Here is a 57671-nt window from a genome sequence, read left to right as displayed (position 1 = left end):
TGTCACCGGGCGGGTGGAGCTGCTGGTCAGCGGCGTTTCGACAGCCGAACTGACCAGCGTGCGGGCCATCTCCGATTTTGTCGGCGAGTTGCGTACCGAGATGAAGGCAGGGCGCCGGGCCTTTGCGGGCTGATCTTCATCAGCTTCGCGGCTGCAGTTCATCAATCATCCGCAGGCAATGATTCAACCCCGGCGACACATCGCCCACCCGTCGGCTGAGAATGATCGGCGAGGTCGCGTTGTCTTCCAGCAGCGGGGTGAAGCCGATGTCGTCGCGGTGCAGCAATTGCACCGAGGCCGGCACCAGCGTGACCCCAATGCCTGCCCCCACCAGTCCGATTGCCGTTTGCAGCTCGTTGGTCCATTGCGCAACGTGAATACTCACGCCATAGGACTCAAACAGGGCAATCACATGGTCGGCGTAACTCGGCCGTGGATTGCCGGGATACAGCACGAAGGGTTCCCTGGCCAGTTCCCGCAGGCTGATGGGGCCTGCGAGCAACGGGTGCCCGGCGGGCAGGGCGGCGACCAGGCGGTCTTCGGTGAGCACGGTCTGGACGATGGCCGGGTCGTCGATACGGATTCGCCCGAAACCGATGTCGATGCGCCCGGTCTTCAATGCCTGCACCTGTTGCAGGGTGGTCATTTCCGACAGGCCCAGCTCCAGCTCCAGCGGCTCGCCACTGCGTAACCGTCGGATCAGTTCCGGCAGCACGCCATACAGTGTCGAGGGCGCAAAGCCGATGCCCAGCCAGGTTTTTTCACCCAGGCCGATACGCCGCGTGTTGTCGCAGACCTTGTTCAGTTGTTCGAGCAGGGCGGTGGAGTGCTCATGGAAAAACCGCCCGGCGTCAGTCAACTTCAACGGTCGGCCGCGCTCCAGCAGCATCACCCCCAATTCATCCTCCAGTTGCTGGATCTGCCGGCTCAACGGCGGCTGGGCAATGTGCAGGCGCTCGGCGGCGCGAGTGAAGTTGAGGGTTTGAGCCAGCACCTGAAAGTAACGCAGGTGACGCAGTTCCATGGAGCCTCCGGAATTTCAATTGAATACCTTTAAGGTATCAAGCCAGACCAATTCTATATTGGCCGCCCGGAAAAAGCCGTATGAGAATCCGACTCAGAACTTCAAGAACCTGACGGGTATCGAAATGCTAGCAACCGCCATTGAGTCGATCGAGACGATCATCGTCGATCTGCCGACCATCCGCCCGCACAAGCTGGCGATGCACACCATGCAGAACCAGACCCTGGTGATCATTCGCGTGCGTTGCGCCGACGGCATCGAAGGCATCGGCGAATCCACCACCATCGGTGGCCTGGCCTACGGCAATGAAAGCCCGGACAGCATCAAGACCAACATCGATACGCACTTCGCACCGTTGTTGATCGGCCAGGACAGCGGCAACGTCAACGCCGCCATGTTGCGCCTGGAGCGCAGCATCCGTGGCAATACGTTTGCCAAATCCGGTATCGAAACCGCGCTGCTCGACGCCCAGGGCAAACGCCTCGGCCTGCCGGTCAGCGAATTGCTCGGCGGCCGTGTTCGCGACTCGCTGCCCGTGGCCTGGACCCTGGCCAGCGGTGACACCGAAAAGGACATCGCCGAAGCGGAAAAAATGCTCGACCTGCGCCGCCATCGCATCTTCAAACTGAAGATCGGTGCCGGTGAGGTCAATCGCGACCTGGCCCACGTAATAGCCATCAAGAAAGCCCTGGGTGATCGCGCCAGCGTGCGGGTCGACGTCAACCAGGCGTGGGACGAAGCCGTCGCGATACGCGCCTGCCGAATCCTCGGCAGCAACGGCATCGACCTGATCGAACAGCCGATCTCGCGCAACAACCGCGCCGGCATGGCCCGCCTGAACGCCATGAGCCCGGCGCCGATCATGGCCGACGAATCCATCGAATGCGTGGAAGATGCGTTCAACCTGGCCCGCGAAGGCGCGGCCTCGGTGTTCGCCCTGAAAATCGCCAAGAACGGTGGCCCGCGCGCCGTGCTGCGCACCGCCGCCATCGCTGAAGCGGCCGGCATCGCCCTGTACGGCGGCACCATGCTCGAAGGCGGCCTGGGCACCATGGCTTCGGCCCATGCCTTTGTCACCCTGAACAAACTGGCGTGGGACACCGAGCTGTTCGGCCCGTTGCTGCTGACCGAAGACATTCTCAGCGAACCGCTGGTGTATCGCGATTTTGAACTGCACGTGCCGAACACGCCGGGCCTGGGCCTGAACCTGGATGAAGAGCGCCTGGCGTTCTTCCGTCGTGACAAGACCACTCATCAAGCCTGAGGAGAGCATTATGCTGTTCCACGTAAAAATGACCGTGAACCTGCCGGTCGACATGAACCCTGAAGCGGCCGCCAGGCTCAAGGCTGACGAAAAGGCCCTGGCCCAGCGCCTGCAAGAGCAGGGCAAGTGGCGCCACCTGTGGCGCATCGCCGGGCACTACGCCAACTACAGCGTGTTCGATGTCGACAGCGTCCAGGAACTGCATGACCTGCTGATGCAATTGCCACTGTTCCCGTACATGGCCATCGAAATCGACGCGATGTGCCGGCATCCTTCTTCCATCCGTGACGACGACCGCTGAGCCAAGCCTGCTCAACTCGCTACGCTAATAATTACAAGATGAGGAACCCTGCAAAATGAACGTCAAGATTTCCCACACTGCCGAAGTCCAGAAGTTTCTCGAAGAGGCCAGCGGCCTGCTCAATGACGCCGGCAACCCACGGACCAAGGCGCTGGTCTACCGCATCCTGCGTGACTCGGTGAACATCATCGAAGACCTGGCCGTGACCCCGGAAGAATTCTGGAAGGCCGTCAACTACCTCAACGTACTGGGTGCGCGCCAGGAAGCCGGGCTGGTGGTGGCCGGTCTGGGCCTGGAGCATTACCTCGACCTGCTGATGGACGCCGAAGACGAACAGGCCGGCAAGTCCGGCGGCACGCCGCGTACCATCGAAGGCCCGTTGTACGTGGCGGGCGCGCCACTGTCGGTGGGCGAAGCACGCCTTGACGATGGTATCGATCCGGGTGTGACCCTGTTCATGCAAGGCCGCGTGTTCAACACCGCTGGCGAACCCCTGGCAGGCGCCGTCGTCGACGTCTGGCACGCCAACACCGGCGGCACCTACTCGTACTTCGATACCGCGCAATCGGAATTCAACCTGCGTCGCCGTATCGTGACCGACGCGGAAGGCCGCTACCGTTTCCGCAGCATCGTGCCATCAGGTTACGGCTGCCCGCCGGACGGTCCGACCCAGCAACTGCTCGATCAACTGGGCCGTCACGGCCAGCGTCCGGCGCATGTGCACTTCTTCATTTCCGCGCCGGATCATCGCCACCTGACGACCCAGATCAACCTCGACGGCGATCAATACCTGCACGACGACTTCGCCTACGCCACCCGTGACGAATTGATCGCCAAGATCACCTTCAGCGATGATCAGCAGCGCGCGGCGGCCCATGGTGTGAGCGGTCGCTTTGCCGAAATCGAATTCGACTTCACCTTGCAGTCGTCCGCCCAGCCCGAGGAGCAACAGCGCCACGAACGCGTCCGCGCACTCGAGGACTGATTGTCCTGATCCCCTGTAGGAGCGAGCTTGCTCGCGATGGACGTTAACGATGACGCTGGAAGCCTGATTCCCCGCGGCGTCCTCAAGTCCATCGCGAGCAAGCTCGCTCCTACAGGGGGGGGCGGTTCTAGACTAGAATGGACCGACGCAACCGATAACAAAAACGAGAGTGACCTGATGATGCAAGCGCAACTGTTGAGTCAGCGCAGCCGGGTGTTCGACCAGGCCGACCCTTATGCGGTGTCGGGCTACGTCAATCAGCACGTCGGCAACCATTGCATCCTCATGCCCCGTACGGGGCGGCCACTGGCCAGTCTCGACCACCGAAAGTTCGCCAGTCTCGACCTGTGCCGTATCAGCTACGGCGCGAGTGTACGGGTGACCTCGGGCGCACTGGAGAACATCTATCACCTGCAAGTGTTGCTGCGCGGCAATTGCCTGTGGCGCGGGCATGGCCAGGAGCATTACTTCGCCCCCGGCGAACTGCTGCTGATCAACCCCGACGATCCGGTGGACCTGACGTACTCCGACGATTGCGAAAAATTCATCCTGAAGATTCCCACCCGGTTGTTCGAGTCGGTTTGCGATGAGCAGCGCTGGCAGTATCCGGGGCAGGGCGTACGGTTCCTGGAGAACCGCTATCAATTGGGCGAGCTGGAAGGTTTCGTCAACCTGCTGGCGATGATTTGCCAGGAAGCGGAGGCCACCGAGCAGATTCCCAGGGTGCAGGAGCATTACGCCCAGATCATCACCAGCAAGATGCTGAGCCTGATGAAAACCAACGTCAGCCGCCTCGAACCCGGTTCCCGGGCCGCCACCTTCGAAGCCATTGCCGACTATATCGCGAGCAATCTCAAGCGGGACATCGACAGCGAGGAACTGGCGCGCCAGGCGCACATGAGCTTGCGCTCGTTGTATGGCCTGTTCGAACGCAACGCCGGCCTGACGCCGAAAAACTACCTGCGCCAGAAGCGTCTGGAACGCATCAACGCCTGCCTCAGCGACCCGACCTGCAACGTGCGCAACATCACCGAAGTGGCCATGGACCATGGCTTCCTGCATCTGGGCCGGTTTTCCGAGAGCTACCGCAAACAATTCGGCGAATTGCCGTCCGATACCCTCAAGCGCCGGCATTGACCGGGGGCCTTCATACGACTTGCGCAGCCGCCTCGAAAACCTGTGGGAGCGGGCTTGCCCGCGAAGAGGGAGTGTCAGTCGGCATTGACCTTGCCTGACACACCGCCTTCGCGGGCAAGCCCGCCCCCACAGGTTCCGAGTATTGATGGATGTGCATGTCGGCAAACCTGGCTTCTACAAAAAATCCCCTTGCACAAAACGGATAAAGGTCTGCACCCCGCGGATATTCCCACCTGATCCCCCGTCCTAGCATGACCCCTGCCTGAACAATAACAATGGAGGCGGCGGCCATGACCCTGCGACCCGAATATTTGCATTCCCTGCTTGAAGACGATCCCGAGCAGGGCCTCTATCGCTGCAAGCGCGAGATGTTCACCGACCCCCGGTTGTTCGATCTGGAGATGCAGCACATCTTCGAAGGCAACTGGCTCTATCTGGCCCACGAAAGCCAGATCCCCAACATCAACGATTTCTACACCACCACCATGGGGCGCCAGTCGGTCTTCATCGCGCGCAACAAGGACGGTGTCCTCAACGCCTTCATCAATGCCTGCAGCCATCGCGGCGCGACCCTGTGCCGGCACAAGTCCGGCAACAAGAGCTCCTACACCTGCCCGTTCCACGGCTGGACGTTCAACAACTCCGGCAAGCTGCTCAAGGTCAAGGATCCGGCGAACGCCGGCTACCCGTCGAGCTTCAACTGCGAAGGCTCCCACGACCTGACCCGCGTGGCGCGTTTCGAGTCCTATCGCGGCTTCCTGTTCGGCAGCCTCAACGCCGATGTACTGCCGTTGGTCGAGCACCTGGGCGAGTCGGCGAAGATCATCGACATGATCGTCGACCAGTCCGCCGATGGCCTGGAAGTGCTGCGCGGCTCTTCCAGCTACATCTACGAAGGCAACTGGAAGCTCACCGCCGAGAACGGCGCCGACGGCTATCACGTCAGCTCCGTGCACTGGAACTACGCGGCCACCCAGAACCAGCGCAAGCAGCGCGAAGCCGGCGACAGCAATCCGACCATGAGCGCCGGCAGCTGGGCCAAGCAAGGCGGTGGTTTCTATTCCTTCGACAAGGGCCACATGCTGCTCTGGACCCGTTGGGCCAACCCCGAGGACCGTCCGCTGTACGAACGTCGCGACGAACTTGCCCGGGATTTCGGCAAGGCCCGCGCCGACTGGATGATCGAGAACTCACGCAACCTGTGCCTGTACCCCAACGTGTACCTGATGGACCAGTTCAGCTCGCAGATCCGCATCGCCCGGCCGATCTCGGTCAACCGCACGGAAATCACCATCTACTGCATCGCGCCCAAGGGTGAAAGCGACCACGCGCGGTCCAGCCGGATTCGCCAGTACGAGGACTTCTTCAACGTCAGCGGCATGGCCACGCCGGACGACCTGGAGGAATTCCGTGCCTGCCAGACCAGCTACCAGGGCAGCGTCACCACCTGGAACGACATGTCCCGTGGCGCCGGGCACTGGATCGAAGGCGCCGATGACGCGGCCAGGGAAATCGACCTGCATCCGCTGCTCAGCGGCGTGCGCACCGAAGACGAAGGCCTGTTCGTGCTGCAACACAAGTATTGGCAGCAAACCATGCTCAAGGCCCTGGCCGCCGAGCAGTCTAAGTTGATCGCCGTGGAGGACGTGCAATGAGCATTTCCTTTGACACCGTGCGCGACTTTCTCTACCGCGAAGCGCGTTACCTCGATGACCGGCAGTGGGACGAGTGGCTGGAGCTTTATGCCCCGGATGCAACGTTCTGGATGCCGTCCTGGGATGACAACGACGAATTGACCGAAGACCCGCAGCGGGAAATCTCGCTGATCTGGTACGGCAACCGCACCGGCCTGGAAGACCGCATCTTCCGCATCAAGACCGAGCGCTCCAGCGCCAGCGTGCCGGACACCCGCACGTCCCACAACATCAGCAACATCGAGCTGCTCGAGCAGGCCGACGGACTGTGCAAGGTGCGCTTCAACTGGCACACCCTGAGTTTTCGCTACAAGACCGTCGACAGCTATTTCGGCAGCAGTTTCTACACCCTCGACGTGCGCGGTGAAAACCCGTTGATCAAGGCCAAGAAAGTGATCCTGAAGAACGACTACGTTCGCCAGGTCATCGATGTTTACCACTTGTGAGGCGGCCGTCATGACCCATTCCATCGCGTTCAATTTCGAAGACGGCGTCACCCGTTTCATCGACGCCAATGCCGGCGAAACCGTGGCCGACGCCGCGTACCGCCAGGGCATCAACATCCCGCTGGACTGCCGCGACGGCGCCTGCGGCACCTGCAAGTGTTTTGCCGAGGCTGGCCAGTACGACCTGGGTGAGGAGTACATCGAAGACGCCCTCAGCCCCGAAGAGGCCGAACAGGGTTTTGTCCTGACCTGCCAGATGCGCGCCCGCAGTGACTGTGTGGTGCGGGTGCCGACGTCCTCGGAAGTCTGCCGTACCCGCCAGGCCAGCTACGACGCGACCATCAGCGCCGTGCGCCAGTTGTCCGACAGCACCATCGCGCTGTCGATCAAGGGCGAGTCCTTGAGCAAGCTGGCGTTCCTGCCGGGGCAATACGTGAACCTGGGGATTCCCGGCAGCGAACAGACCCGTGCCTATTCATTCAGTTCGTTGCAGCGCGATGGCGAGGTCAGCTTCCTGATCCGCAACGTGCCGGGCGGCTTGATGAGCAGTTTCCTCACCGGCATGGCCAAGGCCGGCGACAGCATGCGCCTGGCCGGACCCTTGGGCAGTTTTTACCTGCGTGACATTCGCCGTCCGTTGCTGCTGTTGGCCGGTGGCACCGGGCTGGCGCCGTTCACCGCGATGCTGGAGAAGATCGCCGAGCAGGGCAGCGATCACCCGCTGCATCTGATCTACGGCGTGACCCACGATTTCGATCTGGTGGAGCTCGATCGTCTGCAAGCCTTCGCCGCGCGTATCCCCAACTTCACCTTCAGTGCCTGCGTCGCCAGCCCCGAGAGCCAGCATCCGCTCAAGGGCTACGTGACCCAGCACATCGAGCCCAGGCATTTGAACGATGGCGACGTCGACGTCTACCTGTGCGGCCCGCCGCCGATGGTCGAGGCGGTCAGCAAGTTCATTGGCGAGCAAGGCATCAAGCCGGCGAATTTCTACTACGAAAAATTTGCTGCCAGCGCGGCGTAAATCGCGAAGTGATCGCGAGGGCGTACTGAAATACCGCCCTCGGCAAAAAATCCCCTGTAGGAGCGAGCATGCTCGCGATGGTCGTTAACGATAACGCGCGCTTTCTGAATAGACGCGGCGCTCAGAAGAACTTCGCGAGCAAGCTCGCTCCTACAAGCGTATGGGCATCCGTCGTCACGAGGTACACATGAACAGATTTCACGAAAAAGTCGCACTGATCACCGGCGCAGCCCAAGGCATCGGGCGGCGGGTGGCCGAGCGGATGGCCGCGGAAGGGGCGAAGCTGATCCTGGTGGATCGTTCCGAACTGGTGTTCGAAGTGCAGCAACACCTGGCGCCGGCCAGCCAGGTTCTGGCCCTGACCGCCGACCTTGAGCAATACGAGGAATGCTGCCGGGTGATGCAAACCGCCGTCGAGCGATTCGGTCGTCTCGACGTGCTGATCAACAACGTCGGAGGCACGATCTGGGCCAAGCCGTTCGAGCACTATGAGGCGTCGCAGATCGAGGCCGAGGTTCGCCGTTCGCTGTTCCCGACCTTGTGGTGTTGCCATGCGGCGCTGCCGTTCATGCTGGAGCAGGGCAGCGGGGCGATCGTCAACGTCTCCTCCATCGCCACCCGCAGTCTCAACCGCGTGCCCTACGGTGCGGCAAAGGGCGGGGTGAACGCCTTGACCGCTTGTCTGGCATTCGAAACCGCCGGTCGTGGCGTGCGGGTCAACGCCACTGCGCCTGGCGGCACCGAAGCACCGCCGCGACGCATACCGCGCAACGGTGCCGAGCAGAGTGAGCAGGAAAAACACTGGTACCAGCAGATCGTCGACCAGACCCTCGACAGCAGCTTGATGAAACGCTACGGCACCCTGGATGAGCAGGCGGGGGCTATTCTGTTTCTGGCCAGCGACGAAGCGTCCTATATCACCGGCATGGTCATGCCCGTGGGCGGCGGCGATCAGGGCTGACGCAAGCGACTAACAACCCCATCGGCAATCGGAGACATGATGATGAGTGTCAAACCCACGATCGTGCTGGTCCATGGTTTTTGGGGCGGTGCTGCCCACTGGAACAAGGTCATCGTCAAATTGCTCGGCCGTGGTGACACGCACGTCCGTGCCGTCGAGTTGCCGCTGACCTCCCTGGCCGAAGATGCCGAGCGTACGCGCAAGATGGTCGCCCAGGTGCCGGGGCCGGTGCTGCTGGTGGGGCATTCCTATGGCGGCGCGGTGATCACCGAAGCCGGCGACCAGCCGAATGTGGTGGGCCTGGTGTACATCGCCGCCTTCGCGCCGGACGCCGGTGAAAGCCCCGGTGGCATCACGCAACGGCATTTGCCGGCAGCGGCGGCCAACCTGGCGCCCGACAGTGACGGATACCTGTGGGTCAAGCCCGAGCTCTATCACGAAAGCTTCTGCCAGGACCTGCCGGCGACCGAAGGGTTGGTCATGGGGCTCACCCAGAAAGCGCCGCTGGCCAGCACCTTCGGTGACACCATCAGCAACGTGGCCTGGAAGAACAAACCGTCGTGGTATCAGGTTTCCAGCGCAGACCGGATGATCGCGCCGCAAAACCAGCAATGGATGGCCGAGCGACTGAATGCCCGGGAGATCCTGACCTTGAATGCCAGCCATGCGTCACTGGCGTCGATGCCTGCCGAAGTGGCGGCATTGATCGACAGGGCAGCGACAGCGTTGGCCGAGGGTTAGGGGCCAGGTGCAACCGAAATCGGGAATTTCCAGCGCGACATCTGGTCGGTATTTCACAGAAGGGTGGGTGTAAGGTAAACAAGTCAACCTGAGAACACTGCCCAGGAGGAGGTGACCATGAGCGTTCCGATGTTGAACAAAATGCACATGAACGGTTACGACGTACTCAGCGTGAACAACGGCCCCTGGCGGGTATGCACCCAGGGTGACCGGCTTGGCTCGTTCGACAGTCGAGAAGAGGCGCTGGCGTTTGCGGCAGCCCTGCCGGGCTACAGGGCGCGAGCCACCCGGCCTGCGCGCAGCCACCAGGCCAAATGAAAGCAGGCTTGAAGCCCCGGTCCGCCGGGGCTTTTGCCGTAGGGGGCAGGGTCAGTAGCCGCCACCGCCGCTGCGGACCGGTTCCCGGGCTTTTTGCTGCATGTGGCTCCATTCCGCGCAGGTCATGAAGCTCTTGTGGTCGACCATGCCACGGCCATCGAAGCTGACGTTGTACGGTTGCTGATGGCCGGCCTGAGTCAGCCTGTAGTCAAAGCAGGTACCGGGTTCGATGGTGCGATCGCTGACCGCCAGGGGCTGGCCACCGATTTGCCGGACTTGCTCCTGAGTCATGCCAGTGTTGACTTTCGCGACCAGCGGCTGGTCCTGGTAGATCGAGTTGGTGCTGCAGCCTGCCAACGCGGTCAGTGCAACGACCAGCGTGAATAGAGGCCTGTTCATGGCAGCGCTCCCGCTATTGAGCCTTGTTGCGGCTAATGACCTTGGCTTTCACTTCCTCGGCATAGCCGGACAGTTTTGCTTCATCCCCCTGAAACAATGAACACAGTCTTTTAACGGCTTGTGCGTCGGCTTCGCTCCCGAGCAGGCGCAATTGCTCCTCTATGCGCAGAAGCTCCACGGCCGACCAGCGCAAATCTGACGCAAGCCCTTGCAGATCACGCCGAAGCTGCTGTTCCGATTCGTTAAGCCACATGATGATCTCCTGAATACTGCACTCCGGAATTTTAGACCGGTTTACCGGATGTTGTGTTCGTCTGAATCAGCCGGGCTTCCTTTGGTCGGGGAACTAACCGAGAGAAGCGATATCAATGACAGTCGCCAAATCGTCGGGATGGCTGTACGGACGACGGCAAGCTACATTCACTTATTTCGAATTCAAGGAAGCAGCATGCGGATGTTGATGGGGGGAGTCGTGCTGGCATTGCTGGCCGGGTGTTCGTTGCCGGCATCGCTGGTTCCGGGTGAGCCGAATGTCAGCAAGCACAGCGCGAAGGCGCCAAAAGAATATGCGGCCTGTGTTTTGCCGGCCTGGCAAAAGGTAGTACCGAATACGACCCAGGTGTCGATCTCCAACGGATTCCGGATCACCGCACCCAGCGTGATCACGGCCGACGAAGTGCTGGATATCGTGAAGTACAAGGATGGCAGCCAGGTTTCCCTGTATCAGGGGCCACCCTGGGCCAAATCCGGCGACCTGCGCAAGATCGTTCGCGACTGCCTGTAGGCACGCGAGCGTGAAAAGAACCGGATGCCTGGCGTGCATCCGGTTTTTTTGTGGGTCAGTCTGAAAGGTCGGTCGTCGGGATGAGTTGCTCGCTGCCCTGGGTGGCACTTTTGCGTTCCCGGCGCTCGTTCATCCAGTTTTCCACCTTTGCGCCGAACTCCGCTGGGGCTTTGCGCCCGACTTTCCTGGCGATGTCCAGGATGGTCTGCTGGGCGAGGGCCTCTTCCATGCGTTTTTGCGCCACCATCATCGCGCCATTGACCGCGCACGGGCCGTCCAGTGCCCATTCCGGCGGGGCGCCATCAAACACGGCGCAACGGCCGCGGATCTCCCGACAATCGAAAATCGACTTGCGACCGTCGATGGCGTTGACGATATCCAGCAGGCTGATTTCGTCAGCGGGCCGCGCCAGCTTGAAGCCGCCACGCATGCCTTCGGTGGCGACCACCAGTTTGCCCTTGGCCAGTTTGGTGAAGATTTTCGCCAGATAGTCCAGGGGAACGCCTTGCAGTTCGGCAAGGTCACGCACGCTCGCCTCACGCGAGTCGCCGCCATTGCCGACGAGAAAAAGCAGGCAGTGGATGCCGTACTCGACACCCGCGCTGTAAAGAGACATACAGATCTCCGACTTGATTAGTCGCCAATCCTAGCAGCCTAAAGCAGCCCGGGCAACGAACCGTCGCGTCCGGAATTTTCTTTTCCAGCTTGAAATGTCGGCGTTATGCACGTTCTTGAGCCTTTTCTGGCAAGGCATCAGTGCTTTCGATGCCGGTCATCAAAAAAAACGGCTTGCAGGATTTAACTTGGATCAATACAGTCGTAGTTGTTCGAGCGACACAGGTCGGCGATTCTCGAAAGACGCCGGCCTCATGCCCGCTCCCGATGAGCGTGACCCATCACGATCGACAACACTTGTTTATCCTCTGGAGTTAAAAATGAAGCAGCAAATTCTGGTGATCGGCGCAGGTTTCGGTGGCATGTGGACCGCTTTGAGTGCCACGCGCCTGTTCGACATTCACGGCCACGACGACGTTGAAGTGACTGTGCTGGCTCCTCAGGCCGAGCTGCGTGTACGTCCGCGTTTCTACGAGCCGAACGCCCACCAACTGGCTGCGCCGATTGGCGATCTGTTCGATGCTGTAGGGGTCAGGTTCATCAAGGGCGCGGCGCAGACCATCAACGTCGAGCAAAAGCAGGTCGGCTATGTCGATGCGGCAGGTGCCCAGCAAGTCTGCAGCTACGACAAACTCGTTCTGGCCACCGGCAGTCGCCTGGCGTCACCGAACACTCCGGGCGTGGCCGAACATGCGTTCGACGTCGATCAGATCGAACAGGCCGTGCGCCTGGAAAACCACCTCAAGGCGCTGGCCAACCAGCCCGAAAGCACGGCACGCAACACGGTGGTGGTGGCCGGTGGCGGTTTCACCGGGATCGAAACGGCGACTGAAATGCCGACCCGCCTGCGGGCCATCTTCGGCGACCGTGCCGACATCAATGTGATCATCGTTGACCGCGGCGACAAGGTTGGCGGCTCGATGGGTGAGCAAATCGCCGAGTCGATCGCCGAGGCCAGCGTGGCGACTGGGGTGAAATGGCACTTGAAGGCCTCGGTCGTGTCGGTCGACGCCGACGGCGTGACCCTGTCCGACGGTGCGCGTATCGATGCCAGGACCGTGGTCTGGACCACCGGCGTTCGCGCCAGCTCCCTGACCGAACAGATTCCGGCCGAACGCGATCACCTGGGCCGCCTGCATGTGGACGCACACCTGAAAGTCATTGGTCAGGAAGATATCTTCGCCACCGGCGACGTGGCCTACGCGGCCAGTGACGAGATCGGCAACTACGCCTTGATGACCTGCCAGCATGCGATTGTCTTGGGGCGTCACGCCGGCAATAACGTGGCGGCACAGATCCTCGGTGTGGACCCAACGCCGTACAGCCAGCCGAAATACGTGACCTGCCTCGACCTGGGCGCCTGGGGTGCGGTGTACACCGAGGGTTGGGATCGTCAGGTCAAGTTGGTCAAGGAGGAGGCCAAGTCGCTGAAAACCCAGATCAACACCCAATGGATCTATCCGCCAGTAGCGAACCGTGACACCGCATGGGCCGCAGCGGATCCGTTGATCCCGATTGCCTGATACATTCGCTGACGCGTCTGAATGCCAATCCCGCCCAAGTCCTCTTGGGCGGTTTTTTTTGCGCTCCATTTGCCTGTGTGAAATTAACCGTGTATTTTTTCATGAAATTATAAATAAAAAATTTCATGAGGCCGTATGTTTCAGCAATCCACCCGGCATGTTGCCAGTTACTACGCCCATAGCTGCGCCGATCGTCTGGTCGAACGAACCGCACTGGAAGGTGAGCAAGACACTGAAGTGCTGATCATCGGGGCCGGTTTCAGCGGCTTGCACACCGCATTGCGCCTGGCGCTGGCCGGCAAGCGCGTGACCTTGCTCGAAGCCAGCCGGGTGGCGTGGGCCGCGTCCGGGCGTAATGGCGGGCAGGCGATTCTCGGCTGGTCGTGCGACATGCCACCGCTGGAAGCGGCGCTGGGATACGAACGGGCGCGGCGCTTGTGGGACGGCATGCGCTGGGCTGCGCGCGAACTGCGTGATCTGCCCGGCCGCCATGAATTCGACTGCGACTACCGCGCCGGCCATCTCTGGACCTCGGTGATGCCACGGCGAGTGGGGCTGCTGACCGAGTGGCAGCACGAGGCGAGCCACAAGTGGGGCCATGACAAACTGCAATTTATCGAGCGCAGCGATTTGCCGCGCTGGGTTGCCAGCGAGCGCTATCAGGCCGGCCTGTTCGATCCCGAGGGCGGGCATTTGAACCCGTTGAAACTGGCCCTGGGCCTCGCGGATGCGATTGAGCGGGCCAGTGGCCGCATCCACGAACAAAGCAAGGCGCTGAGCTATGCCGAGGAGGGCGACGGCTTTGTGGTGACCACCGAGCGCGGTCGCATCCGCGCCGATGTGCTGGTGCTGGCGTGCAACGCCTACCTGGATCGACTCGACCCGCAACTGGCCAGTTGCGTGTTGCCGGTCGGGACGTATCAGGTCGCGACCGAGCCGCTGACGACCGAGCAAGCCACCGCGCTGCTGCCGAGCAACGTGTGCGTGACCGACAACCAGTTCGTGCTCGATTATTTCCGGCGCACCCCGGATAACCGCCTGCTGTTCGGCGGCGGTTGCACTTACCTGGGCGGGATGCCGAAGGACATCGCCGCGGCGACCCGGCCGTTCCTTGAACGCGTGTTTCCGCAACTCACCGGCGTCGGGCTGGAGTTTGCCTGGGGCGGACACATCGACCTGACGCTCAAGCGCACACCGGATATCGGACGGCGCGGCGACCTGTACTGGATGCAGGGCTATTCCGGGCATGGCGTATTGCCGACACTGGCCGCGGCGCGGGCGGTGTCCGACGCGATACTCGGTCAGCCCGACGAACTGTCCCTGTACCAGGGCCTGAACAACGGCAGCTTTCCCGGCGGCAAATACCTGGCCGCGCCGCTGGAAGCCATCGGCAAGGCCTGGTATCGACTGCGCGACAGTATTTGAAGCGACACTTTCTGGAAGCCTCAAGATGGACATGCAAGAAGAAATCTCGGCGTTGGCGATCCTGATCCAGGACCTGCGCAAGCACAAGAAGTACACCCTGAAGGAGCTGGCGGACAAAATCGGTCGCTCCGTCGGTTTCCTGTCCCAGGTCGAGCGCGGTCTGTCGCGCCCGACCGTGGCGGACCTGACCGCCATCAGCGAAACCCTGGGCGTGCCCACCACCTATTTCTACAGCCTGCCCAAACCCATGGCCCTGGCCTGGGTCACCCGCCCGGACGAGCGCCGCACGCTGTACTACGCCGACGGCATTACCGACATCCTCGTTTCGCCAAAAATGCGCGCCTCGTTCTCGATGCTCGAAAGCCGGCTGGAACCCGGTGCCAGCAGCGGCGACCGGCACATGAAGGACAGCTCGGAGCAGGGCGGCTACGTCCTCGAAGGCGAGCTGACCCTGTGGCTCGACGACAACCAACCGGTGACCCTGCATCAAGGTGACAGCTTTCAACTGGCCAGCCATGCGCACTGCCGCTACGGCAACCTGTCCGACCAACCGACCCGCGTGCTTTGGGTTTACACCTGATAACAACAAGGAACAAATCGATGGATGCTGTGTGCTCTGAACTGCTGGCCGAGGTTCGCAACTTCCGCCACTGCAACCCCGAAGTGCGCTACGTCGACCTGATCTCCCTGGACATTCCCGGGCATTTCTACGGCAAGCGCTACCCGATCGAGATGCTCGAAAAAGTCGCTGCCGGCAGTGCACTGAAGCTGCCGCAGAACTGCGTGCTGCTCGGCACCCAGGGCGGGCTGTTCAAGATCGGTGATTACTGCTTCAACGACGGCGACCCGGATGCGCTCCGGCGCCTGGTGCCCGGCACGCTGAAACGGGTGAACTGGGAAAAACAGCCATTGGGCCAGATGCTGATAACCTCCGACGGCACGCAAAAACCGATTGTCTTCGAGCCCCGCGAGGTACTGGCGCAGGTGCTGGAGCGGCTCAAGCGCAAGGGCATCCATCCGGTGGTGGCGTTCGAACTGGAGTTCTACCTGTTCGACAGCCGCCTGAAGGACGGCTTGCCGCAATTTCCCCGTGACGAGCTGACCGGCGATGCCGATGATCAGCCGAACATGCACATCGAACGCCTGTCGCGATTTGCCCCGGTGCTCGATGAAATGGTCGAGACCGCGCGTGAGCAAGGCGTCGATGCCACGGTGATCACGGCCGAGCTCGGCCCGGGACAGTTCGAAATCAACTTCGGCCATTGCGATGACGGCCTGCGCGCCGCCGACTGGGCCGCCCTGTTCTGCCGCAGCACCCGGGGCGTGGCGCTCAAGCACAACCTGCGCGCCAGCTTCATGGCCAAACCTTACTTGCAGCACCCCGGCAGCGGCATGCACGTGCATGTCAGCCTGTATGACCAGGCTGGCAACAACCTGTTGGCGGCGAACGGCCAGCGGGCGCTGCGTCATGCGGTGGCCGGTTGCCTGGACGTGTTGCCGCACTGCATGCCGATTTTTGCCCCGAACCACAATGCCATGCGCCGCTTGAGCGGCACGGTGAACGTCGCCTCCCGCGCCAGTTGGGGCTTCGAGGATCGCGATGCGTGCCTGCGCATTCCCGAGTCGGACATCAAGAACCTGCGCATTGAACATCGCCTGGCGGGCGCCGATGCCAACCCGTACCTGGCGTTGGCGGCAATTCTGGTGGGGTTGGAGCAAGGTCTGGAAGGGGAGCGCGAGCCGATTGCACCGCTCAACGAAGACCGCAGCAGTGGCATCGACTTTCCGTTGGAAATGCTCGAAGCGGTACAGTCCATGCAAACTCATGCATCACTGCGCGAAGGCTTGGGGGCGGAGTTTGTGGACGTCTATTGCGAAAACAAACGTCAGGATCATCTGGCATTTCTGCATGACATCAGTGCGCGGGAATATCGCTGGTTCCTTTAGTAGCCCTTGAAAAATATGTGGATATTTAAGGACTTGGAGCGATTAGTAACTAGATAGTGAATAAAAATATCTTGTTACAGCGTGAAATATTCCGTAATATCCGCGCCGCGTTCACCACCACGGTTTATGCATTTTTAAATCCCAGGCGTCCATCAGCTGCCTGGGATTTTTTTTGCCTGAGATTCCGTGTGCATGGCGAAGATCAAAAGATCCCAGGCTGCGCCAGCTCCCGCAAGGCGTACGCCTGACCCTTGTAGGAGCTGGCTTGCCAGCGAAGGCAGCTCGGAAGCTAATTGTTTTTCAGGGTCCAACCCCGTATCTGCGGTCATGGCATTCAGAGTTTCGGCCTCATCGCCGTGACGAAATCACCGCGTTACTTAGGACATGACCGGGGCTCCGGCAATTGCAGCGGGGTCTTGATCGGGTATTCGGGGTTGCCGTAGGCGTAGCAGGAAGTGGTCACCTGGAGCTCATCGCAGGGCAGGAAGTGCACGGTGAGGCCGCAGGTTTTTTGGCCGGTGTAGTCTGGGATGGGGACGAGTTTGCTGTGTTTGCGCTTTTGCGCATTCACTTTTTGCTTCCAAGCAAAGTACTTGGGCCGATCAGCAAAACCAGGGAAATCATCGGAATAAGCCACCCCAGTCTCCCAGTTGACGCGCACCGTCATCCCCGGCTTCCAGCGAGCCGGTGCGACGTAACAACAACCCCCACCGCCACCTTGGTACGGGCCAATAATGTCGATACCCGACCGACCCTCCACGCTGAAGCGATTGATGGCCCAGTGGGTGTGATTGATGGCTTCGAGAGAACCGGCCTCGGCGTTTTGCAGGAGCACGGCCGTAATCAGGCCCGCTAGAGCCCGAATTTGCAGGCGACACGCATTGCGATGGGACATGGATAGTGTTCCTTTTACCGAGTGTCGAACATGCGGATCAGACCTGTGCATCGCCTGCCTCGCCGACTTTGCGGTAAAAGTCCTCCCAGATGGCGTCGATGGCCTGGTGGACCTCGGCCAGGCGTTGCGCATCCATGACCGGAGGGTGTGCCGCCACGCCAGGTGCATAGGCCGGCAATGGCGTGCCACTCGCCAGCATTGCCGACTGCGTTTCGGGATTGAGGGCCAGCTCCCTGCGGCTGGCTTCGCCGAAGAACACCATGCGTTCACGAAAATAACTGCCCAGCGGTTCGCGCCCGAACGAATAAAGGAACCAGGCGCGGGAGTCGTGGACCTGATCATCGAACAGTGCCCGCAGCAGGCCCGCCGGCTGATGGGCGTTGCGGCTTTCGTCGACATTGCCCCGGTTCTTTTCGTCCCAGTGATTGCGTTCGCGCTCCGGAGGGGGAAACAACTCGCTGACCCTGGCCCGACCGGCGGCCTTCATCTGCCGGCATTCGACCCGCGCATCGGCGGTGATGATGCGCATTACGACTGCAGGCGGGGCGTTGGCCGGTAATACTCGGCTCAGACTGGAGGCGAGGTGATCGGGGTCGTGATAGTTCGCACGGAATTCCTCGGCCGCTTCGCGCAGTTGGGTTCTTGCAAGGTCCGGGTCGAAATCCGGGACCCCGGGCGCCCGGGGCGTTTTTGGCGTGCGCCCGTCGCGTTCGCGGGCGCGTTGTTGGAGGCGGTTTTTTTCAATCTCCGCCTGGGCTTTTTTACGCGTGGTCTCGGCGGTGGCTCGTGTGTCGGGATCAGCGTGGGTATCGCTCGCGTCGAGATAGAAGGCGGTCTTTCTCAGACTGGCGAAGGCATAGCGGTCGATGCGCCAGGCGGTGATCCAGCCGAGCTGTTCGCGTACGGCTTGTTCGAGAGTTATGGTGGATGGGAGCGGTTGGTATCGTTCGGTCTGTTCAGTGGGCAGCGGCTGAGAAACAGCGGGTAATCCCAACGTTATCTGGCGCCAGGCGTTGAAGCGCGTAACCAGACTTGTAGAAACATCAAACTGTTGGGCCAAATCATCTTCCATAGCCCGCCAGAGTTCACCGCGTAATTTAATTGGCAAAGTGTTTTTCGGCACTTTGAGAGGGGCCCCGAAAGCGAAGGCATCGCCATACAAATCATTCAGCGCGATCTGCGATAGCAGTAGACCGTCGCCTTCGACGCTGTCCTTGCTAACAGCTTTACCCTGATCACCCGGCGGATACCCCCCACCCTGATCGGAATGCACCCCCGGATAGAGCACCTCCTCACTATTGACCGGGTACATACCGCTCTCACGACGAATCGATTCCAACGGAAAACACAATCGTTGCTCATGGCTGGCCACCAGATGCAAACAGCGCTTGACCAGTCCGCCACCGGGTAACTCCTGATTGCCATCGGCCCAGCTCATATGACCGTTCGCGCCCGGCACGATATCGGCGAAGCCCACCGAGGCCACGGTGTCCAGCAGCCCCAGATACTCCACGCTGACGGGCAGCTCCAGGTCGCCCAGTTTCAGCGCTGGCGTATAACGCATCAACTCGTTCAACCAACTGACAAAGGCCCGCGCCGCCGCCGCGCCACGGGAAAAGCCATAGACAAACAGCTTGATACCCAAGAGCTTGGACAGACCGGGCTGCGGCTGGCTCAGGGCGATATGCAAGGGTTTTTCTATGGCCTTGAGCTGCTTGCGAAACTCGACGCGGCGGTTCGTCTGCGCCGTCGCCCACTCCATGCCCGGCACGGTACCCATGGCCTTGACCGCCGCCAGCAGACTGGCGTCGTCCAGCCGTGGCTGGCCCAGTGCACGGCGCAGGGCGTCGATGATCATCAGCAGGCCCCAGTTGATCCGTTCCTCGCCGTACCAGGCGCCGGCCAGCCCCAGCGTGGTGTAATCCAGGTCGCCGACTTCCGCAAAAGGCGTGCCCACACCGGGCATGTAGTACTTGAAGTACTCGCCATAGCCCGTACCCGCGGCATCGGTCAGGCGCTGAGCCCTGGCGTTGTGCGCAGTGCCACCGGCATGGCCGTCGCCGATGCTGGCGCGGAACAGCCGGGCGATATTGGTCGGGTGGGGTGGAGTGGATTCGTACAGGTCATTGTTGAGGTTATTGCCGGTGCCGTCGAAGAACAGGCTGATGTGCAGGGACTTGCAGCATGGCAGCAGCACACGGCGACCGGCGGCCAGGCACAGGGCGTCATGGTAGTCCCGCTCCTGCTGGCGCTGGCGATGGAGGTTAAGCTGAACCTGATACGCCCGGCGGGGCAGGCGACCCTCCAGCGGAAATGGCGGCGGATGGCAGACGCTGGCATGTTTCACTTCGGACATGACTGAGGCTCCGGCAGGTGCAATGGGGTGTTGATCGGGTAGTCGGGGTTGCCGTAGGCGTAACAGGAGGTGGTGACCCGGAGGTCATCGCAGGGCAGGAAGTGCACGGTGAGGCCGCAGGTTTTTTGGCCGGTGTAGTCGGGGACGGGGACTATTTGGCTGTGTTGGCGTTTTTGAGCATCGACCTTATCTATCCATGCCAAGTACTTGGGTCGATCGGCAAACCCTGGGAACTCGTCGGCGAGATCGCTCACCCCACTTGCCCCAGTCTCCCACTCAACCCGCACCGTCATCCCCTGCCTCCAGCGCGACGGCGCGCTGTAACAACACCCCCCACCCCCGCCTTGATATGGCCCGATAATGTCGATTCCCGAACGACCCTCAACGCTGAATCGATTGATGGCCCAGTGGGTGTGATTGACCGCTTCAAGCGTGCCAGCCTGGATGCTTTGGGCGAACAAAGTACCGACTAAAACGCAGAACAAGGACAGCGGATACCTAGCGAATGGCAATCTCGGCATAGGCCGTTTGACGTGATGGGCGAAGGGATGGCCAAGGCGTTTGCTGCCGTGGAAGGCGAAGACATCGAGACCATAGTCAAGGTTACGGCCCCGGCGTTTGAGGCGGCTGTCATCGAAGAAGGTGCACAGTTGGGGGAGCATGATCAGGCCTTCCTGGTCGGAATGGGGGCGAGCAGGAAGGGCTGCGTTTGCGCCCCGGTCCTGGGGCTGCATAGCTTTGGTGAAGTTGATTTAGTTACAAATAGGACGTTTCCGTGTGCTTTGTAGGATGCATCCGGTAATTAGCCTGCTACGTTGTTGCAGGCTTAACGCCTAAGGAGCTGCGCGCGTTTCAGATCCCATCCCTCGATGATCAGTCGAGAGCTATCGCTCCTGACGGAGCGATAGTCGAAATACAAGGAGCTGCTGCAGGCCGCGATCTTTTTCTATTACCCGCTTATCTTTACGTCACTGAATCCAGCATCGACGCACGCTTGCCGAGCCTCATCAGCCAGTAATAACTCAACGCCGGCACCAGCAACCCGACGATCCACGCCCAGGACGAAACCGTCCTCCTGCTGCATGTCGATGATCAACTGCGTGTTGTTATTGTTCATTGGGCAAACCTGATCAAAGGCAAAACACGATGCACCGCACGCGCTTGAAATGCAGGTGAGAAGCGGTCCATTCACCGCGCAGTCAAGCCCGCGCGGCACCGGAGGAAAGGGCGAGTGATGGGAGACGAGCAGTCATCATGGGTATCGACTCTTTTGGGAACGAGGCTACCCCCACAGGACAAATGCGTACCTGCAGGAGCGAGCCTGCTCGCGAAAACCTCTGGACAACGCGCTCATTCAGATGGCCGGCGTTATCGTTGGCGTCCATCGCGAGCAAGCTCGCTCCTACAGGGACGGCGACATGGCGGCTGTTTTGTGTTCGGCGACCGCTCAGGAATGGTTGAACACATTCAGGCCGCGTTGCACCGCCGGCCTGGCCTCGACCCTGTCGAACCAGCGCGATAGCTGCGCAAGCTGCTTCCAGTCCAGCCGGTCACGGAACGCGGTGGCGATGGTGAACGCCGCAATGTCGGCCATGGAGAACTGCTCTCCGGCCATGAATTGGTCGGTCAAAAAACTCTCCGACCAGGTCAATTGCTCGATCACCCGCAGATCGATGGTCGCCGCCGCCTTGTCCTGCCCCGCCTGGTGCAGGAAAAACGCGGCATGGCTGGGGGCGATGACATCGGTCACGAAAAAGAAATAGCGGTCGATCACCCGGATGCGCTCAGGCCCTGGCTGCGCCGGTGCCAGCCGCCCGGGCGCCTTGGCATCGGCGTACTGGATGATGGCGTTGGACTGGTTGATGATCAGCGTCGGCGTTGTCCCGTGATCGATCAGGGTCGGGACTTTCCCGGCCGGGTTGAGCGCCAGGAAGGCCGGCCCGCGCTGCTCCTGGGCATACAGGTCGAGCTTGCGTGCCGTGTAGGCGATACCCGATTCTTCCAGGGCGATGGCTGCCCGCAGACTGTTGCCGGTGTTGGCGCCATACAGCTCAATCAGATCGTTCATGAGTCATTGCTCTTGTCGGGACTTACAGGCAGCCACCAAACACTGCCGATGATGTCAGTATGATGAAAATTCGCCGCACCGATATGCAAAAACAGTGACCGACCGTACCTCGGCGCGACAAGCCATATCCCTCCACGAAAACTACTTTCACCACGTTTGATAATAGCTTCTCGAAATGTTTTAAGAGTTTCACAAACCAGTCAGTAAACCCTCAATTCGAACGACGCATTTCACTCATCGAGCGCGCCTGTTTTCGCGCCCGTGTTGAGCGCTGTTGCGTGGGCGGCAATCGGATCCTGTCTGGCGCTGAAACCATCAAATAACGATAAGAAACACCCAGGAGCACCGTATGTTCAAACGAGCGATTCCCACTGCAGTCCTGTTGGCCAGCGGTTCGCTGTGTGCGCAGGCCGCCGATAGCGCAACCCATGGTTTTCTCGAAGACAGCAAGGCCAGCGTGTCGATGCGTACCCTGTACTTCAACAGCGACAATCGCGACGGCGCAGCCGATCCTTCGAAAACCGAAGAGACGGCCCAGGGGTTCGTATTGCGCTATGAGTCGGGGTTTACCCAGGGCACGGTGGGGTTCGGGCTCGATGCCCAGGCATTGCTCGGCATCACACTGGACAGCGGAGCGGGGCGCCATGTCGGTAGCGGAATGATTCCTTCTGACGGCGATGGCGCGGCCGACGCCTGGAGCAGCTTCGGCCCGACGGCGAAGATGCGCCTTGCCAGGACTGAACTGCGCTACGGCACCTTGCTGCCCAAGTTGCCGATCCTTCTGGCGAACGATGCCCGTGTGTTGCCGCAATCGTTTACCGGTGCGCAGGTCACCTCGAACGACATCGATGGCCTGACGTTGACCAGCGGTGTGCTCGAGCACGCGGTAGGGCGCGCGTCGACGGACCGCACAGGCTTGTCGGTCGCCGGCAGCACGCGCGAGAGCAACAAGTTCTACTACGCCGGTGGTGACTACAACCTCACCCGGAATCTGAAAACCCAGTATTACTTCGCGCAGCTGGAGGACTTCTACAACCAGAACTTCTTCGGCCTGACGCACATCCTGCCAATCGACAGCGCCAGCTCACTGACCACCGACCTGCGCTACTTCCGCACCACCTCGAGCGGTGCCAACAGCTCGGCCTCCGGTCGTGCGCAAGGTTATCGGGTATCGGGCTACACCGATGACAATGATGGTGAAATCGACAACAGCACCTGGTCGGCGATGGTCACCTACACCCATGGCGGCCACGCGGTGTCGGTGGGGCACCAGCGTGTGGGCGATGGCAGCAACTTCGTCCAGCCCAATCAGGGCAGCCTGGTGGACAAGGGTGCAGGCGGCGGCAGCGTCTATCTGCCCACCGACAAGATGATCCAGAACTTCGCCCGGGCCGGCGAGCAGACGAATTTCGGGCAATACACCTACGACTTCGCGCCCATGGGCATGCCGGGCCTGAAAGCCTCGATCGTGTACCTGAAGGGCACGGACATCAAGGCGCAGAACGCCAGCGACCAGTCCGAGTGGGAGCGCGACATGACCCTGGACTACGTGTTGCAGTCGGGCACGTTCAAAGGGGTAGGGTTCACACTGCGTAACGCCAAGTCCAATACCGATGCAGGCCGCAACGTGGAGCAGAACCGGTTCATCATCAACTACACGTTGTCGTTGTTGTAATCACACCACAACCCCTGTGGGAGCGAGCCTGCTCGCGAAGGCTGCGTGTCTGACGACATTAATGCGTCTGGTACACCGCTCCCACAAGAAATCGCTTTCAGGGTTGCTCGTTTTTAGCCTTCACGCCCTTGTCCCACAGCGCAACCAACCCGCCGAACGTCCCGACATAAGCCGTGCCATCCGGCGCCAGCGTGATCGGCGACCAGTTGTTGTCGAAGGCCTGGCCGACCCCGCTCAAGGCCTTGAATCGGGTCTTGCCGCTGGCGAAATCCAGCGCCATCAGGTACCAGGCGTTCTCGCCGTCGGATTGCGGCTCGAAGGTGTAGAAGTACAACAGGCCGTTGCCCACCGAGAGTTTCGGCACTACCGAAGGTGAACGCTCCTTCGATTCCCAGATCCGGTCGCAGCCCGACTCATCGCTGCGGATGTCGATGCGGCTGATGCCGCCGTGCACGGCCTGCCAGTCTTTCTGCGCGAAGGCGCTGGTGTAGCCGGCGTTGTTCTCGAGGATGATCGAGCGGCCCCAGCCGATGGCCGAGTTGTCGGTGGCCGAGGCGTTGTTGTCGAACACCGGCAGTTTGCAGATCAGGCGGTTGCCGGCGTAGTCCTGCTCGCGACGATAGACCAGCAGGTTGATGCGCCCGTCGCTGTTGTCGGTGATGGTGACGTAGCGCTCGCCAAGCAGGGTCGGGGTGGTGCCGCTGCCCTGATTGATCGCACCGACCTTGCGCCCGGTGCCACGGTCGTAGACTTCGCGCCAGCCTTGCACGGGCTTGCCATCGGAATCGGCGGCGAAGCGGTGCATGGCGTGTTCGGACACCAGGTAGACGCCATCGGCCGCCACCGACAGGCCGTTCTGGATTTCTTCATTGGCCAATTGAATGCCCTGGACCTTGCCGGTGTCCGGGTTCAGGGTGCCGATGCGCCCGCGCCGGGTGATCCACCAGATCAAGCCCTGGTGATCGGGCATGACGCCGGTGACGGGATCGCACTCGCCCTTGGGGAACCAGGAACCGGGGCGCACGCAATCGTGGGGAATCTCGTCGCTCAGGTCCCAGTCATCAACCTTTTCGAATGTCCAGGCACCTGAAGTGTCCTGACGATGCACCACGCGCTGGATGTGCTGCCCGGCATCGGCGATGACCACGCGATTGTGTTCGTCGACATAGAAATAGGCGCCGGAGGTGTCCGCCATGATCTTGTCCGGGTCCAGGGTAATCAGTGCATGGAAGGTCGACGGACGTGGCGGCAGCGGGTGGGCGGGCACCGCACCGCTCAACGGTTGCGCCACGGCGGCGCTGCCGATCAGTGGCGTGGCATTGCCGGTGCTGGCCAGCGGTTGCGGGTCATAGGGTTCGGAACAGGCACTGAGCAGGCCGAGCAGGGGCAGGGCAAGCAAGAGTGGAACACGCGTCGAAGCCTCGCGATCTTGTTATTGGTGTGATGCGCAATAAGCAGCAACGAGGCTGCGCAGGCATCGGCTGTTTGGACTAACCGTCGGTGAAATGCCTCGCGAGGCCGATCGATACGGACAGGTATTTTGGCCGTTTCGATCTCCTTTTGGCCTGCCTCACGCTGTGAACCGGCCACGCCGTCGGCAAGAATCAGACGCGGGTTGCCAGCTCGGCAACCCCGGTCAAAACACAAGCAAAAGCTTCACTTCCTTGCCCTTGGCTATTTTCAAGGCTGCTGCCGTGTACAGAACATAAAAACCATCGAACTCACGCCACACTTGGGGAAATGATCCATGGACTCAATGAAACGCATGCTGGGCGCCACCGTTTGCGGACTGTCGCTGTTGGCCAGCGCGGTGCAAGCCGAGCAGCACGAATTGCGGGTGTACAACTGGGCCGACTACATCCTGCCGTCCGTGCCCAAGGATTTTGCCAAGGACACCGGGATCAAGGTGACCTGGGACACCTTCGACACCAACGAGTCACTGGAAGCCAAGCTGCTCACCGGCAACTCGGGTTACGACCTGGTGGTGCCTTCGAACCAGTTCATCGAAACCCAGATCAAGGCGGGGGTGTTCCAGAAACTCGACAAGTCCAAACTGCCGAACTGGTCGCACCAGGACCCTGCGTTGCTCAAGCTGCTGGACAAGAACGACCCGGGCAACCAGTACGGCGTGCCCTACATGTACGGCACCGTGCTGATCGGTTTCAACCCGGCCAAGGTCAAGGCGGCGCTGGGCGAGAATGCGCCGGTGGACAGTTGGGACCTGGTGTTCAAGCCCGAGAACATGGAGAAGCTCAAGGCCTGTGGGGTGGCGATGCTCGATTCGCCGTCGGAGATCCTGCCGCTGGCCCTGCATTACCTGGGGCTGGACCCGAACAGCCAGAACCCGGATGACTACGAAAAAGCCAAGGCGCTGATGCTCAAGGTTCGCCCTTACGTCACCTACTTCAACTCCGCCAAATACATGACCGACATCGCCAACGGCGATATCTGCGTGGCCATCGGCTACTCCGGCAGCTTCTATCAGTTCGGCAATCGCGCCAAAGAGGCGGGCAACGGCGTGGTCGTCGACTGGCGCCTGCCCAAGGAAGGCGCGCCGATCTGGTTCGACACCTTCGCCATCCCGAAAAGCGCGAAGAACGTGGCTGAAGCCCACGAGTTCCTCAACAACCTGCTGGACCCGAAAGTCATCGCGCCGATCAGCGACTTCCTCGGTTACCCGAATGCCAACAGGGACTCGCTGGCGCTGATCGACAAGGACATCACCGGCAACCCGAACCTGACGCCGACCAGTGAGGCACTGAAGACGCTGTACGTCGTGCAGCCACTGCCGCAAAAGCTTGAGCGGGTGCGTACCCGGGTCTGGACCAGCATCAAGTCCGATCAATAACCCCAGGCTATTTATGTGAAGTCCCTGTAGGAGCGAGCTTGCTCGCGATGGTCGTCAACGATAACGTTGGTTGGCAGGTGCCCTGCGGCGTTCTCGGGTTTCTCGCGAGCAAGCTCGCTCCTACAGGTTGTCTTGTGCAGGGCTCAGCGAAAGAACTCTCCCGGAGTTTCGCCGAACTGCTGGCGGAAGGCGGCGATGAAGGCTGAGGTCGAGTCGTAGCCACAGGCCAATGCGACGTCGGTCACTCGTTCGCCCTGTTCGAGTGGTGTCAGGGCGCCGAGCAGGCGCAAGCGTTGTCTCCAGGCGCGAAAGGTCAGGCCGGTGTCGCGCAGGAACAGGCGACTGAGGGTTTTCTCGGTGACGCCGAATCTGTCGCTCCAGTGACTGAGCGTGGTCTGTTGCTCAGGGTGCGATTCCAGGCTTTGAGCGATCTGGCGCAATCGGCTGTCCTGAGGCAGCGGCAGCATCAAGTCGATCTGTGGCGCCTCGGCCAACTGATCCAGAATCACCTGGGCCAACCGACCGTGCGGGCCGTCCTGATCGTATTCCACCGGAATCTGGCTGAAGGCACGGATCAGCTCGCGCAGCAGATCGCTGACCCCCAACACATGACAGCCCGGCGGCGCCCACGTCGAGACGCTGCAATCGATGTACAGGCTACGCATTTCCGTGCGCGGCGAGCTGAACACCCGGTGCGGCATGCCCGCCGGAATCCACACCGCACGCTCCGGCGGGGCCACGAAGCGCCCGGCGCCGGTCTGTATTTCGAGCACGCCCTGAATCGCATAGGACAGTTGCACCCACGGGTGGCTGTGACGCCGGGTCAGTGCGCGATTGGGCAGCGATTCGGTACGGCCGTAGAGTGGTCGTGGCAAGCTGGACAGCCCGGGAATACTGCGCCGGATACTTTTGTCATGTCCTTTAGGCGGCATCTGCTGGCTCATCGGCGTTAGTCGGTAATTCACAAGCACGTTAGAGTCGCTTTCACGTACTGGCAACCCCCGGATGATCAAGCCCATGACTCGCCCCCGTTTGTTACCCGACAACTTCACCCTGACCCTGATCGGCGTGGTGACGCTCGCCAGCCTGTTGCCCGCCAGCGGCCAGGTCGCGGTCGGTTTCGGCTGGCTGACCAACATCGCCATCGCGCTGTTGTTTTTCCTGCATGGCGCCAAGCTGTCCCGCGAGTCGATCATTGCCGGGGCCGGGCACTGGCGCCTGCATTTGCTGGTGTTCAGCCTGACCTTCGTGGTGTTTCCGTTGCTCGGTCTGGCGCTCAAGCCGCTGTTGTCGCCGCTGATTGGCAACGACCTGTACATGGGCATGCTTTACCTGTGCGCGCTGCCTGCCACAGTGCAGTCGGCGATTGCCTTCACTTCGCTGGCGCGGGGCAACATTCCGGCGGCGATTTGCAGCGCGGCGGCGTCCAGCCTGTTCGGGATCTTTCTCACGCCGTTGCTGGTGACCCTGCTGTTGAATGTGCACGGCGAAGGCTCCTCGACCCTCGACGCCATCCTCAAGATCAGCGTGCAGTTGCTGCTGCCGTTCATTGCCGGGCAAATCGCACGACGCTGGATCGGCAACTGGGTGGCGCGCAACAAGAGCTGGCTGAAGTTCGTCGATCAGGGCTCGATCCTGCTGGTGGTCTACGGCGCGTTCAGCGAGGCGGTGATCGAAGGCCTATGGCATCAGATTCCGCTGCTGGATCTGCTCGGGCTGGTGGTGGCGTGCTGCGTGGTCCTGGTGCTGGTGCTGGTGGCCTCGACCGTATTGGGCAAGGCATTCGGTTTCAATCAGGAAGACCGCATCACCATTCTGTTCTGTGGCTCGAAGAAGAGCCTGGCAACCGGTGTGCCGATGGCGCAGGTATTGTTTGCCGGTAGCACCATTGGCGTGCTGATCCTGCCGTTGATGCTGTTCCACCAGATTCAGCTGATGGTCTGTGCGGTGCTGGCGCAGCGTTATGCCAATCGGCCGGAATCGATCCCGGAACTGATGGCCCAGGTCGATCCCTGATTCGCCAGCCGTGGCGGCTCGCGTGAGCCGCCACGGTTTTACCGGTCAGCGCTTGTCAGCGACCAATGGCGGGGTGCGTGGCGGGATCATGCGTTTGCTGCCGGTCGACTCGAACGCCGACGCCAGGTGCAGCAAATTGGAGTCGTCATAGGCGCGACCGGCAAAGGTCAGCCCGACCGGCATGCCGATGTCCGGCATCACACCCATCGGCACGGTGACCGTTGGCACGCCGAGGTGACGGATGGCGAGGTTGCCGTTGGCGACCCACACGCCGTTGCTCCAGGCGATGTCCGCCGATTGCGGATCGACATCGGCATCCGCCGGGCCCACATCGGCGACCGTCGGGAACAACACTGCGTCGAGGCCCAGGCGATCCATCCAGTCTTCCAGATCGATCTTGCGGGTCTTTTCCAGCCCGCGCAGGCCGTCCGGCACCGTGCTGATCTGGTCCCACGGGGTGATGCCGCGTTCGGCCATGCGCACGTATTCGTCCATGCCGGCGGCCAGGTCGCCCTCGCGGTTGGGCAGGGTGCCCGGGTCGTGAGGGAAGATCTGCGGGCCGTCGACATCGACCAGGCGGTTCAGTTTTGGATCGCCGTTGGCTTGCAGGAAATCATCGAAGGCCCAGGCGGTCAGGTCCCACAGTTCGTGGTGCAGGAATTCCTTGGAGACGATGCCGCGATTGAACACGGTCGGCGCGCCAGGGCGATCACCCTCGCAATTGGAAACCAGCGGGAAGTCCACGTCGATCACTTCGGCGCCCGCGTCTTCGAGGGCCTTGCGCGCCTGTTCCCACAGCCCGATCACCGAAGGACGGGTGTTGATGCGCTGGCCGGTTGGCCCGCCAATGCCCGGCGCTTCGGAGGTGCCCGCTTCAGGGTCGGCGTTGATGTACATGCGCGGAATGCCGAACTTCTTGCCTTTGAGCGCTTCGCTGTTCGCCGCCAGCGCGGCATAGGATTCAGGGCGTACCTCGGACGATTTCGGAATCGGCACCCAAGGTTGCAAGCGCCACAGGTCGCCGCGGGTGTCCGGGTCATCGGCGACCACCACGTCGAGCACTTCGAGCAGGTCGGCCATGGTCCGGGCAAACGGCACGACCACGTCCATGGTCGGGGTCAACGGCCAGTTGCCGCGCACCGAGATCACTCCGCGCGAAGGGGTGTAGGCGCACAAACCATTGTTCGAGGCCGGGCCACGGCCGCTCGACCAGGTTTCTTCCGCCAGGCCGAAGGCCGAGAAACTGGCCGCGGTCGCCGTGCCGGCACCGTTCGACGAGCCGGAGGCGAATGGGGCAGTGAGGTAGTCGGCGTTGTACGGGCTCTCGGCGCGGCCGTAGACGCCGCGCTGCATCCCGCCGTTGGCCATCGGCGGCATGTTGGTCTTGCCCAGGCAGATCGCCCCGCCGGCGCGCAGGCGCTCGACGGTGAACGCATCGCGATAGGCGACCAGGTCCTTGAAGGCCGGGCTGCCGGAAGCGGCGGTGAGGCCCTTGACCAGATAACTGTCCTTGGCGGTGTAAGGGATGCCATCCAGCGGGCCCAACAACTGGCCCTTGGCGCGACGGGCGTCGGCGGCCTGTGCTTCGGCGAGGGCCTCGGGGTTGCGCACGACAACGGCGTTCAGCGCCGTGGCGGTTTCAGGGCCGTCATAGGCGTCGATCCGCGCCAGATAAGCCTGGACCAGCTCGACCGAGGTGGTCTGGCCGGATTCGAGCGCGGCGCGCAGTTGGGCAATGGAAACTTCGGTGACTTCGATCATGCTGCCACCGCCATTTGCAGGTGGAGGGTCCCAAACACTTCACTTTTCTCGAAATGGACATTCATATCGTTATTCTCGTTGCACTGTGTGGCACGACAGGGTCGGGTGTTAAAAATACTGAGCACTATTTAGCATTAAACCGGGATTTTAGGAATCCGTTGTCCAATTTATCTTACAGGCGACAGAAAAAAGGCCACCACAACCCGACGTTGTGGTGGCCCGAGGGTGACTCATTATAGTGGCCCGCACGCGCAGGCCAACGGGAGGAAGCTCCCTCGTCACAGGTTTCTCTGCGTTTGTGCTGATAGCCGGCCGCCGACAATCAGGACTTCGTCTCCTTGGTCCCCAGCACATCACGAATGTTGTCCACCACATTGCTGTCCTTGATCACATCGTTGAGCCAACCCTCGAGCGGCATGTTGCCCCATTTGATCGCGCGTTCGATCAGGTAGGGGACAGGGCTCTGGGGTTCGGTCTGCTTGAAGAACTGCGCAATGCCCGCCAGCAGGGTGAACGCTTCGTCGCGGGTTTGTGGCGTGGTGCGCAGCGGCGCGGCTGGAATGTCTTGCCGGGTCTGGGTCATTGCGGTACCTGCAGGTTGTGCGCCAGCGCTTTCGCAGACGGTCGGGGAGGGCGCGACAGGGGCCGGGTGCAGTTCGATACCGCGATCCTTGAGCAGTTTCTCGGCCAGTTGTCCTGCGCGGGACAGCACGTCGTTGAGCCCGGCAAAGCTGGGCGCGTCAGGGCCGAACAGCCGATCGGCGGTGCCCTGCAGTTGTTGGCAGGCGTTGAGGCTGGCGGCGATTTCGCTGGCTTTGCGGCGCAGGTGATCGGAGTCGGTCAGCACCACCGAACGCTGGAACACCTCGGCGTTGATCTTGCCTTCGTCAAGGGCGGCGCGCATGGCCTGGGGGTTCTGCAACGCCAGGTTTTCGACGTGCCGGGATTCGTCATACCGCAGCAGACCGTACTCTTGGCCCTGGGTGATGGGCAGTCCGCCGACGACATCCGCCAGGGTTGTTTTCATCCACGCCAGGCGGGCAGCGCGTTCATCGACCCCATCCTCGAGGGAAGGGAAGAGGTCGGCCCAGAAATTGTCCAGTATGCGTTCGGCCAGGGTCAGGCCGAAGGTGATACCGGTGAAGTGATGCTTTTGCGCCAGGGCTTCGCTGAGCCAGGCGACGAGCATCAGGTCCTTGCTCTGTCGAGCCAGGCCCTGTGCAGCCAGGGTAAGGGTCAGATCCCAGTCGGATGACTTCAGATCGGTTTGCCAGTCACCCTGGGTCAGGTAATCGGGGTCTGCTCGCCGTGCTTCTTTCACCTGATCGAACAAGGTGGAGAAGCTCAGGTCTTCGCCGCTCCCCTCATTGATGGGCGCGGTCAGTTCGGCCAGCGAAAGGTCGTTGAGAAATTCAGACATGGGAAACTCTGATCAGAATAAAAGAACACCGCGCCCGCCTGGCAGGCACGGTGCTGAAAACGGGCCGCGTGTGCGGCCCGTCATTACCACGGTGTTATGCGAACACCTTGTTCGCGGTGCGATCCCAGCCACCGGTGACGTTACCGCCGCCCTGGCCATCTGCACGGCTCTGCTGGGTGTAGGTGGTCTTGATGCGCGCGAAGTTGAAGCTGATTTCTTCGATCGGCAGATCGCCAACGGCTTTGTCTTCACCGTTCTGGCTGCCGCCAGCGACCGCTTTCACGGACGACACCACGACTTCTTCCAGGTTGATGGTCAGGTAGGTCACCTTGTCGCCACCGGCGCGGTTCACGTTCAACTGGATCTTGGCGATGTGAGTGCCTTTGCAGCAGGCTTCGAACAGCTTGGCAGAAGCCTTGTCCACGGCTTTGCGGATGCTGAAGTCGCTCAACGCAACACGCTCCGACGAAGCACCGCCCGAAGAGCTGGCCGTCGCGGAAGTCGCCTGGGTTGCGCCGTACTCGTAGCCCAGCACTTCGATCCAATCCTTGTGTTTGTCGTCCAGAACTTCACCTGGAATGCCGTCGATCTGGATGTATGCGTCAAATGCCATTTCTGTTTTCTCCTTACCTTCATTTAAAGGGATGTCACCTGCGAACAGGTCACAGCCCTTCGTCTTAACCTCTTTGAAACGTTCAATAGAGGTGTCTTATGCCAGCCCGGGCCTCTCGTCGAGTTGACCCGGATGCCGGTATTTCTTTACAAGGCGGGCAGGCTCAGTTGAGTGCCCGCACTTCGATTTCTACCCGCCGGTTAGGCTCCAGGCACTGAATCAGCTGGGCCCTGGGTTGCTGCATATCGCACTTGACCAAGGGCTTGGTGCTGCCTTCGCCGATGGCTTCGACCAGCTCGCCGGGTACGCCTTTGCCCACCAGATAGGTCTTGATGGTTTGCGCCCGTTGTTTGGAAACCTGCAGGTTGCCCTGTGGATCGCCCAGTTGATCGGCGTGGCCGGCGATGATGATTTTTCCGATGTTGGGGGTGCTGAGCAGCTTGCCGGCGATCGCGCTGAGCTGGCTTTGGCCTTCGGTCTTCAGGCTCTGGAAGTCGGCACGGGCGAAGGCGAACAGGGTGTCCGACTCCAGCGTGATGGTTTCGATCGAGCGCAACGACTGGGTCAGCAGGCTGTTGATGTAGTTGCGCGAGCTCGAGATCAGGAACGCGTTGTCGAGGATCCGCGGCACGTCCGGTTCGTGAATCTGGTCGCTGTAGAAGTTGATCTGGCGGCTGGCGAATTCATAGTCCGAGGCGGCGACGCTGGCGTTGCCAGCCTGACGGGCAATCGCCGGGTACCAGTAATCCGGGATTTTCGCTTTCAGGAACCCAGGATCGGCCTTTTCACGCTGGGCGCGCGACAGCATCACGTAGGTGTCCAGCGTCGCCTTGCCGAAACCGGCGATGGACTGCGCCCGGTTGTCATTGGGCAGCGCCTTGGGTTCGACGCTGTCCACGCCGGTCACCGCCATCAACTCTTTGGCATTGCGTTGATAGACCTTGAGGGTGGTCAGCAAGTACAGCGAGCGCGTCAGGTTGTCGGCCGTGGGCTTGAGCATCACGCTTTCCAGGCGCTCGAAATACCGGCTGCGCACCAGCGGCTCTACCTTGTGACCTTGATAGAGCCCCAGACGCATGCGCAGCGGCACGCCCTGGTCGTGATGGTGCGCGTAGTAATCCGCGGTCCACAAGCGCAGGCGATCGAGGGTTTGCCAGGCGGTGTATTGCCCGGTGGCGGCGCGGTCTTCGGCGGTCGCCTGGGTCAGTTCGGCCGAGAGGCTCTGCAGGATGGTCTTGTTGTTCACATACGACCAGCCCAGCAGGCAGCACAGCAGCACCGCGACCAGTGCGGCACCGCCAATCCACGCTGCCCGGCGTCGGCGCTCGCGGTGGTTGGTGGTGTACAGCGCCACCAGGTGCTGGTCGGGAATGATGACTTTGCGGAACAGGCTGTTGATGAACAGCGGGCGCGACTGCGCGTTGCCATTGGCGATCTCCTGGTCACCCTCCAGCGAGAAGCGCTCTGTCACCTGGCGTGCGTGCCCGCCCGGATCCGGCTGGTTGGCATCGAGGGCGCTGGTGAAATAGAAGCCGCGCAGCAGTTCGGCACTTTGATAAGGGTTGGCGCGCAGCAGCGCATCGACGAACAGTTGAAGTCGGGGCTTGAGGGCCGCCAGTTCCAGCGGGAACCGATACACCGCCGAATCCTTCCGGGTGATCTGGATGTCCTGCGTGACCAGTTGCTGGCTCGCCACCTGCTGCCAATAGCTGACCAGTTCGTCCATCGCGGCGCCGAAGCGCTGTCCCCAGTCGGCCTGTTCATAGCCTTTGTGGGAGAAGGTCTTGCCCATCACTTCGCCGCGGGCGGTCTCGTCCAGTTGACGATAGAAGGGCGCGAAACCGGGCACCAGGTCGCACTTGGTGAACACCAGGTAGACCGGCAGGCGCACTTCCAGCAGGGCATGGGTTTCCTGGATGCGTTCGCGCAGGCGTTTGGCGATGCGCTCCTGCTCTTCCAGCGAGGCCTGCAGGATGTCGTGGATGCTGACGGTGACGATCAGGCCGTTGAGTGGCCGACGCTGGCGATGCTGGCGCAGCAGTTGCAGGAACGCACGCCATTTGCCGGCCTCTTCCTGGTTGTTCATGTAGCGCCCGGCGGTGTCCAGCAGCACGGCCTCGGAGCTGAAGAACCAGTCGCAATTGCGGGTTCCACCCAGACCGGCGACCCGCACGCCTTCGCGCTCGGCGTAGGGGAAATTGAGGCCCGACTGGTAGAGCATGGTGCTCTTGCCTGCCGCCGGCTGGCCGACCACCAGATACCAGGGCAGGGCATACAGCGCATCCTTGGGATTGCTGCCCCGTGGCTTGTTGCCGTGCAAGCGCTCGATGCTCTGCAGCAGCCGCTCGCGCAACAGGCTGACTTCCTCGCGATCCGCCGGGTTGGCATTCAACACGGCCTCGTCGGCATCCTCGCGCAACAGCCCTTCGAGGTTGTGATGCCGGGACACGCCCTGATAAAGCAGCAGCACATAACCGGTGGAAAGACCGAGGAACACACCGATGCCGGTCAACAGGCTGTTGAGCGAGTTGAAGTCAAACGAGCGCCCGATACCCCACACCACGAAGATCGTGAGGAAAAAGCACATGCCCAGGATGTAGGGCTGGTAGCGCAAGAAGTAATACTTGATCTTGTTCATACGGACTTCGAATCCAGGGCATCGACAAAACGGTCGATAACGTCACCCAGAGGGCGGTCTATTTCGGCAAAGGCGTGTTTCGGGTGGTGCTCGTCAAAGGCATCGAAAGACGCCAGCACGTCATAGTTCTGTGAGCGCGCATGGATGCCCGTCAGCAGGCGATAGGCATCGCTGGTATGACGTGAGGCAAAGCAGATCAGCCGGGGACGCATGAAGTCGTCCGCCAGCAGGCTGATCTGCGGCACGGCACGTTCAGGCGTCATTTGCGTCAACCAGGTGACCCACAGATCGGCGGTCGGATTTTTCAAACCCCGCTCCGCCGGCAACGGCAGGGAGATGCCGATCGGCGTTGCCTGATCGAGGTGTCTTCTCACGGCCGCCAGTCGGGTCAACACGGCGTTGGTGACGAATTCCGGGTAGGCCCCTTCGAGCGCGGTACTGATATCGCGCAAATTGAAGTTCACCAGGAACTTGTCATGCACGCGCCGGAACAACTCGAAGTCCTGTCCTTGCAACGGGCGCAGGGCCTTGATGCGCTCGAACAGCACCGACGTGCTTTCGCCCTGGACCGCCATGTGCAGCAATGGCCTGATCTGCCCGCTGAACAGTTCGCCCAGGGTGAACGGATTGACCAGAGGTTCGGCTTCGCCGGCCTTGAGGGTCTGGAAAATGAAGAACGGATAGCGGCGTCCACTCCAATCCCTCGAGCTGATCAACCCGCCCAGCAACCAGTTGCCGCTGCGTGCGCGGTAGCTGAAAAAACACACGGGCAACGCATCGAACAGGTCACGCCAGTCTTCGCGATGCTGCAGGGCGGCCAGCGCCCCTTGCAGCCAGCTGTCGAACTCACAGGCGTCGTCGCCCGCACCTTGCAGGCTGACGAAGTCCGGACTCGCGGGGACCTTGCCGAAACAGCCGATCATTGGCCGGTTCCCACGTTCAGGTTCGGGCTGGTCACAGTGGGCGGCCCTCTGCGCCATTGAGCGCGCTCAATGCCTTGACGTTGGCCAGGTCGGTCAGCTTGACGCCGCCGTAGTTGCGCACGGCGAGGCTGACCGGGCCACTGCCGGTGGTCCAGCTGAAGCGTTGCTGGATGCCGTCCAGATCGCTGACCCGTGCGCTGTCGTTCATGCGCAGCAGGCCCCAGCGGCCCGGGTAGTCGAACACGGTGATGCGCTCGCCGGTCAGGGTGACCACATCCAGGCGTGCACCCGGCGTGGTGGTCGTGCCCGGCCACGAGAAGCGGCTCCAGCTGGTCTTGCCGTTACGGTAGTGCTGCACCTGGCCGTCGAGGGTGAAGATGATGTCGGTGAGGTTGGCGGAGGGTTCGAGCATGATCTCGAAGCCGTTGTCGCGGTCCGACAGGCTGGCGATTACCTGGCCCAACGAGCTGGCCTTGTCGATGCTGTTGACCATGTTCGGGTTGACCAGCGGCGTAGTCTTGCTGCCGCTGCCCATCCCCAGGCCTTCGCCACCGGACAGGTTGCCAATTTCGTTGCGCTTGAAGTTCGGCAGCAGCCCGGATTCCGGGTCGACGAAACGCTGCAGATCCTTGACCGACGCTTCGTTGCGGCTACCCGGGGCGATCGGGTAGCGGTGCGCCATGACCTGCTCCCAGGGCTTGGCAATCTGCTGTGCCCAGGCCTTGGCAATCTGTTGGCCGGCCGGGTCGCGCAGGGTTTCCCAGGCAAACTGGATCGGCAGGCTGAACAGGCCCTGCAACGATTCGGACAGGCCGCCCTGGCTGGTGTCGACGGTGGTCTCGACATAGTTGCGCACGCTGGTGACTTCGCTTGGCAGCCCTTCGAGGGTTTCGCTGATCAGCTGCTTGCTGCTCTTGCCAACGTCCTGGGAGCGCTGGATGTTGTTCATCCGCACCTTGAGTTTGCGCAAGGCCGCGAGGTAGCGGTCCATGATCGTGCTGTCGGCGCCTTCGGCGTTCTGCACGGCAAACACCCGCGACACAGGTTCGAAGCGCTTCGCCAGGCTGCCGTCGTCGACCGCCGGCAAAGGTGAAATCAACGTGTTTGGCGAAACTTTTTTCCCATCAAGGATCCCGCTCCAGAATCCGTCATCGGGCTTGATCCCAGCCTGCAGTGTTTCGCGGGGCGCCGGAACATCCCACTGGGTGTTGTCGTTGACCGCCGCCAGGAGGATTTTCACCGGGGAGTTCTGCACGTCGCTGAGCAGTGCCAGCTGTTGGGTCGCGTTGGCCATGTCGGTGAAGTGACGAACACCCACGCTATCGATGAAGCTGTACCAGGCCTGGGTGTAGTCGCGCTTGTAGCGCGTCATGAACTCGCGGATGAAGTTGGCTTTCTGCACGATGCTGTCGCCGCCTTCGCCATCGAGCACCCAGTCCGATTCGTTTTGCAGGTTGCCCGACACCAGCTTGATCAGATCGGGCCTGACGAACTGTTCCCAACCCTGGCGGGTGAAAATCGCCGGAACCGCTTCGGTGCCGTACAGCAACTGACGGCCGGGCAAAGGCACCAGGTCGCCCAAGCCCAGGGCCGGGAACTGACGGCTGGATTCCAGTTGCAGACGCAGGTACTCACGGTCCACCAGCGAGCTGGAAATCATGAAGGACTTCAGGCTGTTGCGGGTATCGCTGATGAGTTGCTCGTTACGCGACAAGGACGGTGCCTGGCCATTCTTGAGCAACTGCACGTAGACCGGCGAGTTGTCCTGAATCACCGCAGTGCTGACAGGGTTGCCTGTACTGGCGGTATTGGCCCAGGCCGCCGGCAACGCAGCGCCGACGAATTCCGGATCCGGGTGCGTGGCCGGTTGGGTCAGCATCAGGTACAGCTTGAGTGCGTTATAGGCGTCGATGATGGACGCGACTTGTCGCTCGTCCAGCCGCCCGAGCATTTCTTCGGACAACGACAGCCCGCCGGTGGTCGCCGACAACTCCGCGGCATCGCTCGCCGTGGCCGGGTTGCGCAGTGCCGTCAGCGCTTCGCCCCGTGCCTTGTTGGCCGCACCCTTGGCGGCACCGCTCAGGCGACTGGCCACATCACCGGTACTGCGCGGCAGGTTGCTCAGGCGGATCGGCAGTTTCTGGCCCGACGCGCGCGCTTTGACCGAGTCGGCTTTGTTTGGCGCGGGCGCAAAGCTGTTCTGCGCATCCATGGTTTTGGCGAACTCATTGAAGGCGCGCATCTGCAATTGCAGCTGCAAGGTGACAGGCTCCAGCGCCTGGGTACGCAGTTGCTGCAAGTAGGCGGTCTGTGCGACGCGGTAGACTTCGTCACCACGATAGAGACCTGCGCCCAGTTGCAGCGGCACACCCTTGGCGCGGTGCTTCTCGATGGTCGTGAGTTGCTCACGCAACAGCTCCAGGCCCTGGCCCGAGGCGAGCAATCCGGCACGGTCCGGGGACTGTTGCAGTTCGCTCAGTTGTTCGCGCAAGGTGGCCAGCCACTGACGGTTGTTCTGGAACGACAGCGCTTGCCAGCCAATGAACGCGACACCGGCCAGCACCGCCAGACCCAGCAGGGCAGGGCTGGCGGACGGGTGCTTGCCAAGGCGCGACTGATAAAGGGTCAGGTCGCGATCCGGGAAGATCACCCGACGGAACGTATCGGTAATGAAGTAGCTGCGGTCGCTGATTTTCTTGCCGCCGTCTTGCCCCTGTTGCTCGTTTTCGGGGGCCGGCTGCAAGGCGAACGTTTCGGCCAGCTCGTCTTCATAGACCTGGCTCAGTTGCTGATCGGTCTGCAGGGCGCTGGTGAAATAAAGCCCGCGCAGCAACAGTGGTGCACCGTTGCGACGGGGCTCGGCGAAGTGCTGGAGAAACTGCTCCAGCACCCCGGAGATCTCGGCGAAATAGTTCGGGAAGTTCAGCAGGGCGCTGTTGGCATCGGCACCCAGCGCAATCATTTGTGCATCGGTGTGACGACGGATATGGCCTTGCAGGTTGGCCAGCTTGGCATCCAGCACCGGGCGCAGGCCCTGGTTGCGGATCTCGGACAAACCGAAGGTCATGCCCAGTGGCTGCTGGCGCTCGTTCAGGTCCAGGCCTTCAAACGCCTGGCTGAAGCCCGGCAGTTGATCGGTCTTGCTCAGCATCAGGTAGATCGGTGGATTGGCATCCAGGCAATCGTTGTATTCCTCGATGCGCGACACCAGTTGGGCGGCCAGTTCGTTGCGCTTGGCCGCGCTGCACGCCAGCAGTTCAGGCAGGCTCACCACCAATACCAGCCCGTTGACTGCGGCCTTGGTGCGCTGCTTTTTCAGCAGCCGCAGGAAGGCGGCGAACTCACTGGCCGACGGATCGTCCTGCAGGTAACGGCCGGCCGTATCGATCATCACGGCGTCAGGGCTGAAATACCAATCGCAATGCCGGGTGCCGCTTTCGGTGTCGTTGGCGCTGCTGGCAATGCTCGCGGACAAACCGGAGCGGGTCAGCAATGAGGTCTTGCCGGCCGCGGACATGCCGATGACCAGGTACCACGGCAAATCGTAAAGCGCTGCCGAGCCGCCACCGCCGGCCGAGCGGTCGGTGCGCAGCATCGCAATCGCGTGCTTGAGGCGTTCGCGCAGCACGTGCTGATCGCGAAATTCACCCGCGGATTTGAGCGAGCGATCAACTTCGATCTGCACCAGGTTTTCAAGGGTGTGCTCGATGCGGATGCGCTTGTATCGATGCAGCACAATGATCAGCAGATAGCAGGCGCTGACAATCGCCATCGCTTCCGGCGCATGGTCGCGCAGCCAGCTCACATGCGGGGCCACGAACCAGCAAGCCGCCAGGCTCGTCAACCACAGGGCGAGGACGATGAACCAAAAACTTTTCAACAAACGCAATAATGTCTTCATGTCTTCCTGACTCGGTTACCTGACCTGTGCTCAGGCACTGAACAGCTGGCTGATTTGCTCGGACAACGCGGCTACGTCTTTGGCCAGCAGCCAGTCCAGCGTCAGGTAGACACCCGCGCAGACCAGCGCAAACAGCGCCAGGTAGAGCCAGAGAGGCACTTCATGGCGCAGCATCTGCGAGACCTGGTCGGGCAATGCCCAGTCAGGCGAAAGGACCTTGGGCGTCTTGCGAAAGCGTGCGATGTCCTGGCCCAGGGTATTGGCCAGGTAGCGCAACTGGTCTTTTTCGCCGAGACGGAATTTTCCTTCGAAACCCAGCGCCAGGCACAGGTGGTAAACCTCGAGCACGTCCAGGTTGTGTTTAACGTCGCCACGCAATGCATCGATCCTGTCGAAAAAGCCTTGGCCGGCCAGGTGTACGCCGAAGTGGCGGAACTGCATTGGCTGCAATTCAAAGTGACTGCGCAAAGGGTTGGCTTCAGCACCCGGTTCGAGGGGGCGCAACACGCTTTCATCGAGGAACGCGCACAGGGCGTACTGGGTGTCCTTCACCTGTTCAACGCTGTAGTTGGCGCTGCGGGCATCGCGTTCCAGTGCGTTGAAAAAGGTGTCGACACTGGCCTCGAAGGCGGCGACCGATGTGACCTGGCGACCCTTGCGCACGATCAGCGCCATGCTGATGAAGTCCTGCACCAGGTCTTTGAGCGTCGGTTTTTCACGGGTGGCGGCAACGGCGCCTTGCAATACGGCTTCGGTCATTTGAGTACCGCCATCAGTTCGAGCTTGAGGTTGGTGAAGGCGCTGGGCGCGTAGAAAGAGATGGCCTGGGCACTCATCATTCGCTCATACACCCGGCCATGGGGTTCGATGGAGAAGTAGTGATTGTCCAGTCGCACCGGGATTGCATTGGGCAGGCGGGTCGAATGATTGAGGGTGACCCCCGGCATGGCGCTGTTGACCACCACTTCGATGTCTTCCGGCGAGCCGACCTTGAACGCCCGTGGCACCAGCTCCAGCAGGCTCGCGCCCGGCATGTCGGCGTGCACGGAGATGTAGAAGTCCGCTTCGACCAGCCGTGGATCGTGCAACTGCCCTTGCCAGTAGGAGGGCTTGGTCTGGGCCAGGTCGATCACCACGCACTGGTTCGGTACGACGTTGTCGAGCAGCACGCGAATCATTTCGTCGAGCTTGACCAGCGAAGCCGCCGGGTCGTGGTGGTCGTACCCGGGGATATCGTTGAGCTGCGTGTCCATCGAGAACGTCAGCAAGCCGCCGGCGAGTTCGGCCAGGAGCAGGTACAAACGCTCGGGGTGCAAGCGCGGATGCGCGAGCAGGTGCGCCAGGCTCGGGTGGGCGCGGTTCACCGTGTTCAACAGCCAGAACAGGGTCACGTCGCTCGAACCAAACTCGGCGATCTGGTCCGCGCGCTCGCGACGACGACCCGACAGCGCCTTGCTCTTGGACTGCAAGGCGCCGAGCAAACGCTTGCCCAGCCCGATCAGGGTCTCGTGGGTGCCCAGGTGCAGCGTCGGGTGCACGAAATGCCCATCGAGATTGAATCCACCGATGTTGTTGCGCGACAGCCGGGTAATCGGGCACCAGGTGTAGCCATCGAGGCTGTCGCCATCGATCAGCATCACCACGTTCAGGCGCAGGCTGGTGATTTCGTTTTCCAGGTCGCCTTCGTTGAGGTCCGGCAAGGTGTCGAATTGCTTGCGAAAGCGCCGCCCGGTCTTTTGCTCCTGGCCGTCTTCGACATAGTTCAGACCGAATGGATCAGGCAGTTTCAGCGCGGCGTAGACCTTCAGGTCGTTGCCCTTGAGCAGGTCCGTCAGGTCACGAGCCGCGGGCAGCGGATCGTGCTGCGGCGCGTCGAACAGGCTGCCATCGGGAAACACCAGCTTCAATCGCTTGAGCTGCAGGGAACCGGCCGCGAGGGCTTCCTCGTCCACTTCCAGCAACTGCACGCCCCAGTGAAAAGGCGTATTGCGCTGGGTCGCCTGCGCCAGCTGATGCTGGTGGAACTCATCCTGATACTGGAAATGCTGTGGCAAAAGGAACATGCCTTCGGACCACATCACCCGGCTTTGCTTACTCATTGAGCGACGTCCAATAATGAATTCAATTTCGAGTCCACGGCTTTTTTCGCGGAGGCGCTCGCCTGGTCCTGGGCCTTGTGCACCACGGCGTCCTGCACGCGTTCGGTCAGCGTGGGTTCAGTGGGCTGGTCGGGCAGGGCGGCGGCTTTTGCGAGCTGTTCCCGGGGCTTGGGTTTATCCAGGACGTCAACACCGCTGACGGCCGACACCGTGTTGTTGTCCACCAGCACCCGCAGGCCGTCGGAGGAGAACCAGATGCCGTCCTTGCGCAGGGAGTTGGCGTCAAACGCAACCTTCCAGCGGCTGTTCTCGTCGGTGCGGAAAAAAGCCGCGACGCCGACATAGCCCGCCGCCTTGTTCAGCGGCCACTTGTCGACTTGCCCCATGCCTGGCAACAAGGTGATCTCGCGGTTTTCGATCAGGGTATTGCCGAGCGCCTTTTGCGGGTCGGCCCACAGCGAGTCGGCATCGACTGATGCAAAGCGCTCCAGCGATGTCAGCTGGTAAACGCGCAGCACCACGGAAAGCGGCTTGCCGGACGCGTCGGGATTGAGCTGATTACCGCCGTCAGACGTCAGGATGACCTTCTCGTTATCCTGGAACAGCATGTCGCCAGCCCAGGTATTGTCGACCCGCTTGCCGACCCGGTCGGTGACGCCGCAGGCGCTCAGTACCGTCATCATCGCCACCGCCGCCAGGCATTTGGCCAATGCCGTCTTTGCGGGACGCTTCCCTGAATATCTCTTGTCCATGACCACTACCTGTAAATGCCCGGTCAGTTCAGGCGATAGGCGAAATCGCCGTCGCTGCCCAACTCGATGTTCAAACTCTGAATCGGTTTGTCCTGTGCCATGCGCTCCAGGACCCGTTGCGCCAGCTCCGGCATCAGGGTCCTGGACAGAATGTTGTCGATGTTGCGGGCGCCGCTGTCGACCTCGGTGCAGCGCGAGGCAATGGCCTTGACCAGTGCTTCGTCATAGCTCAGGTGCGCTTGATGGTTGCGCTCGAAGCGCTGGCGAATCCGCTCCAGCTTGAGCGCGACGATGCGCTCCAGAATGGCGTCCTTGACCGGGTAGTAGGGGACGATGGTCAGGCGGCCGAGGAAGGCGGGCTTGAACACCTGGTTCAACTCGTCACGCAGCCCTTCGACGATGTCGTCCGGCGTCGGTTGTGGCTGCGCATTCAGGCACCATTGCATGATGCGGTCGGTGCCGGTGTTGGAGGTGAGGATGATCACGGTGTTGCGGAAGTTGATCTCGCGACCTTCGCCATCATCCAGCACGCCTTTGTCGAACACCTGGAAAAACAGTTCGAGCACATCCGGGTGGGCTTTCTCCACTTCATCGAGCAGCACCACGCTGTACGGCTTGCGTCGCACCGCCTCGGTCAGCACGCCGCCCTCGCCATAGCCGACGTAGCCCGGTGGTGAGCCCTTGAGGCTCGAGACCGTGTGGGCTTCCTGGTACTCGGACATGTTGATGGTGATGACGTTGCGCTCGCCGCCGTACAGGGTGTCGGCCAGCGCCAGTGCGGTTTCGGTCTTGCCGACGCCGCTCGGGCCGAGCAACAGGAATACGCCGACCGGTTTGTTCGGGTCTTCCATGCGGGCGCGGGAAATCTTGATGCGCTTGCCGATTTCGTGCAGTGCGTGGTCTTGTCCAAGCACCCGCTCGCCCAGCAATGCAGGCAGGCGCTGCACGGTTTCGATTTCGTCGCGCAGCATCTTGCCCAATGGAATGCCGGTCCAGCCGGAAATCACTTCGCCGATGGTGCCGCCATCCACCAGGGCATGCACCAGCGCTTGCTCACCCTGGACGCTGGCCAGTTCGGCGCGTACCGCGGCAATCTCCCGGGCATCCGGTGCCTGGTTCTCCGGGTGGCTGAGGGCGCCGAGTTTTTCCACCAGTTGCAGCTCGCGTTGCCATTGTTGTTCGAGGGCATCGCAGGCCTGCCGTTCGCTCAGCAGTTCGGTATTGAGGGCGGTCAGGCGGCGGGCATGGTCGCTGCCTTTGGCGGCTTCCTGCTGCAGCACCGAGATTTCCGCCTGCAGGTTGTCGATCTGGCGCTTGCAGTCTTCCAGCGGCCCCGGCTGCGCCGATTGCCCCAGGGCGACCCGGGCGCAAGCGGTGTCCAGCACGCTGACGGCCTTGTCCGGCAGTTGGCGCCCGGTGATGTAGCGATTGGACAGGCGCACGGCCTGCACCAGCGCTTCGTCCATCACCGTGACCTTGTGATGCTCCTGCATCTTGGCCAGCAGGCCGCGAAGCATGTGGATCGCCTTGTCTTCGTCCGGCTCTTCGACCTTCACTACCTGGAAGCGGCGGGCCAGTGCGGCATCTTTCTCGAAGTACTTCTTGTACTCGGCCCAGGTGGTCGCCGCGATGGTGCGCAGTTCGCCCCGGGCCAGGGCTGGCTTGAGCAGGTTGGCGGCGTCGTTCTGCCCGGCCTGACCGCCCGAGCCGATCAGCGTGTGCGCTTCGTCGATGAACAGAATGATCGGGTGCAGACTGCGTTTGGTTTCCTCGATCACCGACTTGAGGCGGTTTTCGAATTCGCCCTTCACGCCGGCTCCGGCCTGCAACAGGCCCAGGTCCAGGGTATGGATGGCAACGCCCTTGAGCACCGACGGCACGTCACCCTGGATGATGCGCAGGGCCAGGCCTTCGACCACGGCGGTTTTGCCGACGCCGGCTTCACCGGTGAGGATCGGGTTGTTCTGGCGGCGGCGGGTCAGGATGTCGACCATCTGCCGCACCTCGAACTCCCGGCCCAGCACCGGGTCGATCCGGCCCTCGCGAGCGCTTTGCGTGAGATTGATGGTGTATTGATCGAGGGCCGGGGTCTTGCCGTTGCCTTTCACCGTGCCGGTACTGGCAAGGTCGGCAGAGCCCAGCGATTTACCCGTTGCCGACTCGGTGCTGCCTTGCACCAGCGCGCTGAGATTCAGGCGCAAGTCGTCGGCGTTGATTTTCTCAAGCTCGGCGGCGCCGGCGATCACCACCCGGCGCAGTTCGTCGTCATCGAGCAGGGCTTGCAACAGATGGCCGGTGCGGATCTGCGCCTGGCCGAACTCGATGGACGCCAGGACCCATGCCTGTTCGATCATGCGGGTCAGGTGCGGCGACAGGGCCGGGGTGCGGGTATTGCCTTTCTTGAATGTCCCCAGTGCCGTCACCAACTGCGCCTGCAAGCGCTCAGGCACTACGTCGTAATGACGCAGGATCGCCGGCAGGTCGTTGTCATGGCTGTCGAGCAACTGCAACAACAGGTGCTCGATCTCGACATCGTAGTGGTGTTCCGACAGGCACAGGGCCGCGGCGCTTTCGGTGGCGGTACGGCTGGTGTCGTTCAGCTTGGCGAACAGGGACTTCAGGTTCACAGGGAGACCCCATCAAAAGGAATGTGGAAGAGGGCGCAGCGGGAAGGTTCAACGTCGACGCCCGGTCGCTTGAGCCAGCCGAGCCGACCCAGCGAAACGTTGCCCAGGCGGGCGACCGGTACGGCCTTGGGTTTGAGCTTGGGCGCCAACTGGAAGTCGAGCTCCGCACCGACATAGAAACGCACCAGCTCCAGCAGTTTCCGGTAGTCCTCGGTGCCTGGCTGCAAGCGTTGGTAGTCGGCCAGCTCCAGAGGGCCGATCTCGATGCGCACGCACGACTGGTAGTCCCAGACCCGGTTGCCGGCGACGGCGCTTTGCCCGAGCACGGCGTTCTTGCGCCCCAGTTGCGTGCATTGGCTGGCGTCGAGTTTCAGCCAGCGACCGGCAAACGGCTTGACCTTGAACGGCAGCGAAAAATAGAAAGCCAGCATCACTTCCAGGTTCAACGCGTTGCGCGGTTTCTGGGCGAACAGGCCGGAGAAATAGCTGAACAATTCGCGGCGCAGGGGCGAGCCTTGCCTGTCGAATTTCTGCTTCTGCGCCTCGGGGCCGAAACCCACCAGGTTGAGCAGGTAGCGATCGAAATCCGACGTGCCGTTGCGCTCGTACTCGATGTAGAACTTGTACTTCTGCCAGGCCTCGTAGAACAGCGTGGTCATGCGGTGCGAAAAGATGTCGAGGAAGGCGTGAGCCGCGTCATCCCGGTACTGGATATGCCGTTCGATCAACAGCTCGGTATACGGGCGCGGCAACACGCCCGAGGGCCCGACCAGCCCCATGAAGGTGACTTGCATCTCGGACAGCGGCAGGCCGGCCACCGACACCTTGCCTTCACGCTCGAACTGCAGGTCGCTGACTTCACTGGCCGGGAAGTTGAGCGACAGCTGCGAGCGAAAACGCAGGGGGTCTTCGTGCGGTCGGGTTTCCAGGTCCATGCGCCCGGTTCTGCTGTAATGCAGGCGAAGCAAACGCACCAACTGGAAAAACTCGAATCGGTGCGGCTCAGCCCGTGCCTGGTCGATCAGACCAGGGGTTGATCGCCGGTTCGCGGTGGCCATTGGACGACTCTCTTTTCACGCTGCAAGGTGCGAAGGGTTAATTGGGTAAAACTGTTCATGGAGCAGTACTGACCAAAAAAGTGATCGAGCACCATGCCGAACAGGAACACACCGCTGCCGGTGTACTGGCTTTCATCGAAATTGAGGGTGATGCCGACGCCGCGCACGAAGTTCGGCCGCGGGTGGCCGATGCGCGCGACCACAGGTTCGCTGCTCACCGAGACGATGCCATTGATCTGTTTGCGGATCGCCGACACGTTGCGGTAGTTGTAGAGCGACAACAGCTCCAGCAGCACTTCGCGACCCTGCGACACCAGCGACATGTGGTTCAGCGACAGGTGCGAAATCAGCCGCCAGATCACGCCGTTGCCCAGGGGCACACGCGCGGTGGCGGTGGGCTTGCGCAGGCAACGGATGTCCTGGATCACCGTGTTGCCCAGGATGCTGAATTCACCGCGCTCACCACCGAAAGGCAGCATCAAGGGCAGGTCGCGGTTACTGCAGGTCAGGCGGATACTCAGGGCATCGTTGTTGGCCTCCATCAGCCCCAGTTCGCGATCCACCACCCGGATGAACACATTCGAGCCATCGCGCTGGCCGGACTGTACGGCCCGACGCCGGGCAATCCAGAAACTCTGGCCCGGGCCTTGGTCGCCACGGGGCTCGAAAAACGGATGGCAGGTGCCCACATGATCGATATCGCCGACCTTGCGCACGCGCTGCACGCGATCGATGGACACCACTTCGGCCAAACCATGCAGGCGCACATCCGGCGTCACGGCGTACTCGTGCTGCGCGTGGGTCAGCTTGATCGGCTCGGCCTGCTGGCGGAACAGGTTGATGATCGGCGTGCAATTGAGCTTGAAGTTATTGCGCCCGATGTTTTGCGTCAGACGCGCCAGGCGGTCGCTCAGGTCGTAGTCGGAGAAGTAGAAATTGACCTCGATTTTCTTCAGGTCTTTTCCCGCCAGAATGCGCGCAAAGCCTGACAGGTCGAAGAACATGAACTTGTCGGGGAAGGTGAAGTACTCGTGCAGCAACCGGTAGCCGAGGAACGAGCGCTCCGAGTAGTCCACCAGGCCTTCGTCCAGACCGTAACCGACGGCCTTCAACGCGTTGGCGGCAAAGGCCACCTCGCGGGTGCGCCCCTGATCTTCGAAGGTCAGCGTGGCCTTGGCCAGGTTGTTGAACAGCAGTTCGTACAGTTGCAGCATCAACGTGCTTTCGCCGTCGAGGAAGAACCGCAGGCTGTCCAGTTCCAGCTTGCCGAACATCACGTCGGAGGTCGCCACCAGGCCGATGCGCAAGCGCGCAACCAGGTCAGCGCTGTGGCCGTTGAACGCCGAGCGTTCCATCTCGATGAACGATGCCTGTTGCACCGCCACCGGCCACAATTCGACCGGGTAGCAGGTGCGGAATTTACACACCACGCCATCGATCGGGTTGGCACAGAGTTCGGTATGCCGGGGTACACGGTAAGCTTCGGTGACTTTTTCCTGCTTGCCCTGGTTGAACTCGACGATCGACATCGAGGGGGTAGGGCGCAGGTAGTGCGGGTACAGCACTTCGAGAAACGACTCGACGATTTCCGGCAACTCGTCGTCGAGTTTCTTGTGCACCCGCGCAGAGAGGAACGAAAACGCTTCGATCAAGCGCTCGGTATGCGGGTCTTCGCAGTTATCGCCTTCGATGAGCAACCGCGAAGCGATCTTCGGATACTGGCTCGCAAACTCCTGGCCCAAAAAGCGCAGGTGCGACAGTTCCTTTTCGTAGTAGGGCAGCAGATCGTCGGGCATCAGTTGAGGTTCTGCACTTTGTATTCCTGGGTGTTGACCTGCAGCACCGCGTCGAAGGACACCTGACGGGTGACGTCCTGCAGGCGCAGGACCGCGTCCACGCGAAAGGTCAGCATGCGTTGGCCGGTCTGTTGGGCGAGCAGTTGGACCTTGACGCTGTGAAAGCGCCGGTCGCCGACCGAGATCGCTTTCTCCAGTTGCCGCTGGATCAACAGGCGATCCGCGGGATCAAGCACACTGCGGCTGGTGAAATCCGGCATGCCATAGTCGAGGATGCTGCCGCTCAGATTGACGAAACCTTCCAGCTCGTTGGCGACCAGGGACTGGCGGGTGTTGACCAGGATTTCCAGGTCGCGAACGATGCTGGCCTTGTAATCGGCCAGCGAACACAAGCGCTGCGATGACGCTTCGATGGACTGATGCGGACGATCGTCCAGCAATCGGTCCAGCAGTGATGGCAACAGCTTGTGTCGACTTGACATGGTGCCTCCCTGGCAATGTGTTCGATCAGCCGCGGGTCGATTGCGGCAATTCAGCGACCAGGCGCAACGAAGCGGTCAGCTCGTCCAGTTGATAGTGCGGGCGCAGGTAGGTCACGGCCTTGTACACCCCCGGCTTGCCCGGCACCTCGAACACCTCGGCGCGTGCTTCGCGCAACGGGAACTTGGCCTTGGCTTCCTGGCTCGCGGTGTCGTCCAGCAGCACATAGCTCGACAGCCACTTGTTGAGGAACAGCTCGACGTCCTTGCGTGAGGCGAAGCTGCCGATCTTGTCGCGCATGATCGCCTTCATGTAGTGGGCGATGCGCGAAGTGGCGAAGATGTATTGCAACTGCGCGGACAGCCGGGCGTTGGCGTTGGCGATGTCGGTGTTGTACTGCTTCTGCTTCTGCGCCGACTGGGTGCCGAAGAACGCGGCGTAGTCGGTGCCTTTGCAGTGCACCAGCGGAATGAAACCGAGGTCCGACAGCTCTTTTTCACGGCGGTCGGTGATGGCGATTTCGGTCGGGCACTTGAGGGCGATTTCACCGTCATCGGTCTTGAACGTGTGGGTCGGCAGACCTTCCACCAGACCGCCACCCTCGACACCACGGATCGCCACGCACCAGCCGTAACGGGAAAACGCATCGGTGACCCGGGTGCCCAGCGCGTAGGCGGCGTTCATCCACAGGTACTTGTTGTGGTCGCGGCCATCGACGCTTTCGACAAAGTTGAATTCCTCGACCGGCGTGGTATCCGGGCCGTAAGGCAGGCGACCGAGCACGTGGGGCAGGGTCAGGCCGACATAACGCGAGTCTTCGCTGGCGCGGAAGGACTTCCACTTGGCGTATTCGACGGTGTCGAAGATCTTCGCCAGATCCCGTGGGCCGGACATGTCGGTGAACGAATCCCAGCCGAACAGCTCGGGCGAGGCCGCCGAGATGAACGGCGCATGGGCGGCCGCGGCGACGTGGGAAATCTCTTCGAGCAGGTACATGTCTTCCGGGCTACGGTTGAACTCGTAGTCACCCAGCAGCATGCCGAACGGTGCACCGCCGAAGGTGCCGTATTCTTCTTCGTAGATCTTCTTGAACAGCGCGCTCTGGTCGAATTCGGAAGCGGCCTTGAGGTCGCGCACCAGGTCTTTCTTCGACGCATTGAGCAAGTGGATCTTCAGCGTGGTGCTGGTCTCGGTCTGGTCGACCTGATACTTCAGGCCGCGCCAGGACGCTTCCAGCTGCTGGAATTCACTGGCGTGCATGATCTCGTTCATCTGCTCGGAGAGCATCGCGTCGATCTCGGCGATGCGCGCATCGAGCACGGCGATCAGGTCCTTGCTCGGCGTCATTTCGCCTTCCAGGATCTGGTTGACCAACTCGCCGATCAGGTCGCGGGTACGGGTGCGCTCGGTCTCGGAGCGGGCCACGCGGCTTTCGGAAATGATGCTGTCGAGCAACGAGGATTGCGCGGTGAAGCTGTCCACTTCGACCAGCGTGCTGTCCTGTTGAGTCACGGTTTGCTTGTCGTTCATCGTCAGGCTCCTACGCTTTGCCGTCGGTGGCTGGAACGGCGGCTTCACGGCCGAATTCCTTGCCCAGGGTTTTCAGCTTCTCGGTGTTCTGCAACACGTCCATCAACAGCTCTTCGAGCTTGTCGTTGCCGCCCATCTTGTTGCGCAGGTCCGCCAGCTTGTTGCGCACTTCCAGCAATTTGCGCAGCGGCTCGACCTGCTTGACCACGTTCTGCGGTTCGAAGTCTTCGAGGGCGTTGAAGTTGAGCTCGACGCCAAGCTGCGTGCCGTTCTTCGCCAGGGTGTTGTCGACGCGGTAGGTCAGGCGCGGCTTGATGCCCTTGAGCACGCCGTTGAAGTTGTCGCGGTCGATGAAAATGAACTTGCGGTCCTTGAGCTTCGGCAGCGGCTCCAGCGGGTTGCCGGAGAAATCGCCCAGCACACCGACGACAAAGGGCAACTCTTTCTTTTCCTGAGCGTCACCGATATCCACGTCGTAGGTGATATGGACCCGAGGCGCGCGAACGCGGTCGAGTTTGTGCTGGGTACTTTCCTTCTTCGCCATCGTGATCTCCTGTGCGAACAATTCACTGCAAGTCGTTTGCGTGTCGGTTCAATGGGTGGCCGAGCGCGTTACATTCCTTCGATCGTCAGCAGCAGGCGCTGACGAATTTCATCGTTCATTTCCATGATGTTTGCGTGGCCCACCAACTCCTCGAAGCTGGTGTTGCCGGCGATCTGGGTGCTGCTGCGGATCACGGCCTCGTCAGGCAATTGCGAGCGAACCGGCGAGCTGATGACGCAAAAGGGCAGGTCGCCGAAGTCCTTCAGGCGTTCGAAACTGACGGGAAAACGCAGGCCTTCGAGCAGGCGGCTCAGGCCCGGTGACTTGCTCAGGCAGTAGAACAGCACCAGGTAATGCACGACGAAGCGATACAGCTCGGCGCTGCTGCGATTGGGGTCCTTGATCACGGTGCGGAAACGGGCCAGGTCGAACGAACTGAACCCGACCACCCAGCGCACGGGGCTGGTGATGCGAATGGATTGACCGCTCTGGGACAGCACCTTGTCGTACTCCAGCGCAAACAGTTGCGGGGTGGTACTGAGCAGGTTGAGAGGCACTTCGAGTTCGTTGACCAACTGAAATGGAGCGGCCGAACCGATGCGGTCGTAGAGCTCCTTGAGTTCCTTGAAATGGTGCTGGGTCTCGCGTCCGCTGCTGCGTTGCGCACCCTGCAGGTATTCACCGAAAAACGCCTGCGGACGAATCAGCAAGGCCAGGGTCGCCAGGTAGTCCGAAGCCTGCGCCTTGAGCGCATCGGAAATGGCCCGGGTCTGGCTTCGCAGCTTGATCAATGCTTCAACATCAAAAAACGTCTGAGTCATCGGTACATCATCCTTGAACACTCCACGTCCGCTAACCGGATCAATCCGGGTGTGAAGAGCTACTAATTTCTCGATTGAACACCTGTCCACGAGTTGTGATTGCTGATGTTTGACATCAAAAAATCACACTGCCAGGAATGTTTGGAAGTGCGATGCTGGCATATGGATATTGAGTTGCCAGTAACCTCGTGTAGGGCAATACCGATGTCGAGAAGTTCACATGGGGCCGGATTTTTTCTTGTTTTTGATACAGGTCGCAATGCTGTCTCGGTGCCACTACGTGTAGGAAATTACTTACAAGCCTTTCTGAAACCCAACAGGCGCAAGGGTTTGGCGAGTGTGTTGGATCCAATTTTTAGTTCAAATTAAATTGTAAATAGGTGAACCGGTTCACCTGCCAGACGGGTTCAGTCGCGTAATGAAGCACAAGCAGCGGGTAGTGAGAGGTTTTGCACCGGCGACAGTGATGGCGCTGACGTCGTGGACGAAATTCCTCAACAAGAAAAACCGGGTTGACACCGAGTGTTGCATGGGTGTTTCCTTTCGCACGTATTCAAGTCTCGGCTTGACAAACTGTGATGTGTTTCTCGTTTTTTAATATGCCCGGAATTTTTGGCGGGTAGGGTCATCACATCCCGGAGCAGCTTGGCCGGATCAGTTGGTCGTTATTGTTGTTTTCTGGAGAGAGGCTTCAGTTAGTTGCGTGTGACGCGCTGAAAGTGAGCAGGGCATTACACGGGGATAGTTTCCTACGGAACTTTCTGATCGGCAGGTATAGGAGAAAGGAACATGGACGAAAGGTTTTTACCCTGCACAGTGGCCAATCCTCGCGGAGCACGCCAACAAGCCGGATTGATCGGTGGCGGCAATCTTCCATTTCCCAGCGAGATTGCCTCGCGCGCTTTTCCTGCAGCGCAGAATTTTGCCGGTTACTATGCGACCAGTGATTACAACGCGGCGATGTTTCTTGCCCATGAACTGGCTTCGCCCGAATTGGACATGTCGCCGAGTGAGGCGCAAGAGTCTGCACAGTTACTGCGCTCGTTAATCAGAAACCTGGGTACGGCAGTCAACGTTTCCATTGAAGCGCTGAAAGAACTGCAAAGAACCGCACAGTCAATTCCGGGGATTGGCGACTTGATGTTTTCTCCGGCTAATTTACCTGGCACGTTGGTCAGTGCAGGAAACACTGTGGCCGCATTGGCCAGATCTAAATCGACGGTCGACTTTTTGGATATTTCGGAATCCGAGAAAAAAAAACTGATCAACTGGGCGAACAGTCGGGGTAAGGCGAACTCGATATCGGCTAAAAAAGCTTTCAAAGGAAAGATTAAGTTAATCAGGATTGCAGGCCAGTTGGTGTTTGAAGTGCCGATTACCGCCCGGGCACAAAGTTACAAGGTGCTCGGTCAGGTCGGGTCTCAAGTTGCTCATGTACCGGCCTATGGAACGAAGGCTGCACTTAATAAGCGTGCAATGTTGCATGCCGGAGGCGCAACGGGAGCACTGAAATTTATGTCGGGTAATACGGTGGGAGTAGCGTTAGCCATTGGGCCGCAGGCGTATCTTGATTATTCAAGTTCGACAACGATGGATGAATTTTATAGGAAGTCTGTTTATAGCCAGCCTACTAACGTTGCATCGCTTGCTGCCGGGAGCGCCGGAAGTGCGTTGGTTATTTTTGCATTTGGTATTGGATCAGCCGGGGCAGCGCCCCTTGCACTGGTTCTTGCAGTCGGCTGGGGGGTTGGATTGCTAGCGCAAGCGGGTATGAGTTATACAGGGGTCGACAAAAAAATTGGAGATTACTTAACAAAATGAAAATTTATTATGATTGATTCGCAAACTATGAAAAAAGGTAGTTGGTTGGTCTTTTGTTCGGTGACGTTTTTGAGTGCTCTGGGGCCATCCAACATAGAGTATTACTGGTGGGGGTATTTGTTTTTTTGCGCTTTGTTTTTTTCTTGGACTTTATACTTGATCTATGTGTGTGAAAGCTATGTTGTTTATTTGGTGACGGTGCTGACAGCTACGATCGGTATTTTTTCTTTCCTTGCCAGCGGGTTGGCATACCTTTCTGCTTCAAATGTTTTGGGTGAGACAAGTGTTTTGGCTATTGCAGTTGGATTGTCTCCGGCGATTCTAGTTTTTGCAGTGTTCGCTATAGTGTATTTTAGCAAGCCATCATTTTTCCCTTTTGAATGCACAAATAATAAGATTGCTGTGCGTGCGCGAAAGCAAAGTAAGCAAAAGTACAATATTGGTTTTATAGCAGGCGTTACGACGTTGATAGGTGGTGTATTTCTTAAGTCGGTTGATGCGCTTACCATAGATGTAGTTGCTGTTTCAATTTGCACCGGCTGTTCTGTCGCCATATTAATTTTGCTGCGACACACCGTTCGAGGTCTTCGCACGCTCCGTATTCAAGAACGCAACATGGATGTTCCTTTCACCTTCATGGAAATTGACGAAATACGTGAAGCCCGCCACCGCTGGTGGTTGGGCAGATTTTTTAAGTGGATTCTTTCTTTGCGCGAGTCTCATGATTAATGCACAAACTATAAAAAAAGGCGGTTGGATTAACGTTATTTCGGTTGCCTTTTTTGGGGTTTTTGGACCGTTAACCTTTGAAGGTTGGTGGTGGTATTTATTTCTTGTCGTTATTTCTTTTGGTTTTAGTCTGTATTTGATTTACTGCTGTGAGAGGTTTGTTGTGTTTCTGTCGGTGGTGTTGTTGGTAGGGGTAATTATTTTTCCTTATATTGCCAGCTGTTTGGCGTACTTGATCGCTTCAGAGTTTTTTGGCAGGGGTGATCTTAGGTCTGTATCCATTGGAATAGCACCGATTACCATCGTGCTTTTGGTGTTTGTAGTGATTTTTTATAGTAAATCATCGTTCTTTCCTTTCGAATGCATAGGCAATAGGGTCGCAGCCCGGCCAAAAAAAGTTGTGAATGCCAAGAGCTATAACCTCGGATTAATTTCAGGTGTGTCGACGCTCACAGGCAGTATTTTTCTGAAGTCGGTGGGTGCAGATACGGGCGGCATGGTTGCGGTGGTAGGCTGCACGGGGTTTTCTGTAATTATTTTGTTTTACTTACGCCATAGCATCCGCGGTCTCCGCACCCTCCGTATCCGTGAACGCAAAATGCTCACCCCCTACACCTTCATGCAAATCGACGAAATTCGCGAAGCCCGCAGCCGCTGGTGGCTGGGCCGATTATTTAAGTGGATGGCTTCCCTGCACCAGTCGACAGGTTCCTGACGGCCAAACGTTAATGCAGCGATTGCCCGAATATTGATTTACAGGAGTTACATATGACAATGGACCTATCATCCCTGTTTTCCGCGCAGAACCGGCGCCTGTTCAAACTGACCATGCCGCTCAAAAGTGGCCAGGAACTGCTGCTTGAATCCTTCGTCGGGCACGAGGGCCTGTCGATGGAGTTCGGCTTCCAGCTGGACCTGTTGTCCGATGATGCCAGTGTTAAGCTCAAAAGTGCGATGGGGCAGTCGGCGACGATCGAGATCGAACTGGCTACGGGCGCGAGCCGCTTTATCAACGGGCATGTATTGCGTTTCGGCAGTAATGGTAGTGACGGTGGGATGTGTCGTTATTCGGCGCTTATCGGTTCCTGGCTCAGTTTGCTTGAGCAGCGGTTCGACTCGCAGATTTTCCAGGACCAAACGGTCGAGCAAGTGATTACCGAGGTGTTCAGCCGTTATGAAGGGCTGGCCAAGTTCGAGTTTCGCATCAACCGCACGCTCAAACCCCATAGCTACATCACTCAGTATCGGGAAAGTGATCGGCATTTCGTGATGCGTCTGCTGGAGCACGAAGGGCTGTTCTATTACTACGAGCACACCGCCGATAGCCATACGTTGATCATCATGGATGACTCAACCCAGTTGCCTGCACTGGCAGAGCAACCTCAAGTGCGTTTTCATACGGCGTCCATTACTGAATCAGCGGACTCGATCACCTATTGGAACGCAGTGCGGGAGTTGCAGTCGAGCAAGATAGCGGTTCAGACATTCGACTACCGTCAGCCGCAAAACCGTCTTCCAGTGACCATGAAAAGTCTCAATCAGCAGGGCGATGTTCCGGCGTACGAGATTTACGATTTCATGGGCCAGTACACCCATGGGAACTACGATGATGGCGAAGTGTTGGTGCGCAATCGCATCGAGGCACTGGAACTCAAAGGCAAGGAGTTTGCCGGTGGGAGCAATTGCCGGGCGATGCGCCCCGGCTACACGTTCGAACTCACGCAGCACTACGAGCACGATAATGGCTCGCTTGAAGACCGACAGTTTCTGCTGATGAGCGTCCAGCATCGGGGCAGCAATAATTATCTGTCCGGCGGACAGGCGGGTTATGCCAACGATTTTTTTTGCGTGCGCAAGAAAATCAAGTTTCGACCTCAAATGGATACCCTGACCCCCGTCATATCCGGCCCCCAAACTGCCATCGTCGTCGGCCCACCCGGCGAGGAGATCTACACCGACGAACTGGGCCGGGTAAAAGTGCAGTTCCACTGGGACCGCTACGGCGAGTTCAACGACAAGAGCTCCTGCTGGGTGCGTGTCGCGCAGTCCGGCGCCAGTGGTGGCTTCGGCAGCATCCAGATTCCCCGTGTGGGTGATGAAGTCGTGGTGGTGTTCCTCGACGGCAACCCCGACCGCCCGCTGGTCATGGGCAGCCTCTACAACAGCCAGAACACCCCGCCGTGGTCGTTACCGGCGAACAAGACGCAGAGCGGGTTTCTGACGCGGTCGATGAAGGGCAACGGTGGTACGGCAAACTTCTTCCGCTTCGAAGACAAGGCCGGTGCCGAGCAGATCGTCATGCACGCCGAGCGCAACATGGACACCGAGATCGAGGTCGACGAGACCCACAATGTCGGCAGCAACCGCACGATCACCGTCGGTGGCACGCACACCGAAACGATCAGGAAAGACACGGTGATGAATGTCCAGGAAGGCTCGCTGACGATTCAGGTCGACAAGCAGTTCATTCAGGTCAGTGCCAACCAGCACATCATTCTTCAGGTCGGGGACAGCAGCATTACGCTCACTCCGGACGGCATCGAGATCAAAGGCAAGGCGATCACCACGACGAGCACCGGCACGACCCAGATCACCGGTTCCGAGGTCAGGGTCAATGATTGAGGTAACGGCGCCATGACCAGAGTCAGTCTCTACGATCGCATTTCCGAAAAGCGTGAAGCGCGAGAGGAGGCCGAACGCCTTGCGCAGCAGAACGCGCTCCTCGTCCAGCCTGAGCCCGAGCCGGAACCCGAGCCTGTGGTGGCGCTGCAAGACACACCCAGCAGCTTCACCTTCGGTGGTTTCAACCTGGCATTCCCGACGGGGTTCAATTTTCGCGAGGTCCAGACCACCCTCGAGCACCAGGGCGAGCCGGTCAGCCTGACGATCAGGCGCCTTGATGTGCAACAGGGGCAGACCCTGGAGCAGCTTTTCGAGGACTCGGTGCAGGTGCTTCGCCAGGTGCATCCGGACCTGCGCATGATCCGCCAGCGTGATGTCAGCGTGGCCGGCAGTGCGGCGAAGGCCGTGGATCTGCATTTCAAGTCCGGTCACGCCGATCGTCACGCGCGCCTGGTGGGTGCCTTGGTGCCCGTCGCCGGGCGTGACGATGTGCAATGGCTGAGTATCGCTTGCGAGATTGATCCGGCCCGGCCCGCGCTCAGTCTCTGGCTGGCTGATTTTGACGGCATGCTCGACGGCCTTGCTGTCCGCTGAACACCCGATTTTTTTTGATTCAAGGAAGTTACCCAAAATGGATTATGAGTTGCAGGAAGGCAGCATCGTGTTGCCGCAAGGTTTCCAGGACCGCACGGTCAACATGTTTGTGTTGGGGGCGAGTATTCCAGCGCCGTTGAGCATCACCATTTCCCGGGACGCGTTGCTGCCCGGCGAGGTGCTCAAGGCCTACGTCGAGCGTCAGATCAAGATGCTCGCGTCCAGGCTGCGCGGCTACACGCTGTTGGGCAAGAAGGCCGTTGCGCTGTCGACCTCGGCGCCGATCGAGGGTGTGCAGATCGATGCGTACTACATGACCGATGGCCGACCTTTCTATCAGCGCCAGGCGGCGTTTCTGATTACGCCGGGACGCGCGATCATTTTTTCCACCACAGCCCAGGCTGACTTCAGCAGCGAGCAGAACCAGAACTGGATTGACCTGCTGGCGAGCTTTCAGCCTCGCCAGCCCGGCGGCCCCAAGACCGACTCCAGCGCA

The 57671-nt window shown here is 60.4% G+C and carries 52 protein-coding genes (1 of these 52 running past the window's edge); 25 read left to right on the top strand and 27 right to left on the bottom strand.

The annotated features are described in order from the left end of the window. On the top strand, nt 1-133 hold the 3' portion of the coding sequence (locus tag ACLD1X_RS25380) for a DUF1652 domain-containing protein (protein WP_429372454.1). Its footprint begins 107 nt before the window's first position; 133 of the gene's 240 nt are visible here — the last part of the coding sequence; its start codon lies beyond the left edge, outside the window; the stop codon is at nt 131-133. A gap of 6 nt (nt 134-139) precedes the next feature. Here the strand turns inward: ACLD1X_RS25380 and ACLD1X_RS25375 are convergent, their stop codons facing one another. Beyond that, nucleotides 140-1024: a LysR family transcriptional regulator gene (locus tag ACLD1X_RS25375; protein WP_429372452.1), complete on the bottom strand. Its 885-nt coding sequence runs from the start codon at nt 1022-1024 to the stop codon at nt 140-142. Between the two features lie 124 nt (nt 1025-1148). Here ACLD1X_RS25375 and ACLD1X_RS25370 point away from each other — a divergent pair, with 124 nt between their 5' ends. The 10 genes from ACLD1X_RS25370 to ACLD1X_RS25325 all read left to right on the top strand — a co-directional run bounded on the left by ACLD1X_RS25370 (nt 1149) and on the right by ACLD1X_RS25325 (nt 9895). Then, nucleotides 1149-2288 (top strand): muconate cycloisomerase family protein, encoded by a 1140-nt coding sequence (locus tag ACLD1X_RS25370; protein WP_429372450.1) that lies wholly within the window; start codon nt 1149-1151, stop codon nt 2286-2288. A gap of 10 nt (nt 2289-2298) precedes the next feature. Next, nucleotides 2299-2589: a muconolactone Delta-isomerase gene (gene catC, locus ACLD1X_RS25365; RefSeq protein WP_007978984.1), complete on the top strand. Its 291-nt coding sequence runs from the start codon at nt 2299-2301 to the stop codon at nt 2587-2589. Between the two features lie 55 nt (nt 2590-2644). Then, nucleotides 2645-3574 (top strand): catechol 1,2-dioxygenase, encoded by a 930-nt coding sequence (gene catA / locus ACLD1X_RS25360; protein WP_429372447.1) that lies wholly within the window; start codon nt 2645-2647, stop codon nt 3572-3574. 177 nt (nt 3575-3751) lie between these two features. After that, entirely contained in the window at nt 3752-4711 is a 960-nt protein-coding gene (locus ACLD1X_RS25355) for an AraC family transcriptional regulator (protein ID WP_429372445.1), read from the top strand. Between the two features lie 290 nt (nt 4712-5001). Continuing rightward, nucleotides 5002-6366 carry a benzoate 1,2-dioxygenase large subunit gene (benA, locus tag ACLD1X_RS25350; protein ID WP_429372443.1) on the top strand — a complete coding sequence of 455 codons (1365 nt, stop codon included), beginning with the start codon at nt 5002-5004 and terminating at the stop codon, nt 6364-6366. Continuing rightward, on the top strand, nt 6363-6851 hold the full coding sequence (gene benB, locus ACLD1X_RS25345; RefSeq protein WP_429372441.1) for a benzoate 1,2-dioxygenase small subunit: 489 nt from the start codon (nt 6363-6365) through the stop codon (nt 6849-6851). The genes benA and benB overlap by 4 nt, the downstream gene beginning before the upstream one ends. A 10-nt stretch (nt 6852-6861) precedes the next feature. Next, on the top strand, nt 6862-7875 hold the full coding sequence (benC, locus tag ACLD1X_RS25340; protein ID WP_429372439.1) for a benzoate 1,2-dioxygenase electron transfer component BenC: 1014 nt from the start codon (nt 6862-6864) through the stop codon (nt 7873-7875). A gap of 187 nt (nt 7876-8062) precedes the next feature. Further along, nucleotides 8063-8836 carry a 1,6-dihydroxycyclohexa-2,4-diene-1-carboxylate dehydrogenase gene (locus tag ACLD1X_RS25335; RefSeq protein ID WP_111285178.1) on the top strand — a complete coding sequence of 258 codons (774 nt, stop codon included), beginning with the start codon at nt 8063-8065 and terminating at the stop codon, nt 8834-8836. Nucleotides 8837-8878: 42 nt separating this feature from the next. After that, entirely contained in the window at nt 8879-9577 is a 699-nt protein-coding gene (locus tag ACLD1X_RS25330) for an alpha/beta hydrolase (RefSeq protein WP_429372436.1), read from the top strand. A gap of 117 nt (nt 9578-9694) precedes the next feature. After that, complete coding sequence (locus tag ACLD1X_RS25325; protein ID WP_429372434.1) at nt 9695-9895, top strand: DUF2188 domain-containing protein; 201 nt, start codon at nt 9695-9697, stop codon at nt 9893-9895. 51 nt (nt 9896-9946) lie between these two features. Here ACLD1X_RS25325 and osmE read toward each other — a convergent pair whose 3' ends face one another. Next, nucleotides 9947-10294: an osmotically-inducible lipoprotein OsmE gene (osmE, locus tag ACLD1X_RS25320; protein ID WP_429372432.1), complete on the bottom strand. Its 348-nt coding sequence runs from the start codon at nt 10292-10294 to the stop codon at nt 9947-9949. Between the two features lie 13 nt (nt 10295-10307). Then, nucleotides 10308-10547, bottom strand: coding sequence for a hypothetical protein (locus ACLD1X_RS25315; protein ID WP_085718877.1), 240 nt, complete (start codon nt 10545-10547; stop codon nt 10308-10310). 195 nt (nt 10548-10742) lie between these two features. Between ACLD1X_RS25315 and ACLD1X_RS25310 the strand changes: the two genes are divergently transcribed. Beyond that, nucleotides 10743-11078 carry a hypothetical protein gene (locus ACLD1X_RS25310; protein ID WP_429372430.1) on the top strand — a complete coding sequence of 112 codons (336 nt, stop codon included), beginning with the start codon at nt 10743-10745 and terminating at the stop codon, nt 11076-11078. 55 nt (nt 11079-11133) lie between these two features. Here the strand turns inward: ACLD1X_RS25310 and ACLD1X_RS25305 are convergent, their stop codons facing one another. Further along, a complete protein-coding gene (locus ACLD1X_RS25305) occupies nt 11134-11694 on the bottom strand; it encodes an RrF2 family transcriptional regulator (protein WP_429372428.1) in 561 nt (186 codons plus the stop codon). Between the two features lie 319 nt (nt 11695-12013). Here ACLD1X_RS25305 and ACLD1X_RS25300 point away from each other — a divergent pair, with 319 nt between their 5' ends. The 4 genes from ACLD1X_RS25300 to ACLD1X_RS25285 all read left to right on the top strand — a co-directional run bounded on the left by ACLD1X_RS25300 (nt 12014) and on the right by ACLD1X_RS25285 (nt 16588). Then, nucleotides 12014-13216, top strand: coding sequence for an NAD(P)/FAD-dependent oxidoreductase (locus tag ACLD1X_RS25300; protein ID WP_429372426.1), 1203 nt, complete (start codon nt 12014-12016; stop codon nt 13214-13216). 135 nt (nt 13217-13351) lie between these two features. Next, nucleotides 13352-14641 carry an NAD(P)/FAD-dependent oxidoreductase gene (locus tag ACLD1X_RS25295; protein WP_429372424.1) on the top strand — a complete coding sequence of 430 codons (1290 nt, stop codon included), beginning with the start codon at nt 13352-13354 and terminating at the stop codon, nt 14639-14641. Between the two features lie 25 nt (nt 14642-14666). Beyond that, nucleotides 14667-15221 carry a helix-turn-helix domain-containing protein gene (locus ACLD1X_RS25290; RefSeq protein WP_429372422.1) on the top strand — a complete coding sequence of 185 codons (555 nt, stop codon included), beginning with the start codon at nt 14667-14669 and terminating at the stop codon, nt 15219-15221. A 20-nt stretch (nt 15222-15241) separates the two neighbouring features. Further along, nucleotides 15242-16588: a glutamine synthetase family protein gene (locus ACLD1X_RS25285; protein WP_429372420.1), complete on the top strand. Its 1347-nt coding sequence runs from the start codon at nt 15242-15244 to the stop codon at nt 16586-16588. A 373-nt stretch (nt 16589-16961) separates the two neighbouring features. Here the strand turns inward: ACLD1X_RS25285 and ACLD1X_RS25280 are convergent, their stop codons facing one another. From ACLD1X_RS25280 to ACLD1X_RS25260, 5 genes are all read right to left on the bottom strand, one after another. Then, on the bottom strand, nt 16962-17483 hold the full coding sequence (locus ACLD1X_RS25280) for a DUF3304 domain-containing protein (protein WP_429372418.1): 522 nt from the start codon (nt 17481-17483) through the stop codon (nt 16962-16964). Between the two features lie 37 nt (nt 17484-17520). After that, on the bottom strand, nt 17521-19839 hold the full coding sequence (locus ACLD1X_RS25275) for a T6SS phospholipase effector Tle1-like catalytic domain-containing protein (protein ID WP_429372416.1): 2319 nt from the start codon (nt 19837-19839) through the stop codon (nt 17521-17523). Next, nucleotides 19827-20360, bottom strand: coding sequence for a DUF3304 domain-containing protein (locus ACLD1X_RS25270; protein WP_429372475.1), 534 nt, complete (start codon nt 20358-20360; stop codon nt 19827-19829). Before ACLD1X_RS25270 ends, ACLD1X_RS25275 begins: the two co-directional genes overlap by 13 nt. A 428-nt stretch (nt 20361-20788) precedes the next feature. Next, nucleotides 20789-20956 carry a hypothetical protein gene (locus ACLD1X_RS25265; protein ID WP_429372414.1) on the bottom strand — a complete coding sequence of 56 codons (168 nt, stop codon included), beginning with the start codon at nt 20954-20956 and terminating at the stop codon, nt 20789-20791. Between the two features lie 330 nt (nt 20957-21286). Next, nucleotides 21287-21907 carry a glutathione S-transferase family protein gene (locus ACLD1X_RS25260; protein ID WP_429372412.1) on the bottom strand — a complete coding sequence of 207 codons (621 nt, stop codon included), beginning with the start codon at nt 21905-21907 and terminating at the stop codon, nt 21287-21289. A gap of 349 nt (nt 21908-22256) precedes the next feature. Between ACLD1X_RS25260 and ACLD1X_RS25255 the strand changes: the two genes are divergently transcribed. Beyond that, entirely contained in the window at nt 22257-23582 is a 1326-nt protein-coding gene (locus ACLD1X_RS25255; RefSeq protein WP_429372410.1) for an OprD family porin, read from the top strand. Between the two features lie 97 nt (nt 23583-23679). Here the strand turns inward: ACLD1X_RS25255 and ACLD1X_RS25250 are convergent, their stop codons facing one another. Then, the gene (locus tag ACLD1X_RS25250) at nt 23680-24981 is read right to left on the bottom strand and encodes a hypothetical protein (RefSeq protein WP_429372408.1); all 1302 of its coding nucleotides are present in this window, start codon (nt 24979-24981) and stop codon (nt 23680-23682) included. A 348-nt stretch (nt 24982-25329) separates the two neighbouring features. Here ACLD1X_RS25250 and ACLD1X_RS25245 point away from each other — a divergent pair, with 348 nt between their 5' ends. After that, entirely contained in the window at nt 25330-26430 is a 1101-nt protein-coding gene (locus ACLD1X_RS25245; RefSeq protein WP_429372406.1) for a polyamine ABC transporter substrate-binding protein, read from the top strand. A 143-nt stretch (nt 26431-26573) separates the two neighbouring features. On the opposite strand, the gene ACLD1X_RS25240 is transcribed toward ACLD1X_RS25245, so the two are convergent. Continuing rightward, complete coding sequence (locus ACLD1X_RS25240) at nt 26574-27362, bottom strand: AraC family transcriptional regulator (protein WP_429372404.1); 789 nt, start codon at nt 27360-27362, stop codon at nt 26574-26576. A gap of 85 nt (nt 27363-27447) precedes the next feature. On the opposite strand from ACLD1X_RS25240, the gene ACLD1X_RS25235 reads away from it, so the two are divergent. Further along, nucleotides 27448-28446: a bile acid:sodium symporter family protein gene (locus ACLD1X_RS25235; RefSeq protein WP_429372402.1), complete on the top strand. Its 999-nt coding sequence runs from the start codon at nt 27448-27450 to the stop codon at nt 28444-28446. Between the two features lie 45 nt (nt 28447-28491). Here ACLD1X_RS25235 and ACLD1X_RS25230 read toward each other — a convergent pair whose 3' ends face one another. The 16 genes from ACLD1X_RS25230 to ACLD1X_RS25155 form a co-directional block, all read right to left on the bottom strand. Continuing rightward, on the bottom strand, nt 28492-30207 hold the full coding sequence (locus ACLD1X_RS25230; protein ID WP_429372400.1) for an amidase: 1716 nt from the start codon (nt 30205-30207) through the stop codon (nt 28492-28494). 322 nt (nt 30208-30529) lie between these two features. Beyond that, entirely contained in the window at nt 30530-31627 is a 1098-nt protein-coding gene (gene tssA / locus ACLD1X_RS25225; protein WP_429372398.1) for a type VI secretion system protein TssA, read from the bottom strand. 94 nt (nt 31628-31721) lie between these two features. After that, a complete protein-coding gene (locus ACLD1X_RS25220; RefSeq protein WP_007978712.1) occupies nt 31722-32240 on the bottom strand; it encodes an Hcp family type VI secretion system effector in 519 nt (172 codons plus the stop codon). Nucleotides 32241-32403: 163 nt separating this feature from the next. Then, the gene (gene tssM / locus ACLD1X_RS25215) at nt 32404-34878 is read right to left on the bottom strand and encodes a type VI secretion system membrane subunit TssM (RefSeq protein WP_429372395.1); all 2475 of its coding nucleotides are present in this window, start codon (nt 34876-34878) and stop codon (nt 32404-32406) included. Beyond that, nucleotides 34875-35801 carry a type VI secretion system-associated protein TagF gene (tagF, locus tag ACLD1X_RS25210; RefSeq protein ID WP_429372393.1) on the bottom strand — a complete coding sequence of 309 codons (927 nt, stop codon included), beginning with the start codon at nt 35799-35801 and terminating at the stop codon, nt 34875-34877. The genes tssM and tagF overlap by 4 nt, the downstream gene beginning before the upstream one ends. A gap of 31 nt (nt 35802-35832) precedes the next feature. Then, nucleotides 35833-39702, bottom strand: a complete 3870-nt coding sequence (locus ACLD1X_RS25205; protein WP_429372391.1) for a type VI secretion protein IcmF/TssM N-terminal domain-containing protein — start codon at nt 39700-39702, stop codon at nt 35833-35835. A 30-nt stretch (nt 39703-39732) separates the two neighbouring features. Next, a complete protein-coding gene (gene icmH, locus ACLD1X_RS25200) occupies nt 39733-40461 on the bottom strand; it encodes a type IVB secretion system protein IcmH/DotU (protein ID WP_429372389.1) in 729 nt (242 codons plus the stop codon). Next, nucleotides 40458-41801 (bottom strand): type VI secretion system baseplate subunit TssK, encoded by a 1344-nt coding sequence (gene tssK, locus ACLD1X_RS25195; protein WP_429372387.1) that lies wholly within the window; start codon nt 41799-41801, stop codon nt 40458-40460. Before tssK ends, icmH begins: the two co-directional genes overlap by 4 nt. After that, complete coding sequence (gene tssJ, locus ACLD1X_RS25190) at nt 41798-42553, bottom strand: type VI secretion system lipoprotein TssJ (RefSeq protein WP_429372385.1); 756 nt, start codon at nt 42551-42553, stop codon at nt 41798-41800. Before tssJ ends, tssK begins: the two co-directional genes overlap by 4 nt. Nucleotides 42554-42576: 23 nt before the next feature. Further along, the gene (gene tssH, locus ACLD1X_RS25185) at nt 42577-45180 is read right to left on the bottom strand and encodes a type VI secretion system ATPase TssH (RefSeq protein WP_429372383.1); all 2604 of its coding nucleotides are present in this window, start codon (nt 45178-45180) and stop codon (nt 42577-42579) included. After that, nucleotides 45177-46238 (bottom strand): type VI secretion system baseplate subunit TssG, encoded by a 1062-nt coding sequence (gene tssG / locus ACLD1X_RS25180; protein WP_429372381.1) that lies wholly within the window; start codon nt 46236-46238, stop codon nt 45177-45179. The genes tssH and tssG overlap by 4 nt, the downstream gene beginning before the upstream one ends. Continuing rightward, the gene (tssF, locus tag ACLD1X_RS25175) at nt 46202-48034 is read right to left on the bottom strand and encodes a type VI secretion system baseplate subunit TssF (RefSeq protein ID WP_429372379.1); all 1833 of its coding nucleotides are present in this window, start codon (nt 48032-48034) and stop codon (nt 46202-46204) included. The genes tssG and tssF overlap by 37 nt, the downstream gene beginning before the upstream one ends. After that, nucleotides 48034-48516, bottom strand: a complete 483-nt coding sequence (tssE, locus tag ACLD1X_RS25170; protein ID WP_429372377.1) for a type VI secretion system baseplate subunit TssE — start codon at nt 48514-48516, stop codon at nt 48034-48036. Before tssE ends, tssF begins: the two co-directional genes overlap by 1 nt. A 25-nt stretch (nt 48517-48541) precedes the next feature. Then, complete coding sequence (gene tssC, locus ACLD1X_RS25165; protein WP_007978737.1) at nt 48542-50044, bottom strand: type VI secretion system contractile sheath large subunit; 1503 nt, start codon at nt 50042-50044, stop codon at nt 48542-48544. 10 nt (nt 50045-50054) lie between these two features. Then, the gene (tssB, locus tag ACLD1X_RS25160; RefSeq protein ID WP_007978739.1) at nt 50055-50588 is read right to left on the bottom strand and encodes a type VI secretion system contractile sheath small subunit; all 534 of its coding nucleotides are present in this window, start codon (nt 50586-50588) and stop codon (nt 50055-50057) included. 68 nt (nt 50589-50656) lie between these two features. Beyond that, nucleotides 50657-51409: a hypothetical protein gene (locus ACLD1X_RS25155; RefSeq protein WP_429372374.1), complete on the bottom strand. Its 753-nt coding sequence runs from the start codon at nt 51407-51409 to the stop codon at nt 50657-50659. A 789-nt stretch (nt 51410-52198) separates the two neighbouring features. Between ACLD1X_RS25155 and ACLD1X_RS25150 the strand changes: the two genes are divergently transcribed. The 6 genes from ACLD1X_RS25150 to ACLD1X_RS25125 form a co-directional block, all read left to right on the top strand. Then, entirely contained in the window at nt 52199-53230 is a 1032-nt protein-coding gene (locus ACLD1X_RS25150) for a hypothetical protein (protein ID WP_429372372.1), read from the top strand. Between the two features lie 9 nt (nt 53231-53239). Further along, nucleotides 53240-53959, top strand: coding sequence for a hypothetical protein (locus ACLD1X_RS25145; RefSeq protein WP_429372370.1), 720 nt, complete (start codon nt 53240-53242; stop codon nt 53957-53959). Then, nucleotides 53886-54674, top strand: a complete 789-nt coding sequence (locus tag ACLD1X_RS25140) for a hypothetical protein (RefSeq protein WP_429372368.1) — start codon at nt 53886-53888, stop codon at nt 54672-54674. Before ACLD1X_RS25145 ends, ACLD1X_RS25140 begins: the two co-directional genes overlap by 74 nt. 53 nt (nt 54675-54727) lie before the next feature. Next, complete coding sequence (gene tssI, locus ACLD1X_RS25135) at nt 54728-56581, top strand: type VI secretion system tip protein TssI/VgrG (RefSeq protein ID WP_429372366.1); 1854 nt, start codon at nt 54728-54730, stop codon at nt 56579-56581. Nucleotides 56582-56593: 12 nt separating this feature from the next. Next, the gene (locus tag ACLD1X_RS25130) at nt 56594-57175 is read left to right on the top strand and encodes a hypothetical protein (protein WP_429372364.1); all 582 of its coding nucleotides are present in this window, start codon (nt 56594-56596) and stop codon (nt 57173-57175) included. Between the two features lie 37 nt (nt 57176-57212). Next, nucleotides 57213-57671: DcrB-related protein (locus tag ACLD1X_RS25125; protein WP_429372362.1), on the top strand; the 459-nt coding region annotated here is incomplete at its 3' end.

The sequence above is a fragment of the Pseudomonas sp. 18173 genome, from assembly GCF_050432945.1.
Classification (GTDB): domain Bacteria; phylum Pseudomonadota; class Gammaproteobacteria; order Pseudomonadales; family Pseudomonadaceae; genus Aquipseudomonas.
Note: the sequence above shows the minus strand (reverse complement) of the source record. Positions and strands in the feature narration are given on the sequence as shown.

Coding starts and splice junctions, on each gene's coding strand:
- ACLD1X_RS25290 (WP_429372422.1), top strand. CDS start 14,667: ATGGACATGCAAGAAGAAATCTCGGCGTTGGCGATCCTGATCCAGGAC.
- ACLD1X_RS25240 (WP_429372404.1), bottom strand. CDS start 27,362: ATGCCGCCTAAAGGACATGACAAAAGTATCCGGCGCAGTATTCCCGGG.
- tssG (WP_429372381.1), bottom strand. CDS start 46,238: ATGGCCACCGCGAACCGGCGATCAACCCCTGGTCTGATCGACCAGGCA.
- ACLD1X_RS25295 (WP_429372424.1), top strand. CDS start 13,352: ATGTTTCAGCAATCCACCCGGCATGTTGCCAGTTACTACGCCCATAGC.
- tssI (WP_429372366.1), top strand. CDS start 54,728: ATGACAATGGACCTATCATCCCTGTTTTCCGCGCAGAACCGGCGCCTG.
- tssC (WP_007978737.1), bottom strand. CDS start 50,044: ATGAACGACAAGCAAACCGTGACTCAACAGGACAGCACGCTGGTCGAA.
- tssE (WP_429372377.1), bottom strand. CDS start 48,516: ATGTCAAGTCGACACAAGCTGTTGCCATCACTGCTGGACCGATTGCTG.
- ACLD1X_RS25280 (WP_429372418.1), bottom strand. CDS start 17,483: ATGTCCCATCGCAATGCGTGTCGCCTGCAAATTCGGGCTCTAGCGGGC.
- tssK (WP_429372387.1), bottom strand. CDS start 41,801: ATGAGTAAGCAAAGCCGGGTGATGTGGTCCGAAGGCATGTTCCTTTTG.
- ACLD1X_RS25335 (WP_111285178.1), top strand. CDS start 8,063: ATGAACAGATTTCACGAAAAAGTCGCACTGATCACCGGCGCAGCCCAA.
- ACLD1X_RS25300 (WP_429372426.1), top strand. CDS start 12,014: ATGAAGCAGCAAATTCTGGTGATCGGCGCAGGTTTCGGTGGCATGTGG.
- tssA (WP_429372398.1), bottom strand. CDS start 31,627: ATGTCTGAATTTCTCAACGACCTTTCGCTGGCCGAACTGACCGCGCCC.
- ACLD1X_RS25150 (WP_429372372.1), top strand. CDS start 52,199: ATGGACGAAAGGTTTTTACCCTGCACAGTGGCCAATCCTCGCGGAGCA.
- ACLD1X_RS25130 (WP_429372364.1), top strand. CDS start 56,594: ATGACCAGAGTCAGTCTCTACGATCGCATTTCCGAAAAGCGTGAAGCG.
- ACLD1X_RS25315 (WP_085718877.1), bottom strand. CDS start 10,547: ATGTGGCTTAACGAATCGGAACAGCAGCTTCGGCGTGATCTGCAAGGG.
- ACLD1X_RS25255 (WP_429372410.1), top strand. CDS start 22,257: ATGTTCAAACGAGCGATTCCCACTGCAGTCCTGTTGGCCAGCGGTTCG.
- ACLD1X_RS25245 (WP_429372406.1), top strand. CDS start 25,330: ATGGACTCAATGAAACGCATGCTGGGCGCCACCGTTTGCGGACTGTCG.
- ACLD1X_RS25275 (WP_429372416.1), bottom strand. CDS start 19,839: ATGTCCGAAGTGAAACATGCCAGCGTCTGCCATCCGCCGCCATTTCCG.
- ACLD1X_RS25355 (WP_429372445.1), top strand. CDS start 3,752: ATGATGCAAGCGCAACTGTTGAGTCAGCGCAGCCGGGTGTTCGACCAG.
- ACLD1X_RS25260 (WP_429372412.1), bottom strand. CDS start 21,907: ATGAACGATCTGATTGAGCTGTATGGCGCCAACACCGGCAACAGTCTG.
- ACLD1X_RS25270 (WP_429372475.1), bottom strand. CDS start 20,360: ATGCCGAGATTGCCATTCGCTAGGTATCCGCTGTCCTTGTTCTGCGTT.
- ACLD1X_RS25145 (WP_429372370.1), top strand. CDS start 53,240: ATGATTGATTCGCAAACTATGAAAAAAGGTAGTTGGTTGGTCTTTTGT.
- ACLD1X_RS25305 (WP_429372428.1), bottom strand. CDS start 11,694: ATGTCTCTTTACAGCGCGGGTGTCGAGTACGGCATCCACTGCCTGCTT.
- ACLD1X_RS25155 (WP_429372374.1), bottom strand. CDS start 51,409: ATGACTCAGACGTTTTTTGATGTTGAAGCATTGATCAAGCTGCGAAGC.
- ACLD1X_RS25220 (WP_007978712.1), bottom strand. CDS start 32,240: ATGGCATTTGACGCATACATCCAGATCGACGGCATTCCAGGTGAAGTT.
- benB (WP_429372441.1), top strand. CDS start 6,363: ATGAGCATTTCCTTTGACACCGTGCGCGACTTTCTCTACCGCGAAGCG.
- tssJ (WP_429372385.1), bottom strand. CDS start 42,553: ATGGACAAGAGATATTCAGGGAAGCGTCCCGCAAAGACGGCATTGGCC.
- ACLD1X_RS25325 (WP_429372434.1), top strand. CDS start 9,695: ATGAGCGTTCCGATGTTGAACAAAATGCACATGAACGGTTACGACGTA.
- benA (WP_429372443.1), top strand. CDS start 5,002: ATGACCCTGCGACCCGAATATTTGCATTCCCTGCTTGAAGACGATCCC.
- tssB (WP_007978739.1), bottom strand. CDS start 50,588: ATGGCGAAGAAGGAAAGTACCCAGCACAAACTCGACCGCGTTCGCGCG.
- icmH (WP_429372389.1), bottom strand. CDS start 40,461: ATGACCGAAGCCGTATTGCAAGGCGCCGTTGCCGCCACCCGTGAAAAA.
- ACLD1X_RS25310 (WP_429372430.1), top strand. CDS start 10,743: ATGCGGATGTTGATGGGGGGAGTCGTGCTGGCATTGCTGGCCGGGTGT.
- ACLD1X_RS25375 (WP_429372452.1), bottom strand. CDS start 1,024: ATGGAACTGCGTCACCTGCGTTACTTTCAGGTGCTGGCTCAAACCCTC.
- ACLD1X_RS25330 (WP_429372436.1), top strand. CDS start 8,879: ATGAGTGTCAAACCCACGATCGTGCTGGTCCATGGTTTTTGGGGCGGT.
- ACLD1X_RS25230 (WP_429372400.1), bottom strand. CDS start 30,207: ATGATCGAAGTCACCGAAGTTTCCATTGCCCAACTGCGCGCCGCGCTC.
- tssF (WP_429372379.1), bottom strand. CDS start 48,034: ATGCCCGACGATCTGCTGCCCTACTACGAAAAGGAACTGTCGCACCTG.
- ACLD1X_RS25235 (WP_429372402.1), top strand. CDS start 27,448: ATGACTCGCCCCCGTTTGTTACCCGACAACTTCACCCTGACCCTGATC.
- ACLD1X_RS25370 (WP_429372450.1), top strand. CDS start 1,149: ATGCTAGCAACCGCCATTGAGTCGATCGAGACGATCATCGTCGATCTG.
- ACLD1X_RS25205 (WP_429372391.1), bottom strand. CDS start 39,702: ATGAAGACATTATTGCGTTTGTTGAAAAGTTTTTGGTTCATCGTCCTC.
- ACLD1X_RS25265 (WP_429372414.1), bottom strand. CDS start 20,956: ATGAACAATAACAACACGCAGTTGATCATCGACATGCAGCAGGAGGAC.
- tagF (WP_429372393.1), bottom strand. CDS start 35,801: ATGATCGGCTGTTTCGGCAAGGTCCCCGCGAGTCCGGACTTCGTCAGC.
- benC (WP_429372439.1), top strand. CDS start 6,862: ATGACCCATTCCATCGCGTTCAATTTCGAAGACGGCGTCACCCGTTTC.
- catC (WP_007978984.1), top strand. CDS start 2,299: ATGCTGTTCCACGTAAAAATGACCGTGAACCTGCCGGTCGACATGAAC.
- ACLD1X_RS25285 (WP_429372420.1), top strand. CDS start 15,242: ATGGATGCTGTGTGCTCTGAACTGCTGGCCGAGGTTCGCAACTTCCGC.
- catA (WP_429372447.1), top strand. CDS start 2,645: ATGAACGTCAAGATTTCCCACACTGCCGAAGTCCAGAAGTTTCTCGAA.
- tssM (WP_429372395.1), bottom strand. CDS start 34,878: ATGAACAAGATCAAGTATTACTTCTTGCGCTACCAGCCCTACATCCTG.
- osmE (WP_429372432.1), bottom strand. CDS start 10,294: ATGAACAGGCCTCTATTCACGCTGGTCGTTGCACTGACCGCGTTGGCA.